We start from the raw sequence: 57,671 nt of genomic DNA, 5'->3' as shown, positions 1-57,671 counted from the left end.
AGGATGTTGCACATGCCGGTGCTTATAAATCCACCCTAAAAATAAGTGACATTTTGATTAAAGGCATACTTTCAGGAGCCTTTCTCGGCTTTGCAACAACACTCGCCTTTACTGCCACAATAGAAACGAACCTAAGTATTGTTGGAGCTTTGGTCTTTCCAGTTGGATTTGTGCTCGTATTATTATTAAGTCTTGAACTTGTGACGGGTAATTTCGCGATGCTACCGCTTGCTAGAATAAGAGATCTTACCTCAAGCAAAAATGTCATCTATAACTTTTTCTGGGCCTTTCTCGGAAATCTATTAGGAAGTCTATTTTATGGTGTTTTATTTTATATAGTTACTACAAAACTCGGGCATATCACTCAAGGAGCCATGATTGATAAGATGATTGCTGTTGCAGAGGGAAAGACCCTTACATATAAAAGCATTGGTGGAGATGGTTTTATTGTTGTTATAACAAAGGCCATCTTATGCAATTGGATGGTAACATTAGGGGCCTTTATGGCATTCGTTTCAAGTTCAACTATTGGAAAAATTGCTGCCATGTGGCTTCCGGTCTTTATATTTTTCGCCCAAGGGTTTGAGCATGCTGTTGTAAATATGTTTGTTATTCCAACAGCGATACTTATGGGTGCTGATATTACATTAGGTGATTGGTGGATTTGGAACCAAATTCCGGTTACAATTGGTAACTTTATTGGAGGATTTGTCTTTACAGCCCTAGCACTTCACTTAGTGAATAAGAAGAAAGTAACAAAACCTGAAAACGTAGTCGTTAACTACCCTCCTTCCCTAAAAGGTAAAGAAATGTAGCAAGTCTACACCCTTTTGGAAATTCATTGAAAGACATAAGGAAGGCCCCTTCTCGGTATGGAAGGGGTATTTTATATTTTAAAATAATATCAATAACCTGTTTCTTTTCTCTCTTGATCTAGCAACATTACTAGATTCATTTATTCTAAAATAACTGTTATAATAAGAAAATTATAGAAAAATAGAAATAGTTGCATAACCGGATTAAACGGAAAACATCAAAAAAACAAACGATAAGAAGAAAATCATGTTTCAATTAAAATTATCTTTCACGGCGGTAGAATTGGAGGAGAGAAAAAGAACAAATGAAAACACATATAGGCGAATGGAGAAGCGGTCTAAAGAACGGGTTGCCCATTGCAATGGGTTACTTTGCGGTTTCGTTTACCTTTGGCATACTTGCCAAACAAGCCGGGCTAAATCCATTTGAAGCATTCTTGATGTCCGTGACTAATTTAACATCGGCTGGACAGTTCGCGGGGCTTACTCTTATTGCTAGTGCCGCAACAGTCATCGAAATTGCTGTCACACAATTAATTATCAACTCCCGATATTTTTTAATGTCCTTTGCTTTATCCCAAAAGATTGATTCAAATACGTCCCTTTTCCACCGATTCATTATGTCATATGGAATTACGGATGAAGTATTTGGAGTCTCCGTTGCGGTTCCTGGAAAGTTAAGCCCTTATTATGCTTATGGTGTAATGAGTGCTGCTGTGCCAGGATGGGCACTAGGTACACTGTTTGGAGTTATTTCTGGAAACATTTTACCACCAAGATTGATTAGTGCATTAAGTATTGCTCTATTCGGAATGTTACTTGCTGTCATTATCCCTCCTGCAAAAGGGAATAAAATCCTATCTGGGTTAATTGTCATTTCGATGGTATTCAGCCTGATATTTGCTAAATTGCCATTGTTGGAGTCTATCTCCTCTGGTGTGAAAATTATTATATTAACAATTTTGATTGCAGGTATCGCAGCTTTTGGCTTTCCGGTAAAGGAGGATAGGAATGAATAATGTTATTTTTTATATCTTGGTGATGGCAGTTGTAACATATCTCATTCGGGTTCTGCCACTTACAATTATCAGAAAAGAAATTAAAAATATTTATATCCGATCGTTTTTATACTATGTCCCTTTTGTAACATTGGCCGTGATGATTTTTCCGGCTATTTTAGACGCCACTGCATCACCATGGTCTGCCCTAATAGGTTTTATTGTCGCAATTCTCTTCGCCTACAGAGGGGCAAACCTGGTGAACGTCGCCCTATTGGCCTGTTTTTCCGTTTTTTTAGTAGAACTGTTTTTATATTAGACTTTGTTCATTTGTCTAAACCTTGATTTAATTTTGGTGAATATTTCATTAAGAGTTGGCTATTCTTGAACTAACCGGATAGACTAGAAATTGTATATATTCCAACATAAGGAGAAGTGAGAAAATGGCGGTAGATGTTTATCTTGTTTTTAATGGCAATTGCCGAGAAGCAGTTGAGTTTTACGCAAAGGTGTTTAAAACAGAAACACCACAAATTATGACATTTGGTGAAACACCGCAAAGTCCAGACTACCCATTACCAGAAGAAGCAAAAAACTTAGTGATGCATACACGACTCAATATCGCTGGAAGCAATGTTATGTTTTCAGATAACTTCCCCGGACAACCTTTTGTTGAAGGCAATAACGTTACACTTGCATTACTTAGTGAAAATATGGATGATTTGAAATCTTGGTATGAACAATTAAAAGATGGTGGGACAGTTAGCATGGAACTCCAAGAAACATTCTGGAGCAAGCTCTATGGTCAAGTAACCGATAAATTCGGAATCCACTGGCAACTTAACTATGGTAATGGTGGCATGTAAAGAAGGATACAAAAACTGAAGATGTAATTGTTAACTACTCTCCTGTCCTAAAGGGTAAAGAAATGTAGCCATTCTACATCCCTTTTTGTTATTCATTGAGAGACAAACAGAATGCCCCTTCACAGTAAAGAAGGGGCAAATTTTATGTTTTAAAGGTAGATTTTAAAATAATTTTTCCCATATCCAAATTGGTTCCTGCAACATAATCGAAGTAAGGTTCCGATTAATTGTCTTTGAATTAATAGTCATTTCATTGCTTAACACGATAACCGTAATTCCCTCATCTAGTAAACGAGTAACATAGTGACGGAAACCACTCGGGTATCCACCAGAGTGTCCTACCGCATCAAGCCCCATTACATTCTGAGTATACCAGCCATAACCATATTGATATGGAAACTTCTTAGCTTGAGTAGTTCCCATTAAATCATCTGTTTCAGCAGAAATAAGCACGTGATTTCGGATAGCCTGATCAAAAAGAGCTAGGTCCTCAACTGTTGAGATAATATCACCTGCAGCAAATGCAGCTGTGTTATTCATTAATGGTCCTTCTTCACCCTTAACATGGCCAACAGCCGCCGGGAATCCTTCTTTTAGTGAAAACATGGAATTCACCATTCCACTTGGTTTAAAGATATGCTCTTCAATATAATCTGCATAGGTTAATCCGCTAACCTTCTCAATTATCATCCCTAACATCACGTAACCTGTATTACTATAATGAAAACTTTCTCCTGGGGGAAATAGTAACTCAGCATCTTCTGTAACTTTTACAATGTCCTCTGGTTTCCATTCTTTACTATAGTCAAATTCAAACTCTGGTCTAAGGTAATCTGGGATTCCTGAACTATGACTAAGCAGTTGACCAACAGTAATTTGATCTGCTTTAGGGTATTCTGGGAAATATGTACGAATTGGTTCATCAATTGATAACAATTGCTTCTCAACTAACTGCATAATTGCAATAGCGGTAAACGTTTTAGATAAAGATGCAATTTGATAGTGAGTACTTGGGGTATTAGGAATATCTGGCCCTGCCATTCCGTATCCTTTTTTGAATACTTCCTGATTTTCTTTTGAAATTAAAACAACTCCCTGGAAATCCTGTTTAATGAGATACTGGTCTAACTGTTCAGATAGGGTTCCACTTAGGTCCTTATGACTGTCACGTCCTAGTAATAAAAGCAGTACAATTGCAATTAGTACAATAGAAATCAAGCTAATTAAAATAATTTTAAAGAATTTTTTCATCCGATATCTCCCATTCTATAATCAATTAATGGCCCTCAATCTATTTTATTTTATTAATTAAAAAGAGATGTGCAAATACTGATTTTTCAAAAAATAAAGTCTTTTAAAACAATTGTTTTAGATCCAAATCAGAATTTGTCATTCACCCTTAAAATAAAGTATAGTTAGTATCTATAAAACAATCCTCTGATAAGGTTGTGTCAACATGCGTATTAATAAATATATAAGTGAATCTGGAAAAGCCTCTAGAAGAGGTGCCGATAAATTAATTACCGATGGGAGAGTTACCATTAATGGTAAGCGTGCAACTATTGGTAGCCAGATTGAGCCTGGGGATGACGTTCGAGTGGATGGAAACCCCATTCGAGTAGCAAGGAATAATGTCTATATCGCCTTAAATAAACCTGTAGGCATTACTAGCACCACAGAAAAAGGAGTTAAGGGGAATATCGTTGATTTAGTCAACCATCCATTAAGAATATTTAACATTGGACGGTTGGATAAAGATTCAGAGGGCTTAATACTTCTTACGAACGATGGCGACATTGTTAACGAAATTCTGCGTTCTGAAAATAAACATGAAAAGGAATATATCGTTTCAGTAGACAAGCCAATTACTCCTGAATTCTTGAAGAAGATGTCAGAGGGTGTCAAAATATTGGATACAAAAACACTTCCTTGTGAAGTTGTTCAATTATCAAAGTTTGATTTTCAGATTATTTTAACACAGGGGCTAAATCGCCAAATACGGCGCATGTGCGCCGAATTAGGATACGATGTTTACCGATTGCAAAGAACCCGAATCATGAATATTCACTTAGGCAACCTTCCTCCTGGACAATGGCGAGATTTATCTAAGAAAGAACGAACTCAGTTATTTAGAGAATTAAACTATGAGCCAAAAGAATGGTAAAACTATGGAATGTCCAATTTAAATAGAATTATCAGTATATTTATCCTTTAACTAAAGGGACATTCTCATATTAAATTGAACCCCCTAGTGCTTTCTTCCAAGAAAGAGGTACTAGGGGAGATATACGTAGGGAGCAACATTAAAATACTTTTGTTTATCAGTATTATATAAACAACATATCTGGCATCCTTATGAGAAATCCTCATTTCTTCCTTTTATCCTGATCACATCCAACTTTCACTAACGATCTTTATATAAAAAATAGTGGTCAACGTCAAGGTAATTGTTTTACTTGGCCAAAGCCACTTCTGAATGAAAATGGTCAGTCCCTCAAATGCAAATAATCATCAATAACAATCTTGTGAGATAAATCACAATTCGCTCTCATCATTAATGCTATCATTATTAATGAGGTTAGATAATACCCACTTAACAGTAGAAAACTTTCCTCACTACTATTTGTACTATTATTTTCCTGTTCTTAAAGAGAGATTGCATAAAGGAGTGTTATAAATGGCTGAAAATAAATTGGCTGAATTAATTAGTCCTGAAGCTATCATTAATTTTAAAACTGGTGCAATTAAAGCAAGCACTTTGGATTCAATTATTAATCTTTTACCATTTGAAATGGGTTTTTGCGATGCTAACGATATTTTCCGCTGGTATTCAAATAACCCCAACCGTGTCCATGGCCGTCGTAAAGAAGCAATTGGTCGTCATGTACTTGAACTACATCCAAGAATGGCCCATCACGTTGAAAAGTTGCTGAATGATTTCCGTTCAGGAGCACGTGACGAATGGGAATTTTGGTTTCCAAAACGATCTGGTGAAGAAACCGGTCAAATTTACCAATAGTTCATGGCAGTACGTGATGAAAACAGAAAGTATCTTGGATGTATGGATGTAACCGTTAATATTGATCTTTTCCAAGGAAAAGAAGGTAAGCACACCCCTGAAACTATTGATGAATTTATAGCTGTTAAGCCTGAGTAAAAATTTCAGAAGCTATTAAAAAAACACATTGAATCCCCCCATTCAATGTGTTTTCTATATGATTGAACTTTTAACGGCCACTTATGTAAAACAATTACTTAGCCCCTAACGACATTGTGGTTCCATATGTCATTTGAGAGAACTCTCTAATCCTTGCTTTTATTTATGATACGGTTCGTTCCTAATTATACGAAACGCCCGATACACCTGCTCCACTAATATCAATCTCATTAATTGATGTGGGAAGGTCATCTTTGAAAAAGACAATGTATCATTTGCTCGCTTCATTACGTCCTTGCTTAAGCCGAGAGAACCACCGATGATGAAGGCAATTTTGCTTTTTCCATAGGTTGCTAGGTTTTCAAGATCGTCGGCAAGCTGTTCAGATGATTTCATTTTTCCTTCAATGGCTAATGCAATGACATGAGTGTCATCCGATAATTTTGAAAGTATCCGCTCTCCCTCTTTTTGTTTCACCTGCTCCATTTCAGATTCACTTAAATTTTCCGGTGCCTTTTCATCTGCAAGTTCTATCATATCAACCTTGGCATAGGCTGTTAATCGTTTTAAATATTCGTTAATCCCCTGGATTAAATATTTTTCTTTTAACTTTCCAATTGTTACGATTGTGATGTTCACACTTATCCCCACTTCGTTCACATTTTACAAACACACTATCCACAGAAGTTATCCACATATCCACATTTTCTATCCACATCTTGTATGGGAATATTAGTTCCCTACAACATATACCGCCTTATTTTGACAAAATTCACAGGTTGTTGATAAGTTTTCGTCTTCAATTTTCGTCATAATCGGCGCTACCTCATGTTCATCAACCACAATGTCCAATGCTAATTCAATATGTTCTTCACAACATTTAATCATTTTTTCGTCCTCCATCAAACTTACCCACATCCACCTGCGGATTATGGGTATAACTTTATCTTGTTATTTTTCTTATCCACAAGTTTTATCTTACCCATTTTAGCATATAATCTTATCCACAAAAAACAGAGGAAATTTCATTCCCCTGTTTTCTAGAGCCTACATTGTTTCTCTTGCTAATCGTACCGTCGCCTTTTGTTTTTCTCCACCTCGGTAGAATGTGACCTCCATTGTGTCACCCACTGATTTTTCATTATATAAATGTTTTCGCAAATCAATTAGTGAGGTGATTTTTTCACCATCTAGTTCCACAATCACATCAAGCTCCCTTAATCCCGCTTGCGATGCTGGTGTATTTCGAAGCACTTCTAAAACAGCCACTCCCTCTGTTACGTCATTTGGTAGATGCAAGGTCTGCATTCGATGATAGGAGGAAATTTCACTTAAACTCTTTAGTTGTCCTACTCCTAAAAATGGACGATTAACCTCGCCATACACTTCAAGGTCTTCAATAATTGGCTTTGCACTAGTAATCGGAATCGAAAGACCAATTCCTTCAACGGCCTCCTGTGCAATTTTCATTGAATTAATTCCTATTACTTCTCCCTTGATATTAACCAATGCACCTCCACTATTTCCTGGATTAATCGCAGCATCTGTTTGCATGACATCGGCATTCCAATCAGGGACTCCATCCTGATTAATATCGACTGGAATCGTCCGATTTAAGCCTGAGATAATTCCTTGTGTGACCGACCCAGAAAACTCAAGTCCCAACGGGTTTCCGATAGCAATGACAGGTTCACCAAGATTAATGTTATCGGAATTTCCAAATTGAGCAATCTTTTTTATATGGCTCCCATCAATCTCAATTACCGCTAAATCCGTCCAAATATCACTTCCGAGTACTCTTCCCTTCACCCTTGCCCCATCACTAAGACTTACCTCTATATCAGAAGCTCCTTCAATTACATGATGGTTTGTGACGATAAAGGCCTTACCGTCTCCTTTTTTATAGATTACCCCAGAGCCCGTACCCGCTGTCATCGATTCCTCTGTCCAGAAATTAGTTTGTTGTAGATTAACAATTCCTACAACAGCCTCACTTACCTTATTGACCGCACTGGTAACCTCTGTAGTCACGTTCACGTTGATATTTTGTTGGACACTTTCTCCTGTTACAGGTGCTTTTTCCTCCACCTCATCAAGCCCATTCACCTCTTCAGGAGTTGCATTCTCGTCATTTGGAAGTAAATGATACTTGGATAGTGTCGGTAAAAGAACTATTACAAGGAGTGCCCCAATAACAGCACCGACTAACGCTGAGAGAAACCAACTGCCTCGGTTCCCTTTCTTTCTTTGCTGCCTTTGGTTTATATAATCCTGATCATAGTACCCCATTAAATGATTTCTCCTTTTACACTCTTTCTATTAATTTTACCCATATTTTATACAAATCATGACCTGGTCCCACAATGAGAAAAGACAGGAGCCACTAGCCCCTGCCTTTTTCTTTAAGCGTTTTTCCGTTCCATTAGATTGATTCCGATCCCGATTAACACGACTCCCATTAACGTCAAAATGCTTATTGGATATAGTAATTCACTCATCGGTGCTTCATAAATGGTAGCGGCTTTTAAGCCTTCCATTGCATGTTTAATTGGCACAAAATCCGACATTCTTAACAAGAAGTTTGAGCTTACAATTTCCAATGGCCAATAGGCCCCACCAAGCATCGACAAGCAGACCGATACAAGTGAAATAATCGCATTGAATTGTTGAGTACTTTTAACAACACTGACTAAAAACAACGATAGCGCGACAATTGAGAACACGTACGGGATTAACACAATTAACGTTTTTCCAAATCCCCCATAAAAGTCTACCCCGACAGCATACCGGAACACTACGAAGATGAGTGCCACCTGAAAATATCCCATTAGGAAACTATAAATTAAATTGCCTGCGTACATCTCCCATTTTTTTAAAGGGGATAAAATCATGCGGTCCCAAACTCCCCATGTTCTCTCTTGTAATATGTTGTGAACATTATATGAGATCGTGTAAATAACAAAAAACAAGGTGAATCCAAAAATTGTCTGAAGCTGGTTATCAATAATCACAGTATCGTCGCTACGAAAAGAAGCAGCTTGAATTTTGAATAACGGGTTCTCTTTCTTTTCATTATATTCTTCAATAATGGCATCTGAGTCGATAAAGCTACTTGTGGCTGTTGCCTCTTTAATCTGCTCTTCCATTAAAAGATCCCCATAAAAGTTCTGAAGATAGCTTTCTATTATATGAAGGTTAGACGTCTCTGTCACGATGACAATTGTGTAAGATTCCTTTTCTAGCTTCACAGCAGCCTCTGCATCACCTTCACTGACCATTTTCTTTGCCTCATCTTCTGTCACTCGTTTAAATTCAAACGCCTCAGTCTTATTTAGTTCTTTCCAAAGTCCGGTTTCTTCAATATTTTCAATATCTGTATAAACGGGTACTATAATATTTGTATAATTTGCGGCACCTAATAACAAGGCAAACACAATACTCATTACGGTCATGCCAATCATAAGCATTGGCTTTCTTAGAAATAATTTAAATTTTGCCTGTAAAATACTTATCATATGGCATCACCTCTTTTTGGAAAGCTAAAAACAGCTGCGGTCAGCATCACCAAACCAAAGCCCATTAAATAAAAAATATGATGAGAAATAGCCGAAAGCTCTACACCTTGAAGCAATTGTAATAATGCGGTCATTCCTGCACCATTTGGCGTAAGATTACCCAACATACCAATGACAGAAGAAGTTTCTGCAATCGGCGTAAAACTTCCACCTAAAAAGGCAAAAATCGAAACCATCACATTCCCAAAAAAGTTTGACACACCTTCTGAGTCAATTCGGAAGTTTAATGCGGTCAACAACGCTCCTACTCCTCCTATCGCAAAGGATAGTGATAGGTTCACTAAGAGAAAACCGAAAAGGTCTTTCCAAACCACATTAAATATGAGAGAAGTAACTCCATATAAAATCGCTTGCTGGATAATTGCAATCAGGATTACAGAGAAAAAGATACCACCCAGATACGACCATCTTGACGTATTCGATAAAATGATTCGATTGAACACCTGTAACTGCTTTTCACGATAGGCAGATGAGCCAATATGAGAGGCAATAAACATTATAAACATAACGCTCATACCGACAGAATAATATTGCAATGAATTAATCGGTTCACGCTCGGTAACAGTCTCTGTCTTTCCAAGTTTCCCACTTTTCATATCTTCTAACTGAATTCCAGCTTTCCCTATTACAGTCATGGAAGTGAGCTGTTTTTGGAAATTCATAAGGATATCCTCCACTATTTTTGGAGAAATCTGCTTTCCTTCATTTTTATAAAGGGTAATCGTGGCAGATGAAGGCTCATCTAGTAAGGCAGATGATAAAATATCATAAGTGTAATGCTCTGGTATCTCAATAACAGCAGCGTAACGATCATCATTCTTAATTTCATCCAATTTTTCCTGCTTAACTACCTCAAGTTCCACAATTTCTTTTAGTTCTTTACTTCCAAACATATCATCTACTAAAGTCTGAATTGGACGAAGTTGATTAGCGCTTTGGATTAATGCTGTTTCTGCTTCCTGTGGCAATCCCTTCGCTTTTACCTTTTGGATAAAAGCTTCAACATCCCCTTGTTCGTTGCTATGATTAATAAATGCCACTTTAGCTGAGATAGGTTCTGCGTCTCCACCCATGACCCCACCTAAGGCAAAGCCAAGGATCGCAATAAGGACAAGCGGCATTAGGACTAAAACCAGTAACTCCTGGGGGTTCCGTAGTAATACCAATAAGTCTTTTTTAATAAACGGAATAATCATCCTCTCACCTCCTAATCTCTTAACGCTCTACCTGTCAGATGAAGAAATACGTCTTCAAGTGTTGGCGCTTTTACTTCAACTGATATCAATGTTGTACTCGTTTCCTCAGCTATCTGCGAGATTTTTTGAAACAAATTGTATTCCTTTGGAACAATAACTGTTACAACACGGTCCTGCACCTTTACTTGACGTACGGTTGTATCAGCTTCAAGTAATTGAATAAATTCTTCTTTTACCCGCTCAACCTGAATGGAAATCGTATTTTCAGAGGAAAGAATATTTTTTAGCTCTTCCTTTGTTCCTGAAGCGATAATATGACCTTTATCCATAATATAAATTCTGTCACATAAGAACTCGACTTCTTCCATGTAATGACTTGTATATAATACGGTCATTCCACGTTCCTTATTGAGACGTTTTACCGTTTCTAAAATATAATTTCGAGATTGTGGGTCAATCCCTACCGTTGGCTCATCCATAATAATTATTTCCGGATTATGAAGTAAAGCCACTCCAATATTTAACCTTCTTTTCATACCACCGGAAAATGTTTTAACTAGATCCTTTCTTCTGTCGGTTAAACCGATTTGTTCTAAAACCTCCTCAATTCGCTGTTTTAATTCAGCACCTTTTAACCTATAAATCTCTCCAAAAAATCGCAAATTTTCTTCAGCTGATAAATCCGTGTACAACGCAATTTCTTGAGGCACCACTCCTAAAATCTTACGGATATTCAGCGGATTCTTAATCGTACTTTTATTTAATAGCCGCACATCACCAGATGTTGGAACAACCAAAGATGAAAGCATAGAGATGGTCGTAGATTTTCCCGCTCCATTTGGACCAAGCAGACCCACAATCTCTCCTTTTTCCAAAAACATATTAATCCCCTGTGCAGCATACTTTTGTTTATATTTCTTTGATAAATCAATCACTTCTAACATACCGTCGCCTCCCTTATAGTTTTATCATAGACTTTCAAGACCTCTTACAGCACTATCTAGCGTCACTTGTTTATGAAAAAAACATGACCTAAGTCATTTCTGCATTAAAAAAGGGCCATCCACTGATGTTTGGACAACCCCTGTATGTTATGTAATATCATTTTTTACTGCAAAAATCGCCAACTGAGTACGATCGCGAAGCTCTAATTTATGTAAGACTTGCGTGATGTGGTTCTTTACCGTACCGACAGATAGATATAATTCATCCGCAATTTCCTTATTTGTTTTTCCTTCACCTACTAATCTTGTAATATCTAATTCTCGTGTAGATAAAGGCAATTCAAGTTTCTTCTCAACCTTGTGTAATAACCGTGGCATCACTTTTGCCGCAACCTCTTCATGAATCGTTAGACCCCCTTGAAAACAACTATAAACCGCATGGATTAGCGTATTCTGGTCTGATGTTTTCAATAAAAAAGCATTTGCCCCGTATTTTAATGCCTGGATTGCGTATTCATCATCATTAAAGGTTGTGAGGATTAATATCTTAGCATCGGGCCAACGTTCCTTGACCTTTCTAGTTGCTTCTAGTCCATTCATAACTGGCATCCGGATATCCATTAACACCACATCAATAACATGTGCCTCCATCTTCTTAATTGCTTCTTCCCCATTTTCGGCCTCAGCCACAACACGGATTTTCTCGTCTTGCTCCAGCATGAGTTTCAAGCCTTGCCTAACAATCGATTGATCTTCTACTATTAACACATTCCACATGTCCATTTCCCCTCCCTTACGTTCTTGCTAACGGAAGTCTTCCCTTGATGACAAACGCTTCATCCGTTTGATAGACCGATAGCATTCCACCCAATTCCTCAACTCGCTTTCGCATATTTGAAAGACCGAAACCCTCTTTGAATGGTTCCTTCTTATAGATTCGATTTTTCAGGACAATTTCGATATTTCCGTCTGCTGTTTTTCCAAGAAGCACCTGAACTTCGCGGGAGTGGGCATGGCGCATGGCATTTGTAAGTCCTTCCTGGATTACTCGATATAGCACCACACTCTGTTCATTTGTGAGCTGTTCGGACAAGATACCTTGTTTTGTAGTCAGTTGAACCATAATATGACTTTCAGCCTCAAGTTTTTTGATAAGCTGTAAGATGGTTGCAATTCCTTCATGCTCTCGATCCTTTAAAGTTCGGACCGCAAAGCGTGTTTCCTCTAAACTCTCTTTAGCCAATTCCTTTAAATCATGATAATGTTCTGGACCTTGTTTAATTGAAAGGATCTCCAACTGCATTAACAGTGCTGTCAACTTATGCCCGACGGAATCATGAATGTCCCTTGCAATTTTAGTCCTCTCTTGATAGCGTGCTTCCTCCTCCGCCACAAGGGCGACTCTCTTTAACTTTCGATATTCCCCAAGCAATTCTTCATAGAGGTTGCGTTGTTCCTCTCGCTTTGCCCAAAGTTCATTCACCTGAAGGGCAAGAAGATAGAATAAGAGAAAATAAACATAAACGGATAAATCACTTTTCATCCACATAAAGAATCCCAATAAACAGGCTGCCGTAAAGGCAACAAGTCCCTTAAATAGTTGACTTTCAAGCTGAATTACAGCTAATAACACAACGTACATTAGTAATAAAAGTGTAAATGGATTGCCTGAATCAATAATTCCTTGCGTCAGTAGAAGTACTGTTATCGCAACATATAAACAGATTGGCTTTGGTGTGACTTTCAAGAAAAAATATAAAGTCATGACAACAGCACAAATCATAATTGAATACGCGGTTGGAACCGGCTTTTCAAAAATGAAAAACAACACCCAAAGCGCCATTAAACCTGCCGTTTGCCACATAAAGGTTTTCATAGCATCCCTACTTTCATCTTAGTTTCAAGTTACTAGAAAATTATGGGTGCGGCAAGTGTTTTTCTTCGAAAAGTGCAAGCGCCTAGAAAGGGGAACATCGACTAACTACTGCCACGTCCTGTGGCAAACGTCGATGTCAGTACTTCCTGTGCAAGTCCGACAAGCATAAGAAAAGCCGGCGAGAAGGATGCCTTTTATCCTTCTTGACGGATTGGCTTATGACCTCGAGGGGCTAGGCGCTGGAGCTAAACATGCAAACAAAAAAGCCCATCTGATCAAAGTCAAATGAGCTTTTTCTTATACATAGGCTAGCTTTGTAGGTAGCTTAGGATCTGTATCATACAAATCGAATTGTTCCCCGACAACATACCCCTTACTTTCTAAGGTTTGTTTAACCGACATACGTGCTAAATCCTTTAAATTATTATCTTTACTTAGATGCGCCAAATAGATTCGTTTCGTGTTGTCCCCAATTACATCTGACATTGCTAACGCTGCATCCTCATTCGATACATGTCCAACATCACTTAAAATACGTCGCTTAATACTCCAGGGATAATGGCCCATCTGAAGCATAGACACATCGTGGTTGCTTTCAAATACATACGCATCTGCATTTTCAATAGTGCCCTTCATCCGGTCACTGACATAGCCTGTATCCGTAATTAAAACAACCTTTTTCCCCTCATTGTGGAACACATAAAACATCGGTTCAGCCGCATCATGGGAAACACCGAAGGATTCAACATCCATATTTCCAAATGTCTTTACTGTCCCCATTTGAAAAATAAATTTCTGTTCCGTCGGAATTTCCCCAATATTACGCTCCATCGCATTCCATGTCTTTTCATTCGCATAGATGGGAAGCTTGTACTTTCTCGCCAGTACACCAAGCCCCTTAATATGGTCACTATGCTCATGTGTCACAAGAATCCCGGAAAGATGCTTAATTTCTTTGTTGATTTCTTTAAATAACAGTTCTAGTTGTTTACCACTTAACCCGGCATCTACAAGCAAGGAATGCTTGTCTGTTCCAACATAGAACGCATTTCCTGTGCTCCCGCTTGCAAGCACACTAAAATGCAACCCCATAGTCGTTCACTCCGTCTTATTTAAAATTTGTCCTTCGATGGCATTGACATAAATATGTGTTTCATCGTCTATGATAACATGCCAAGCTGGAGCCAATAACTGTGATTCTGAATATGGGACAAGTGGGTAATACCCAATTTCCACCTTAGATACATGGCTACCTGATTTTAGATGAAAATTATTAAAAAGGTTTTCTAGGGTTTCCATTGGAGTAATTAACTCCTCCAGCTCATGCTCTTCAAATTCAGGAATTAATGTTTGCTCATAGGACGTTACCTCGTGGTCCTCATTCAGATACAAATAGATGACACCACTTATATTCGCTGATTGTCCAAAGACCTTGTAATTTTTATATTGTTGAATTAAAACAATCGTTCCAGCTTCTTCATCCACATCCCAAACGGTATATTTATCACCCGATAGGATATGCTCCTTCGCAAATTGTCCGATTTTCATTTGATCTGTTAAAGAAAGCTTAATAGGATCAGTAAACGTACCCTTTAGTATGCCAGCAGTATCAATTTTTACGGTTTGATTTTTAAGAGTTTTAACATCCTCCTCTGTAAAAACCTTGACCTTCCCACTAATATAGCTTAATTCCTTTGGTTCTTTTGGCAAAGCCTCATATGTGATTTCCTCTTCCGCTAGTTTCTCGTCAATACTTAATTCTTTTAACAAATCGAGTTGACTGCTATCCCTTTTTTGAACAAGCTGATATCCTAAAAAGATGTTGAGAATCAAGAAGGTAATGATAAATAAAGACTTGGTTTTACTCCAATCCATCTTTATGTCCTCCTAAATCCTCATTCTTTATCTCAACCCTCTTCCAACTTCCATTATACCTGTAAGTCCAAATCGGTTGAAGTGAAACAAACTGGGAATTATCTTCATTCTCTATAAGGTCATAAGCAACTGTCACAGACTCGAGCAACTCAGGATTAAAATTCGACATACTTGTGATTTCCTCCATCACCTTTTCGCCCTTTGGTAGTCTTATCTTAATTGAGTCCAAATCGATTCGTAAGTTTATGGATGGATGAAAATATCTCGCTATATCATTGTTATCCCATTGTTGGGTAATATCTGATAGTCCCTTTTGACTAAAAACAGGAATGTTTTTTACATAGAGTTTAAAAACGGTCGTTTGATTCTCTTTACTCCAGCTAAAAAAGCGGTAATCATCTGTCCAACCAACATGTTCATTAACGAAATCAATGCTTGTTTGAATTAAATCTGTTGTCTGTGCTGGTTCTCCACTAATTCTTGTTGGATTAATGAATTCAATATACTTTTGATTATTATAGACTCTTAGTAACCTTGTTCCATCAGTATGAACTTCACCTGTAGTAAGTACATCCCGCTTTACAAGACTTGAATTTGTGAATAAGCGATCTTTAAAGGTATCAATTTCAATCGCATCAATATAATAATCAACACGTTCTACAATCGTTGTGTCCTTCGGTAAGTAAACTGAATTCGTATCTGATAGTTTATATTCAATTTGCTCAGGATATTCCGTCGCCGTTGTAAAGAAGTCTTTTCGAAATTCCCTTGTGAGTCTACTATTGACACGGCCCTCATATACCAAGTTGTCACCAGTGGACACAAAGTACACAGTCCCTTCGCCATTGTCTTCTGAATTGACATCAATTACAAATCGGTCAAACGAGATGAAGGAATGGTCCTTATCATTAATTTTGATAAACGATTTATAAAGCTCCAGAGGAAACGGATCAGGATAGTATATTTCAACTTGTCCATTTTGCTTTAAGAAGTCTGCTAAACCTTGATCCTGAACAGTATGTGTGATGTTTTGGACCTCATGAATTTCCCAAGACCTAAGCCTTTTCATGACTCGGTTCAGTTCTGTCTCGTTATAAGTCCCAAAATGCTGACCATCAATATGATATAGAATTTTAGTAGGCTTTATAATTTCGGAGGCGTCCTTTGTAATATTTGTCGTTACTTCCGCTACTAAGTCGTCATCGGTTCCTCCTAAGTGATCGTATTGGGGCTGATACGTCCACAAAGACCATGTAAGAACAATGCTAAAAACCACTAAGAGAATTAATATTGTTGTTTTAATTGATTCATACTTCATCCCAATCATCCTCTAAACCATCTTGATTCACATTGATTGGCAGGGTAAAGAAAATAGTTGTTCCAACCCCTTCTTCACTTTCAGCCCAAATTCTACCTCCGTGAGCAACAACCATCTCTTTGGCAATAGCAAGCCCTAACCCTGTTCCTCCTAATTTACGGGTACGTGCTTTATCCACTCGGTAAAATCGCTCAAAAATTCGATTGATGTTATCCTTCGGTATTCCAACACCCTGGTCACCTACACTTACGATGATTTCACCATTTGATTCAGCCACTTGGAAGGTAACCGTTCCTCCCTCAGGTGAATATTTCAAAGCATTTGAAATAATATTATCGAGAACCTGTGTCATCTTATCTTGGTCGATTTCCAGATAAATTGGCTTCTCAGGTAAATTTCGAATAAAGGAGATATGCTGCTTCCTTGTCATTTCAAAACGGTCAATGATTCGGTGGAAGTACTTTGTAAAATCAATTAAATCCTTGGATAAACGATAATCCTTACTATCTAGTTTTGATAACTTCAGCAAGTCATTGACCAACCTAATCATCCGTTCTGTTTCGGTTTGCGTTACATGTAAAAATTGAGGCGCAATCTTTTCATCCTGCCAAGCACCATCTGCTAGTGCTTCAAGATAGCTCCGCATTGTCGTTAATGGTGTTCGTAATTCATGTGAAACATTTGCTACAAACTCTCGTCTCTCACTTTCAATCTTTTCTTGCTCGGTTACATCATATAAGACAGCAATTAAACCATTGATAATGCCTGATTCCTTTTTAATAACTGAAAAACTAACCTTTATAATGTATTGCTTTTTATGTGTACTAAAATCAAGAATTTCCGTATCAATATCATGAACAAGCTGCTCAAATGTATATTGTTCATCTAAACCTAAGACGGAAACAATTGATTGATCAAGGACTGTTTCACGTGAAACATCTAGCATGTCGATAGCAGGCGTATTAATTAAGATAATCCGTCCCTTTTTATCGGTTGCAATTACCCCATCTGTCATATGTGCAAGGACAGAAGAGAGCTTGCGACGTTCCCCTTCTGTTGTCGCCTGCGCATCTTGTATTTTTTTTGATAAATTGTTGAAGGTCATAGCAAGTTGACCAATCTCGTCATGGCCGAATACTTTTACCTTCTTTGAAAAATTACCTCTTCCTAATTCTAAAACATGCTTTCTCATGGCTGAAATTGGTCTTGTAATCGTTTGAGCAACAAAGATTCCAAGGACTGCCGTAATCGCCATCGCAATTCCAGTACCCGTTACAAAGATATCATTGATTTCCTTAATATCATCATAGACATTTTCCATCCTTGCGGTTAAAAAGATCGCGCCGATGATATCTCCATTCGAACGAATCGGTGTTGAAGATTCATACATCCGATCATAAGTGGATATATCTAAGCGAACATTATCTGGGTTGTCACCAAGCAATAACGTACGTTTGACCGAATCCTCATTCGTTTTCCGTCCAACAATTCCTTGACTGTACGGGTTTGAGCTTCCAACTACACGACTTTTATTATCGATAACACGAATCTCTTGGATATCTTCAGACTCATAGTCCTGCAAAATATTTCGGATATCTTTTTCTAATGTAGAAGGATCTTCCCTCTCTTTATTCATTTCCTGCTCAATACTAAAAGCAAGTATATTGACCCGTTCATTTAAGGATACTTTAAAATTTTCTACCAATCGCAACTCCAATTTGCCTATAAAATAAACACCAATAATTTGCATCGCAATTAAAATTAAAAGCAAATAGATGAGTGCAAATTTAAAATGAATGGATTGAAAAAAACCTAGTCTCTTCATTTCTGAATTTACTCCTGATCAGGGTTTCGTAAATAGTAGCCCACTCCACGTCTTGTGACAATCCATGTTGGATGACTCGGACTGTCTTCAATTTTTTCACGTAAGCGGCGTACGGTTACATCAACTGTACGTACATCTCCAAAATAATCATATCCCCATACCGTTTGTAATAAATGCTCTCGTGTCATTACTTGACCTAAGTGCTTGGCTAAATAGTGCAACAGTTCAAATTCACGATGTGTTAATTCGATTGTCTCTCCACGTTTACTCACCACATAGGCATCTGGATGAATCACAAGTGAACCCACAGCAATCTCACTTGTTGTTTCCTGGCTAACTGCCTCAGAAATTTGCTGGTGTCTTCGAAGGTTTGCCTTTACTCTTGCAAGGAGTTCTCTCGTACTAAAAGGCTTAGTAACATAGTCGTCAGCTCCTAGCTCAAGCCCTAATACTTTATCAATTTCAGAGTCTTTTGCTGTTAGCATAACGATTGGCATATCATACTTTTTTCGCACCTCTCGACAAACCTCCATGCCATCTTTATGTGGAAGCATGATATCAAGAAGAATGAGGTCAGGATTTACTTCCTCTACTTTTTCTAAAGCCTCATTACCATCATAGGCACAAATGACTTTATACCCTTCCTTTTCAAGATTAAATTGTAATATATCCGCAATTGGTTTCTCATCATCAACTACAAGAATTACTTTTTCCATTCACTTTTTCTCCTTCACAATGAAATAAAAACCTTTACTACCTAATACAGTTTCAGTTTTCATATTATATAGTTCGAATTGTTCCTTTTATTTTGTTCCTTTACCTCTAACTTTAGCAGAAAAAGGGAGGTATATCATCAGAAGTGTAAAAAAAAACAGTGATATAGGTCGTCCGTCCAATCTCTACTTCCATTTTATCGTTCTTTATACTTATGAAAAAAGCCTTCAGCATCATGCTGAAGGCGTATATTGGCAATTATTATAAGTAATCTAATGGGTTTTTCAAAGCTCCATTAATATATAATTCGAAATGTAGATGAGTTCCTGTTGAGTTACCAGTTGAACCCATTACACCAATTTGTTGGCCCTTCGTTACGGTTTGTCCAACACGAACATTAAGGGATGACATATGAGCATAAATGGTTTTCATACCGTTGTTATGGTTAATCACAATTTTATTACCAAAGCCGCCAGAATAACCAGCCTCTACAACTGTCCCATTGTCAGCTGCTTTTATCGTATAATTACTTGGTCTTGCAATATCAATACCTTTATGGAGTTGTCCCCATCTATATCCTACATGACTGGAGATATAGCCACCAACTGCTGGCCATGCTAGCTGACCTGATCCTCTGGATGGAACAACCTTCGTTCCTTTTTCAATGATTTCTGCAACAGGCTCTTTGACGATTGTTTCATTAAGTTTCTTTGTTTCAGCATTCACGCCATTAACCATTTTATATTCATAGTGAACAGTCTTTTCACCCTCTTGACCTTCTTGAGTGACTTTTCTGTCCCCTTTATACATCTCTGAGTTTTCATTAACCTTTGTTTCAAAGTTAATCGTTTCTTTTTTATTTTGTTCCATCTTTACTACAACTGTTAAAAATGGCTTATACGCTGTTACATTTAATTCTTGTCCAATTTTTATGAGTGTATCTTCTGTAATTTCCGGGTTTAACGCTAATAATTCAGCTGTCACTAAATCATGGTCTACCGCGATAGAACCGAGAACATCCCCTTCTTTAACTTGGTACTTTTTCTCTTCTAATGTACCTTTTTGAAGCAATGTAACGGTATCAGCAGGATTATGGATTTGCTCCGGTGAAACTTTTTCATCGGAAATTGAAACCTTTTCCTCAAATGAAACGTCTAATAAACGAGATTGTCCTTCAGCTAATGCAGGCAAAGGTTGTTCTGCGTCTTCTCTCGCTTCAAGTTCTTGCAATTGCTCTTCTTTTACATATTGTAATTTTAATTGTTTAAGAGCCTCATTCGCTTCTTCTTCATCTTTTAGATAGGCAACTGGTTCTCCATCGATCGTAATTGCCTTAGCTTGTGCCGCAATTTCAATCTCAGATTCTAGCACCTTTACAGTATTTTCATTATTGAAAGTAGGATGAAAAGCCTGTTCTTCAATAATTGAAACATTATCAGCAACTAAAGAAAGCTCTTTATATTGATCTTGTAAGGAATCTACTTTTTGATTGACTACCTCTTCTACTACATTCTTGGAATCAACTGTTCCAACTCTACTGCCATCTATGTATACATGATACACTGTTTGGATTTTCGTATCAGCTGATACTGATCCAAAAACTAATGTCGAAAGTGCAACTGATGTTATCGCAACTCGTTTAAACAAAGTCATATATTTTCTTGGTGTTTTATTTGTATTATTTTGGTTTGACACGGTCTTTCCTCCCTGAACAAAGGTTGCTTGTCCGAAATTTTCGTTCATCTCACCTTGTGAGTTGAAAAGCGTTGTCTTACAAAATACGCCAAGACGTATTATATCGTTCGACAATTCTCTCTAATTTACACTTTATTAATTTACCATAGAATTTGAAAAAAAGTATAATAGTTTCCAATATGTAATATAATTGTAGTATTACTGACAATTTTTTACACAAAATATGTAGGATTTTGACATTGAAATGAGCCTTTCCTCTCATTAATCCGTAAATTTTTAAAAGATTTATGTCGTTTTTACACGACGAAAGACACCTTAGCAAAATATTGCATGGTGATATAGTCATAAAAAGGATATAAGAATTTACTTAAGCTTTCAGTGGAAAGGGGTGGTTCTTGGCAAATTTTAAAATAAAAAAACATAGCTGTTTCCAACTATGTTTTTCATGATATTAGCTATATATATTTCGCACTACGTTTGTTTGTGTTCGGTCTGGTCCAACTGAGAATACAGATAATGGGATACCAGTTAACTGAGATATACGCTCGACATAGTTTCGAGCATTTTCTGGTAATTCATCTAACTTTTTCACTCCTGTAATATCCTCAGTCCAGCCTGGAAACTCTTCATAGACTGGCTCGCATTCTGCGAGAATTTTTAAACTAGCCGGGTATTCCTCAATTAGCTCCCCTTTGTATCGATAGGCCACGCAAATTTTTAATGTTTCAATTCCTGTTAATACATCAATTGAATTAAGAGATAAATCAGTAACTCCACTTACCCGTCTTGCATGACGTACGACTACACTATCAAACCAGCCAACTCTCCGTGGACGTCCAGTAGTCGTTCCATACTCACGACCAACCTCGCGGATTTGATGACCAATCTCATCGTTTAGCTCCGTTGGGAAAGGTCCGTCTCCTACACGTGTTGTATAGGCCTTTGAAACCCCTACTACACGGCTTATTTTAGTAGGGCCAACTCCAGAACCAATTGTAACCCCACCCGCTACTGGATTTGAGGATGTAACAAATGGATACGTTCCCTGATCAATATCTAACATAACACCTTGGGCACCTTCAAATAGAACACGACGTCCATCATCTAGAGCATCATTCAACACAACGGATGTATCACAAACATATTTAACGATTTGCTGTCCATATTCATAATACTCATCTACAATATCCTCTAGCGAAAATCCTTTTGTTTCATAAACCTTTTCGAATAGACGATTCTTCTCAGTAAGGTTATGAGTAAGCTTTTCCTCAAACACTTCTCGATCAAGTAAGTCTGCAATACGAATTCCCACTCTAGAAGCCTTATCCATATAGGCAGGTCCAATTCCTTTTTTTGTCGTCCCTATTTTGTTTATCCCTTTGTATTCTTCTTCTAATTCATCCAACTTAATATGATAAGGAAGAATCACGTGGGCACGATTGCTTATACGTAGATTATCTGTATGAACACCCTTGTCATGCAAATAGGCTAGTTCTTTGACTAATGCCTTTGGGTCAACTACCATACCATTGCCGATGACACAGATTTTCTCTAGATAAAAAATGCCTGATGGAATCAAATGAAGTTTGTACGTTTCTCCATTAAATACGATGGTATGTCCCGCATTGTTTCCACCCTGATATCTAGCTACTACTTCGGCCTTTTCTGAAAGAAAGTCAGTAATTTTCCCCTTTCCTTCATCTCCCCATTGTGTTCCTACAACTACGACTGCTGACATTACTATGCACCCCCAGGGTTAATATAAAGATATTGTTCATTTCCAGTCAATATTTTAACAGTTTTCTTTCTCTTTTACAACAAAATACGAACATTATGTTATGATAAAAATTAAATATTCGTTTTTATTATTTGATTTAATCTCCAATAATATGTAAGAAAAACAAAAAAAGACGTATCATCACACTTTGATACGTCTTTTTTCCTGTATTCGGGTACGCTTTAACATTCTTCTTACGCACCTGGTGGCATATTGGCATCATCAAACCTTCGTTCCAGATTGACGAATTTATTATATTCTTTAACGAATGCCAACGAAACCGTTCCAACCGGACCGTTACGTTGTTTAGCAATAATGATCTCAATAATATTCTTATTCTCTGACTCTTTATCATAGTAATCATCACGGTATAAGAACGCAACAATATCGGCATCCTGCTCGATACTCCCTGATTCACGAATATCAGACATCATTGGACGCTTGTCCTGTCTTTGCTCTACCCCACGGGATAACTGTGATAAGGCAATAACAGGAACCTTTAATTCACGGGCTAATGCTTTTAAAGAACGCGAGATTTCTGATACCTCTTGTTGGCGGTTTTCGCCGCTTCTTCCATTACCTTGTATCAACTGAAGGTAATCGATAAGGATCATTCCTAATCCACTTTCCTGCTTGAGTCTACGGCATTTTGAACGAATATCATTCACACGAATACCAGGGGTATCATCAATATAAATTCCTGAGTTGGATAAGCTACCCATTGCCATTGTTAGCTTACTCCAATCTTCAGGTGTTAAGGAGCCTGTACGTAGATTTTGTGCATTTATGTTGCCCTCTGCACAAAGCATCCTCATTACTAGCTGCTCAGCACCCATCTCTAGACTAAAGATAGCGACATTCTCATCCGTCTTAGTTGCTACGTTTTGCGCAATATTAAGAGCAAATGCTGTCTTACCAACAGATGGACGGGCTGCTACGATTATTAAATCATTTCGCTGGAATCCGGCTGTCATCTTGTCAAGCTCTGTAAACCCAGTAGGAATACCGGTAATATCTCCTACACGATTATGAAGAGTTTCAATATTATCATAGGTCTGTACGAGAACATCCTTAATATTTTGGAAAGCACCCGCATTTTTACGGTTCGCGACTTCCATAATATTTTTTTCGGCTTCACCTAAAAGTGCATCGACCTCGTCTTCTCGTGAATAACCATCCGTAGCAATCGTTGTTGCTGTGCGAATCAAGCGGCGCAGTATTGATTTTTCTTCAATAATCTTCGCGTAGTATTCAATATTGCCAGCTGTTGGGACGGAACCTGCCAATTCACTTAAGTACGAAACGCCACCTATTTCATCTAAAATTTTCGCATCCGCTAACTCGGAAGTAACCGTTACTAGGTCAACTGGTTCACCTTTATCTGAGAGACCTAGCATCGCGTCAAAAATCTTCTGGTGAGCTGTCCGATAAAAGTCCTCTGGAATCAATACTTCTGAAGCAAGAGTTAATGAGCTTGGTTCTAGAAAAATAGCACCTAAAACAGCTTGCTCAGCCTCTATATTTTGCGGAGGAATACGATCAGCAAAAATGTCACTCAACTATTCTCCACTCCCTTTACATACTTTTTTATGTCTATCTATCTATTATACTTCTCTTTTAATTAATTCCAATGGTAAAGCTTTATTAACATTCATGTAAATAAAAAATGTGATCTTGTATGTAAACAAAACCACATTCTTCATTCTATCTGTTTTCCCTATTCAGTTTCAATGGAAATTACTGTTCTTTGACATGTACCTTAACAGTTGCTGTTACTTCTTGATGTAATTTTACAGAAACATTGGTATAACCTAATGCTCTAATTCCATCAGGAAGATCAAATTTACGCTTATCAATTTTAATGCCGTGCTTTTTCGCGAGTTCATCTGCAATTTGCTTACTTGTTACAGAGCCAAATAAACGACCACCATCACCCGCTTTTGCTTGCAGCTCAACAGTCAATGCTTCAATCTTTTCCTTTAGCTGTTTTGACTGGGCAAGTTCCTCAGCCGCTTCTTTTGATTCTTTATTTTTCTTTGCTTCTAACGATTTCATATTTGCTGGTGTTGCTTCAATTGCAAGATTTTGCTTAAGTAGGAAATTGTGAGCATATCCATCTGATACGTTCTTAACTTCTCCCTTTTTCCCTTTACCTTTTACATCCTTTAAGAAAATTACCTTCATTTCTTGGTTCCTCCCTCTAAATACTCATCTATTACTAAAAGTAGCTGTTCTTCTGCTTCTTCTATTGTTATGTCTTCTATCTGTGTTGCCGCATTTGTAAGATGACCGCCACCACCTAAACCTTCCATAACCAGTTGAACATTAACATCACCCAGTGAACGTGCACTGATTCCCACTCTTAAGTCATGTCGGACGGAAATAACGAATGAGGCGACAACATCATTCATAGTCAGTAATGTATCTGCGGCTTGTGCAATCATCACTTGGTCATAGGTTTCATTTTGTTTTCCCTTTGCAATCGCAATTCCTTTTTTATAAATAAATGCTGACTCAATTAAACGCGATCGCTTTTTAAAATGATCCATATTTTCCTTGAGGAATTTCTGAACAAGAATGGTATCTGCTCCTTGGGCACGAAGATAAGATGCAGCGTCAAATGTTCTTGAACCCGTGCGAAGCGTAAAACTCTTTGTATCAACAATGATTCCAGCTAGTAAAGCTGTCGCCTCAAGCATATTAATTTTTTTCTTCTTAGGTTGATATTCAAGAAGTTCCGTCACCAACTCTGCTGTCGATGATGCATATGGTTCCATATAGACGAGTAATGGTGATTGAATAAATTCCTCACCACGGCGATGATGGTCAATAACAACCACTTTATCAATCTTTGATACCAGTTTTTCCTCAATCACTAGTGATGGTTTATGGGTATCTACTACAACAAGCAGTGTGTCATTTGAAGCGATTTCAAGGGCCTGCTCTGGCGTAATAAAATAAGACCATAGCTCCGTATTTTCCTTTACTTCCTCAAGTAACCGCCCAACACCTGAATCAATTTCATTCGGATTTAATACGATATATCCTTCTTTATGATTCATTTGTGCTACTTTTAATATCCCAATGGAAGCACCTACAGCATCCATATCAGGGTATTTATGGCCCATGATGATGACTTTATCGCTATCTGAAACAATTTCCTTTAGAGCATGTGAAATAACGCGTGCACGGACTCTAGTGCGTTTTTCCATTGGGTTTGTTTTGCCCCCATAGAACTTAACCTTACCATTTGGAAGCTTAATCGCAACTTGGTCTCCACCACGTCCCAGTGCAAGGTCCAAGCTCGACTGTGCTGAAACTCCAAGCTCTGGAAGGGTTGGGACTCCAATTCCAATCCCTATACTTAAGGTTAGTGCTACACTATCCCTTGCTGTATTTTCCCTAACATCATCAAGAATCGTAAACTTTGTTTTTTCAAGATTGGATAATATTTCTTCATTAAACACTGCGATGAAACGTTCAGATGAGGTTCGCTTTAAAAACACACCATGTTCATTTGCCCATTCATTGAGGAGTGACGTAACCTGACTATTTAATGAACTTTTCCGTTGGTCATCCATCCCTTGAGTAACTTCATCATAGTTGTCTAAAAAGATAATCCCTAGCACTGTACGCTCGGCTTCATATAATTGCACAATTTCCATTTGTTCAGTGACATCAAAGAAATAAAGTAATCGTTCTTCTCTCTTAATAATTACCTTGAATTTCTGCTCATTTAACGTAATTGTCTCACTTTCGACCTCTTGCTGAATTAAAGGAACAATCAATTCCTCAACATCATATAGAGATCTTCCCACTAACGTATCAGCGTCAAGGCAAGTTGATAAGTAGGCATTTGCCCATTCAACTTGAAACTCATCATTATATAGCAAGATCCCAATCGGCATTTCCATTAATGCTTCTTCGCCAACCTTTTTTAAGCGATAGGATAGAGTTGAGATATAATGCTCCATTTCTTTTTTAAGAAGTGAGTTTGCTTTGTACAAATAGTACGTAATTAATCCAAGGAGCAGAAAACTTGCTAACCCAATCACCCACTGAAAATAAACGAGAATTGCACTAAAAATACTTGTGATAACAAGTAATGCATATAAGGGATAGCGAAACAACTTTCTTTTGTAAAAGTCTGGCATGTAATTTTCAGCTCCTAAAGCTTTGTTTTACTTCTTTTTACTAATTCGATTTCGCAATTGGAATCCTAAGTCAATTATACCTAAGATTCGAATAATATAAAGGAGAAATGGTGTTAAGACCGTTAGAACAATCGGTACGGCCTTTGGAATTCTTTTTTGATGACAGTAATAATAAATAAATGACAAACCTTGAATGACCATTAACAACTGCAGTATGAAAAAGAAGTTTAAAAAGGCGGTATATCCAAATGTACCCTTCTCCATCTCAACAAAGCTCAAAAGTAAAATCAATAAGTAATACCATAAGATACTCTTTGGGAAATTAATATCACGAAATGGCGGGAATGGATTCATTTTCACCCGAAGCCTTACTAGAACAGGTTTAATCGCCACAACGGTTATGAAAGCCAATAACATCGCTAGAAAGACAAACATACTTGGCATCATATATTGCATTATTTCAACCGATTCTTCTAGCCGTGTAATGGCTTCTGTATTCATTTCTCCCCCTGTTGCCCTCATTATACTCTCAGCCATTGCAAAAGATTCTTGTGTGCTTTCTTTTAGTACTTCATTGACGTTAACTTGCAGAACGAGATTAACCGTGACAAACAGCAGCACAATCGAAAATAAATAGGACAAACATGCGCCTAAGAATAGTTCGATTCCACTTCTTCCCCTGTTAATCATTTCACCTAATAAAATCCCTGTAACTCCAAACATTATCGTAAGTATAATCCCCATAACAGAACCTAATAGTCCTGATAGGAAAAAGGCAATCAATATAAACAACAATGACTGCTTTACTTTATACTTCACTGTAAACAGAATAAATGGAATGGGCAAAAGGAATGAAAGTACCGTTCCAAGTAGTGGGAGATATAGACTGACAAGTAACAGTACACTGTATACTGCTAAAAGCATGGCACCTTCTGTTAATAATTTTGTATTTTTCACCTTTTCACCTCAACTTATATTGCAACACATCAAAAAACAGGAGCCTGTTTTACAACCACCTTCTATTTTAAAGATTTACAAGGAAGTCTTCAACTTTTGGACTTCCATAGGGTTTGGTGACTTCGGCGTTTGACATAGGACATGACAGTCTTTAGTTGAAGTTTCACTGTGATGAAACTTTTTGTTTTACTTTTCCCTATTTTCTATTATGATAGTAATTAATTAATAAACGTAACCACAAGGGGAGCAATTTGCTGAGAGTGAACGTTATGAGTTCAGACCCTTCGAACCTGTTAGTTAATGCTAGCGTAGGAATGTGGAGATTTATGAGAACTTAACCTTTTTTTAAAAAGTTGTTCTCCTTTGGGGTGCGTTTTGTTCATTACACACTTCAAGGGGGTTTTTTTATGAGAAATACTAGGTTACAGGCCATGATTGAAGCGGCGATTTTTGCCGTATTAGCGCTAGCATTAGACATGTTTGTGCCATCAATAAAAATTGGTCCTTCCATCTCTATATCATTCGCAATGATACCTATATTTATTGTCGCACTTCGATGGGGACTCAAAGTTGGTTTCCTCGCAGGATTTTTATGGGGACTTCTACAGGTGATTTTTGATCCTTGGATTATCCATCCAGTTCAAGGAGCCATCGACTATTTCTTAGCTTTTTCTTTCATTGGATTTGCTGGTTTATTTAAAAATGGCGTTCAGGAAAGCCTAAGATCTGGTAACAAAGGTAAGTCATTAGTTTTAATCATTAGTGCCATTTTCATTGGAAGCCTTGCTCGCTACTTTTGGCATTTTGTATCAGGTTTTGTCTTCTTCGCTGAACAACTAAAAGGCTTTGAAGCAGTATGGTTTTCTCTAACAGCTAACGGCATCACTTTTTTAGGTGCATTCATCTTCTGTTCCATTATTATGACCTTATTAATTCTTTCTTCACCACGTTTCTTCTTACTAAAACAAGAAGTTCAGAAACGATTCTAATAGTTCATTAAATAAACTATTAAAAAAGCGATGACCGCATTAGGCGATCATCGCTTTTCTTTATTATTCACCAGATACATATGGTAATAATGCCATTTGACGAGCACGTTTAATAGCAACTGTTAATTTACGTTGGTATTTTGCGCTTGTACCTGTTACACGACGAGGTAAAATTTTACCACGCTCAGAAACGAATTTTTTAAGTAAATCTACTTCTTTATAATCGATGTGTGTAATTCCATTAGCTGTGAAGTAACACACTTTACGACGCTTTGCACGTCCACCTTTACGTCCGCCTGCCATTGATTTTCCCTCCTTTTAAGTTTTCATTATATAATTGACTTACAAGTTAGAATGGAAGATCATCATCTGAAATATCGATAGGTTGTCCGTCATTTGCAAATGGATCTTGGTCTACTCTTGTAGGTCCTTGGTTTTGATTTGGGTTCTGACTCTGTCCAAATGGAGAATAGCCGCCTTGGCCTTGGTTACCTTGGTTTCCACCCTGGTTACCGCCAAAACCACCTTGATTGCCACCATAGCTACCTTGATTACCGCCATAGCCGCCACCAGGGTTACCTCCACCACTACGCTGTTGGTCATTTGCATTTCTTGGTTCAAGGAATTGAACACTTTCTGCTACAACCTCAGTAACATATACGCGTTTGCCATCCTGGCCTTCATAATTTCTTGTTTGAAGACGACCATCAACACCTGCTAAGCTGCCCTTCTTTAAGAAGTTTGCAACATTCTCAGCTGGTCGGCGCCATACAACGCAATTAATGAAGTCAGCTTCACGTTCACCTGACTGATTCGTAAATGCTCGATTCACTGCGAGCGTGAAGGTTGCTACTGCCACTCCACTTGGGGTATATCGTAATTCAGGGTCTTTTGTAAGTCTCCCTACAAGAACTACGCGATTCATCATCAGAACCATCTCCTAACAGGATATTCAAACAGAGTCTATACTCTAAAAAATTCTTATTCTTCTACTTTAACAACGATATGACGGATAATATCTTCACTGATCTTCGCTAAACGATCAAATTCGTTAACAGCTTCAGCATTAGACATTACGTTAAGAATCATGTAATAACCATCGCGGAAATCATTGATTTCATAAGCTAAACGGCGCTTACCCCATTCTTTTACGTTTGTAATCTCCGCACCATTGTCTGTTAGAATGCCATTAAAGCGCTCAACTAAAGTCTTTTTCGCTTCATCATCAATGTTTGGACGGATGATATACATAACTTCGTATTTTCTCATCACGTTACACCTCCTTTTGGACTAACGGCCCTTTTATCTAAAAAGGGCAAGGAGCAATTATTTCAATTACTCACAGAAAAATATTATATCACATGAATATTTACTAGGCAAGAAATGTTTGAATTTAAAAACCACAAAACGAAACTCGTTCTGTGGTTACATTGACATTACTTATACATTAAATCGGAAATGAATGACATCCCCATCTTGTACAACATACTCTTTACCTTCTAGGCGAACCTTTCCTGCCTCACGAGCAGCATTCATAGAACCGCCTGTAAGAAGGTCTTCATACGATACCGTCTCAGCGCGGATAAATCCTCTCTCAAAATCAGTGTGAATTATACCGGCACACTGTGGAGCCTTCATCCCTTTTCTAAACGTCCACGCTCTTACCTCTTGTACACCGGCAGTAAAATACGTAGCAAGTCCTAATAAGTGATACGCAGCTCGAATCAATTGGTCAAGACCAGACTCTTCTATTCCTAGTTCTTCAAGGAACATTGCCTTTTCTTCCCCTTCAAGCTCCACAATTTCAGACTCGATTTTTGCACAAATAACGATGACTTCTGCATTATCCTTTTGAGCAAACTCACGTACTAATTGAACATATTCATTCGAAGAAGGATCTGCAACATCATCTTCACCAACATTCGCAACGTATAAAACTGGTTTACTTGTTAGTAAGTGCATTCCCTTTACATATTTCAGTTGCTCTTCAGTAAATTCAACTGCACGAGCTGGCTGCTCATTTTCAAATGCTTCTTTTAACTGTACAAGCACCTCATGCTCAGCAACTGCATCCTTGTCCTTTTGCTTAGCAAGCTTTGCAACACGGTCAATTCGCTTATCAACTGATTCAAGGTCAGCTAAAATCAACTCTAAATTGATTGTTTCAATATCAGCAATTGGATCTACCTTACCTGCTACGTGAGTGATATTATCATCTGCAAAACAGCGTACCACATGACAAATCGCATCTACCTGGCGAATATGTGATAAAAATTTATTACCAAGACCTTCCCCTTTGCTCGCTCCTTTTACGATCCCTGCAATATCAGTAAATTCAAAAGTTGTTGGTACAGTTTTTTTAGGTTTTACTAATTCAGTTAATTTATTTAAACGCTCATCTGGAACCTCAACAATCCCCACATTCGGGTCAATTGTACAGAACGGATAGTTCGCTGATTCCGCACCTGCTTGTGTAATTGCATTAAAAAGAGTTGATTTTCCAACGTTAGGAAGACCAACGATACCTGCTGTTAACGCCATTGATTTTTCCACTCCTCTTATCCGAAACATACTAGCCTTCAACAATTATAGGTTTTCCTTATAAAAAATACAAGCCGTTTCGGCTAGAAACGGCTTTTGTATAAATCCACCATTCTAAAGCTTTTCAATTCCAACAAGGCAATCATATAAAGTACTGCCAAGTCCGTTATCGGAAACTTCATGTGATGTGAGATTATTGACACTACCACCAAAGATATGCCATTGTCCTTCATCAATACAAATAATCTTTGGAGATGACTCTTTTAATATTTGCACTTTCCCTGTAATTTCCCCACGATCATTAAATACCCTTACCTTATCATTCGGCTCAAGATTTTTCTGTTCCGCAATATCCTTCGAAACCTCAACTTTTACTGTTTGTAGGCCTTCTATCAAAGGGTAATTTTGTGAATGGTTTGAACGTAAAGGGTGAATCGTTAATAATGAGTATGGATATTTTTCAGCTAACCCTTGATTAGAAAATATCGATTCTTTTGGATATGATATTTTCATACGTCCATCATACCCTTTCATCTCTCCTAAAGATGATGTGAATTCAAATTTTCCAGATGAAGTGGAAAAGTGAAAATCATTCCACGGTACAAGCTTTACAGGCAATGGTACGTGACTTTTTTCCTTAATTTCCTCAAAGGATATACCCTTGTCTTGTAATGAGCCTACTCCCATTTTTATAAATTCTTCTCTTGAATAATTAAAGTCTTCACCAAACCCTAACCTTTTGGCTAATTCACTCCAAATCCAAACATCTGATTTTGCCTCTCCACGAGCCTCGACTAATTTAGGACCATAATTAACAAAATGATGGTACATGGATGAATAATAAATATCCTCTTCTTCAAACACAGTAGCTGAAGGAAGCACATAATCGGCTAACCTCGCCGTATCAGTCATAAACTGTTCTAATACAACTAATGTATCGACCGATTGAAAGGCATCCAGCACTCTATTTGTATTAGGAACCTGAGTTAACGGATTCCCGTTTGATACCATAATCATTTTTATTGGAGGTTCTGAAGCAGTTAGAATCTTTTCCGCTTGCTCACTCATAACGAAAGATCTCGACTGTTTCTTTCTTTCTGGAAGTGTTAAAGCCGCACTATCAAAGCTTTGGCCAACTTGTGTATTCCCAAAATTAGCACCACCACCTGGGACACCTACATTACCACTGACTGCAACTAATGCATCAATTAAACGAATGGTATTTCCACCATTTGCATATCGCTGCATCCCTAACCCCATATAGGTTGCCGTTGGCCCGTTACTAAATATGTGAGCTAAATCTGTAATTGTTTCACGTGGAACATTTGTTATTTTTTCAATTTCTTCCATTGATATTGATTCGATTACAGCCAATAAATCATTAAATCCAACAGTATACTTTTCAATAAACCCTTTATCCTGTAAATCTAAACGAAGTAATTCCTTCATAATACCAATCGCCAAAAAACCATCCATTCCTGGAGTAATTGGGATATAGGAATTTGCAATTTTTGCCGTTCCGTTGTAAATGGGATCAATGACAATTATGTTCGTACCCTTCTTTTTTACCTCCTGTAAATAACCAAAGAGATGCATATTCGTGCGTGCCACATTTCTTCCCCAAATAATTACATTTTTACTATTGTATATATCATCAGGAGCATGACTTGCTGAATTTCCAAAATCCCAATTTTGTGCTTCAATACCTGAGCCCCAGCAAATGCTACCGATTAAGTCAGTGGCACCACCATAACAATTAAAAAATCGATCAGGTATTTTAGTTAAAAGGCCACCATTTGCATAGTCATGACTGTGCAAAACAGCGGTAGAACCATATGTTTGTCTTACTACTAAAAGCTTCTCTGAGATTTCTGTTAATGCTTGTTCCCATGAAATTCTTTGAAACTCTCCATCTACCTTTTTCAATGGGTAAAGAATACGATCATCCGAGTTTGTTCGTGCTTCAAGCATACGTCCTCTGCCGCAAATTTTGCCCTTCGTAATTGGATGATCTTTATCTCCATCTATTTTAACAACTTTACCGTTTTCCACTTCAACAACAAAACCACAACTGTCCCAACAATTTAAAGGACATGCGGATTTAAATGTGGCCATTCTCCTCATCTCCCTACACATGTAGAAAACCTACCAAAATCTAATATCCTCTATTATAAATCACAGCAACTAACATTCTATAGAAAATATTTCCGCTTAAAAGCAAATTCGAAAAAATAAAGCACGAGGCTTAATCCTCATGCTTCACAAGAATCTTCTTAAGTTTTCGACCAAACTCTTTTCGCGGAATGAGTACACTATGTTCGCAGCCTTCACATTTGATTCGAATATCCATCCCTAATCGAATAATTTTCCATTTATTTATTCCACATGGATGAGGTTTCTTCATTTCTACAATATCATGTAATCCATAGTCTTTATCTACCACGACACCCACCCTTTATCCTTTTATATGAAGAATCATTATATGTTGTATTGTATCAGGAAATCATTTTAAATTGTAGCGATTTACAATTGGATATAACAAAATGACGGCCAATAAGTATAAATTTGCAATACCATATAATGGGTATAAGATTGAAACGAGCGTTGAAAAACCAAAAGTCGTAAAAGGCACCATCAGCAAAATCAATAAAGTGGAAATCATCCACAAGGGCATTTTTAAATTTCCTTTAAAACGTGTGGATAATCCTAGTAATCCCGACGCTGCAGTAGTGAATATTGCTCCAAATAATAGAATGGACATAATAAATACAGCAACATAAGGAAAGTTCTTTAAGATGATAAATAGCGGAATTTCATAAAGCATAATCTCTTGAGCCACTTCAATAAGTGCCTCATTATAAATAAAGGTAATTACCCCCAAAAACAAACCACTTCCAATACTTGCAACCCAGGCTTCCCCTTTTGACTTCATTTCTTTACCAATTGCACCTAACACAGCAACAAGCGGTAATATGTTTAACGCTGTAAATGTAAATGCGGCTGGCCAATTGCTCTGATCTTGAAAAATAAAGGAAATCTCTTTTCCACTAGACGATAAGAAAATCAATAAAACCGTAATTAAAAAGATGATTAAGGCAGGAATTATAGCCATGTTTATGGAGATCAAGCCATTAATATTCCACAAAAAGACTAGGACCAGTAGGAATCCAAAAATCAGAATTCCCCACCAAAAAGGAATCGCAAATAACTCTAAAGTAGCTCCTCCCCCCGCTAACATCACAACCGTTGTTGAAAATAAGTATAAAATCGTAATCACATCGTACACATGTGAAACTTTTTCTCCTACTAATTCTTTTAATACAGGTACAAAATGCTCGGCTTTTTTTTCATAACTAATCTTCATAATGATATAGCAACAAATAATAAAAATGAACGTAAAAAAAATGATAGCTAAGGCACTTTGTTCTCCATAGAACTGCCAAATCTCCCTTCCCGACGCATAACCTGCGCCTATTGCAGTTCCTAAAATGAGAAACATCCACCGAAACCCTGCCTGAAACATATAATCCCTCCACACCTCATAATTCCTCTGACTACTAAGAACGAACCTATTGCTATTTCTAAGATTCTTTTTGTTCAGATGTATAGAATGTTAGATTTCACCGTATACTGTTACTACAGTTAAAAAGGGGTGAAAAGCCTATGAATCTTAGATATAAATTATTTGACCATCTAAAAAATGAACCTTTTCGAATTCCACATGATCAAGACTCAGCTGACCATCAAATTGCCTTAAAAATCACTTCTATGCTCCCACATACTACTAATCAACCAATTGTTATTTTTTGCATCGGTACAGACCGTTCTACTGGAGACTGCCTTGGACCTTTGATTGGCACAAAAATTACCGAAAAAAGATTGTCCCACTTTCATGTATATGGCACATTGGACGAACCTATTCATGCAGTTAATCTTCAAGAAAAAATTGAGGAAATTAAAATGAAATATTCAAACCCATTTATTATCGGCATAGACGCCTGTTTGGGAAGATTGAAGAACGTGGGAGCCATAACCATCGGAGACGGTCCAATTAAGCCAGGAGCAGGTGTAAATAAGGAATTAACCCCTGTTGGCGACATGCATATTACTGGGATTGTAAATGTAAGTGGATTTATGGAGTTTTTCGTCCTTCAAAACACAAGATTAAGTTTAGTTATGAAAATCGCAAATACCATTGCGAGTGGTATTTGTAAGGCTGAGTATCAGTTTCTGCGTAAAGTGGAGCTGGGGAATGTTGAAAAAGATCGTTTTTCCTTATAAAAAAACCTCTTCGGTTAAGAAGAGGTTTTAAAAAAGACCTTGCGCAAAGAACAAAATTGAATTCCAATAATACACCACTGTTACGAGGATAGCTACAACAAGGATACCGGGTAACAGATTTGCAACACGTATATTGGTGATTCCTATCAGATTTGTACCAATTGCAACAATCATCAAGCCACCCGCACCCGTCATTTCGACAATAAACGCGTCCATCACTTCGGTCGGAATAAATTTATCAATTTGTGTCGCAAATAGTGCAATTGCACCTTGATAGAGAATAACAGGAACTGCAGAGAATAATACACCAATCCCTAAAGTTGTTGATAATATTAAACTAGTAAATCCATCTATGATCGACTTTGTATAAAGGACACGATGGTCATGGCGCAATCCACTATCAAGTGCGCCAATGATGGCCATTGCACCAATGACAAATATTAAGGTAGCTGTTACAAAACCTTTTGCTATCGTCCCTTCATCCGAAGATGAACCTACCTTCTTTTCAATCCAAGCTCCTAATTGATTTAGTTTATCTTCTAGGCCCCACCATTCGCCAAGAATGCCGCCAAACACTAAACTAAAGATTACAATTAGAAATTGTTCACTTTTTAACCCCATTTGGATACCTAACAAACAAACAGCAAGTCCAATCGCTTGCATTACAGTTGATTTTATTTTATCTGGAATCCGGTGCAATACCTTTCCTAGTAAGGTTCCAGCTACTATACACAATCCATTTACTATCGTCCCTAATAAAACCAATTTTCATTTCCCCTATTTCCCTTTTTTATGAAATAAAAAACGCTGCACAGTCCAGTTATGTAATCAATAAAACAAGACGTGCAGGTTTGCAAGAGCATTATGAGATTTTTGGTGAATCTAGTAGTTCAAGAATTCTTTCAAGGTCATCACTGGAAAAGAATTCGATTTCAATTTTTCCTTTTTTCTTGTTTTGTTTAATCGAAACAGATGTACCAAATCGTTCACGAAGAAATGATTCTTGTTCTTTAATAAAGATATCTTTTTCCTTTTTTGGCGGTTTGGGTGTTTCACGTGGAACATTTTGATTAATTTGGCTAATCAAGGCTTCTAATTGACGGACATTAAGCTCCTCAGCCATTACTTTTTCAACAACTGCATTTAGCTTTTCCTTCTTTTTCAGTCCTAATATTGTACGCCCATGTCCCATAGATAATTTCCCTTCAGAAATTAAATCTTGGACATGTTTTGGAAGAGATAGAAGACGAAGGTGATTCGCAATATGCGGTCTACTTTTTCCTAATCTTTTCGCAAGCTGCTCTTGAGTGATTTTCAAATGATCAAGTAAGGATTGGTAAGCGAAAGCCTCTTCAATTGGTGTTAAATCCTCACGCTGTAAATTTTCAAGCAAGGCAATCTCCATCATTTGTTGCTCATTTAACTCACGTATAACAACAGGAACTGTACTAAACTTTGCTTCTTTTGCAGCACGGAAACGTCTTTCACCTGCCACAATTTCAAACCCTTTAATTGTTTTTCGAACAATAATAGGTTGTAAAATCCCATGTGTAAGAATGGACTCTTTTAATTCAGTAATTGCCTCAGGCGCAAATGTTTTTCTTGGTTGATATGGATTCGTACGTAATTCAGTTACTTTAACTTCTTGTACAACCTCTTCATTCCCCACTTCCATCGATGTGGAAAATAAAGCATTGATACCTTTACCTAACCCTTTAGCCATTCACAATCACTTCCTTTGCAAGATCTAAGTATACTTCGGCACCTCTAGATTTTGGATCATAGATGATAATCGGTTCCCCATGACTTGGAGCTTCACTTAAACGGATATTTCTAGGAATAATCGTTTTATATACTTTATCTTGAAAATACTTTTTCACTTCTTCAATGACCTGAATACCTAAGTTTGTTCTTGCATCTAGCATGGTCAAGAGAACCCCATCAATCATTAATTCTTTATTGAGGTGTTTCTGAACTAAGCGGATCGTATTTAATAGCTGACTAAGTCCTTCAAGTGCGTAATACTCACATTGAACTGGAATGATTACAGTATCAGAAGCTGTTAATGCATTTAATGTTAACAACCCTAATGATGGCGGACAGTCTATAATAATATAATCGTATTGATCTTGTACTTCTTCTAAAGCTCTTTTCAGACGAACTTCGCGAGAAATCGTTGGCACTAGCTCAATTTCAGCACCAGCCAATTGGATCGTTGCTGGAATCATATATAAATTTTCAACTGTCGTTGGAACCGTTACGTTTTTCGCCTCTACATCATCAACAAGCACATCATAAATGCACTGATCTATATTCGCCTTTTCTATGCCGCAGCCGCTTGTTGCATTCCCTTGAGGGTCAATATCAACAAGTAAAACCCGCTTTCCAACATAGGCTAAGCAAGCACTAAGGTTAACAGAAGTAGTCGTTTTTCCTACTCCACCCTTTTGGTTAGCAATTGAGATGATTTTCCCCACGATGTCACCTACTTTCTACTATCCTACTTATTTTTTTACAAAGTGAGGACTTTATAATTCTATCACTTTTTCTATTCTATCATGAAAAAATGATCTGGTTTATCTTTTTTTATTAAATTAACAGTCAAAAATGTTTCACGTGAAACATTTCCTATGACAAATAGAATGTATTTTCATAGTTTTCACTGAAAATAGTATTATTGAACTAAAAAAATTCCTCACCTGTATAGGTAAGGAAGGAACTCAGTCTATTTATTTTTGGGAATTCGGATTGTAAATTGATAAAACTCGTCGAATTCTTCTTCTTCAGTATTTAAAGAGACACCACTTTCTTCAACCATGGTTAATGATTGACGAATCGTGTTCATTGCAATTCTCATATCACGGCTTACTGCTTTAAATTTAGGCTTTGGTCGCTTTTTCTCCTTTTCTAATTCAAGGATTTTAACTACGCGATCCTCCGTTTGCTTTACATTGAGCTCTTTTTCAATAATGTCATGCATAAGCTTAATTTGCTTTTCTGGATCCTTGAGAGGAATTAAAGCTCTCGCATGACGCTCTGTCAGCTTTTTCTGCATGAGTACTTGTTGAATTTCTTCAGGCAACTTTAATAAACGCAACTTATTAGCGATTGTTGATTGACCTTTACCCAATCGTTGAGCTAACGCTTCCTGTGTAAGACTATGTAATTCTAGTAATCTAGCATAAGCATACGCTTCTTCAATAGCTGATAGTTCCTCACGTTGCAGGTTCTCGATCAATGCAACGGATGCAGTTTCTGCATCATTAAATTCTTTTATAATGCCTGGAATTGTCTCCCACTCAAGGGTTTGAACAGCTCTCCAACGTCGTTCACCAGCTATAATTTCATACTGATTATCAGCGAATTGTCGAACAACGATTGGTTGAATAATTCCATGAGTCCGTATGGTTAATGCTAGTTCTCTAATCTTGTCCTCTGCAAAAACAGTTCTTGGTTGATATCGGTTTGGAACAATCTCATTTATCGGAATTTGTCGAACTTCTTCATTCAGGTGTGTTTCTTCATCTTCTATTGAATCTTGTAATTGTGTTTCTACCACCTGTTCTTGATTCGTTTGTTGTTTGTCATCTTTTTCACCGATACTAAATAATCGTGAAAATGGATGCCTCATAATTCCACCACCCCTTAGAACTCCCACTAATCAAATCCGCCTTGGCGTATTTGCGCCCGATTTTTTAGGCCCACACGAGGTGGGTCATAAAGACGTTGCCACAGGATGTGGCACTCTTAGTCTTTAATCTTTCTGCTCGAAAAATTTCCATTGAAAAATCGTGGCATCCGCCGGAGGCTTAACTTTATTTAGCCAACGATTGAACGCCTCACGTAAATCGTTACACCGTACATACATCCCACTATAATTAGATAAGTAGAAAATTCTGCTGAATAAAGTTAATAATTCTCTATTTTCTCTCTCATTCCTTCTATTATAACACGGATTTTACAAAAATCTTACTATCTTTCTACTAATTCATGATGAATCAAATGTACAATGTAAAAAAAGGTTCACCAATAGATTATTTAATTGGTGAACGATTTGGTGTTCCCGGTTTACGAGGGTATTTTTTTGGTGTTGGTTTTTTCTTATCGATAATCACGATATTTCGGTCACTTTTTTCAATGGGTAATAAAAAGTGATGTACATCTCTCACTTGACCACCTAATGTTGTAATGGCTTTCTTTCCATCCTCTAGTTCCTCTGCAACAGAAGCTGCTTTCATCGCAATAAATGCTCCCTCTACTTTCACAAGAGGCAGGCATAATTCACTTAACACAGACATTCTAGCGACCGCTCTTGCCATCACAATATCAAAAGACTCTCTAATATCTACCTTTTGACCAAAGGTTTCAGCACGATCGTGATAGAATGTCATATTTTCGAGCTGCAATGCCCTTGAAAGCTCCTCAAGAAATGAAATTCGCTTCTGTAGTGAATCCACTATCGAGATTTTTAGATGAGGAAAGCAAATTTTAAGAGGGATACTTGGAAACCCCGCACCCGCTCCTACATCACAAATTGACGCTTCTTTGGAAAAATCAAAATAGAATGCGGCCGAAACAGAATCAAAAAAATGTTTTAAATATACCTCTGGCTTTTCTGTAATCGCCGTAAGGTTCATTTTTTCATTCCATTCCACTAACAATTTGTAATATGTTTCAAACTGATTAAGTTGGGTTGGAGAAAGGGATATCCCCTTCTCTTCCAACATAGTTGTAAATAATGAAGTGTCCATTTCTTTCTCTCCTAGTTAATTTACGCGAGCAATTTTTCCTTGCTCAAGATATACGAGTAAAATGGAAATATCAGCTGGATTTACACCTGAAATCCTTGAAGCTTGAGCAATAGATAGAGGATGTACTTCCTTTAAATTCGCTCTCGCTTCATTAGCTAAGCCAGAGATTGCATCATAATCAATGTTTTCTGGGATTTTCTTATCTTCCATTCGTTTTAGTTTGTCAACTTGCTGCAAGGATTTTTGAATATACCCTTCATACTTGATTTGAATTTCAATTTGTTCCGCAACATCAGGGTGGATCTCTTGCTCGCTTGGAGCCAATTGGCGTATATGATCATATGTCATTTCTGGGCGTTTCAGCAGATCACTTGCTAAAATTCCATCCTTCAGTTCACTTCCACCAACAGAGCGAATTAATTCTTGTACTTCGTTGGTTGGTTTAATTCTAGTCCCTTGGAGACGCTCCATTTCTTGTTGAATGGCAGTCTTTTTATTCAGGAACATTTGGAATCTTTCTTCAGAAATTAAGCCAATTTCATGACCAAACTCTGTTAATCGTAAATCTGCATTGTCATGACGAAGAAGTAAACGATATTCGGCACGAGATGTTAATAAACGATAAGGCTCAGCTGTACCTTTTGTTACTAAGTCATCAATAAGTACGCCAATATATGCATCTGAACGACTTAAAATAACTTCTTCTTTATCAAGGGCACGGCGTCCTGCATTAATACCTGCCATAATCCCTTGTGCTGCAGCTTCTTCATATCCAGACGTTCCATTAATTTGCCCAGCTGTATAGAGGTTTTTAATCTTTTTTGTTTCTAGTGTTGGCCAAAGCTGTGTAGGTACAATTGCATCGTATTCAATTGCATATCCTGGTCTCATCATTTGTGCATTTTCAAGCCCTGGGACAGATGCAATCAATCGATGTTGAACATCCTCAGGTAAGCTTGTGGAAAGTCCCTGAACATAGACTTCCTGAGTATTTCTACCTTCTGGCTCAAGGAAAATTTGATGTCTAGGCTTATCATGGAAACGAACAACTTTATCTTCAATGGAAGGACAATAACGTGGTCCAGTCCCTTTAATCATGCCAGAATACATAGGTGAACGATGAAGGTTTGCATCAATAATTTGATGTGTCTCTTCGCTTGTATATGTTAACCAGCATGGAAGCTGATCGGTAATGTATTTTGTCGTTTCATACGAAAATGCTCTTGGTGTTTCATCACCAGGTTGAATTTCTGTTTTACTATAATCAATCGTATGACTATTCACCCTTGGAGGGGTTCCAGTTTTAAAACGAACTAAATTAAAACCTAACTCCTCAAGATGCTCTGATAACTTAATAGACGGTTGCTGGTTATTTGGTCCACTTGAGTACTTTAATTCACCAAGAATGATTTCACCGCGTAAAAATGTACCTGTTGTAATGACAACTGTATTTGCATGATATTCTGCACCCGTATTGGTAATAACACCTTTACATACGTCATCCTCTACAATTAAGCGCTCAACCATCCCTTGAACGAGGGTTAAATTCTGTTCATTTTCTAATGTTTTTTTCATTTCATGCTGATAGGAAAACTTGTCTGCCTGAGCACGTAACGCACGTACTGCAGGACCTTTTCCTGTGTTAAGCATTCGCATTTGGATATGAGTTTTATCAATATTTTTTGCCATTTCTCCGCCCAAGGCGTCAATTTCACGAACAACTGTACCTTTAGCAGGTCCACCTACTGATGGATTACATGGCATAAACGCCACCATATCTAGGTTGATTGTTAAAACGAGTGTCTTTGCACCTAGTCGCGCTGAAGCTAAGCCGGCTTCACAGCCTGCATGCCCAGCACCGATGACGACGACATCGTAATATCCGGCATCATAGCTCAATTTAACTTCCTCCTCTTTAAGGATGTTCAAAAATTCGGCTGAAAATGACACATCCATTTACTGCAAACATTGCTCCGAGAAAATGTTGAATAACTAGGTTATGCGCTTGCGTCTACTAGTTTATTCTTGAAGTCAATTCCTCAGCGCAAGGCTGCAAGGATGTTAACTCAAGCAGTTGCCTCGCTCCGCTACTCAAAACTGCGTCGCCTCGAACTCCTTGGTCCTTTTCAACCTCCTTTTGAACTCTAATTTATTTTCTATTTACCTAAACAAAATTGAGAGAATAGCTGATTAATTAGACCTTCATGAACAGCATCCCCGATTATTTCCCCTAATAGCTCCCAGGTTCTAGTTAAATCAATTTGAACAATATCGATTGGTAGGTCCGATTCTGTTCCTTTTATGGCATCCTCAATTGACTTTTTCGCTTGTGTTAGCAAAGCAATGTGGCGGGAGTTAGAAACATATGTTAAATCATTTGCTTCAACAGTTCCAGTAAAAAACAAGGATGAAATAGCTTTTTCTAAAGCATCTACCCCTTTTTCTTCAAGTAAAGAGGTTGTGACGACTGGGTTGTCTTTAGCAAGTTCCTGGACCTTCTCCATATTAATTTTTTGCACAAGATCTGTCTTATTGATGATTACTATCGTTTCCATACCTGAAATAGCTTCAAATAAGCGCTCGTCCTCTTCTGTTAACTCATCTCCATAGTTTAAAACAAGTAAAATGAGATCAGCCTTTTTCAAAACTTCTCTGGAACGCTCTACTCCAATCCGTTCAACAATGTCCTCCGTTTCACGGATCCCCGCTGTATCAACAAGACGTAGTGGAACACCTCGTACATTTACGTATTCCTCAATTACATCACGAGTTGTACCAGGAATGTCGGTAACAATGGCCTTATTTTCATGAACAAGGCTATTTAATAAAGATGATTTCCCCACATTCGGCCTACCTATAATAACAGTAGATAAGCCTTCTCGTAAAATTTTTCCTTGATTGGAGGTTTCTAATAACTTTATAATTTCATCGCGCACATGTTTCGCTTTCTCAAGCAAGACATGATGTGTCATTTCCTCGACATCATCATATTCGGGGTAATCAATATTTACTTCAATATGGGCTAGTGTTTCAAGCAATTCCTGACGTAATTGGTTAATGAGGGTCGATAATCTGCCCTCCATTTGACCAATTGCAACACTCATTGCACGGTCAGTCTTTGCTCGGATTAAATCCATGACTGCCTCTGCTTGAGAGAGGTCGATACGTCCATTTAAAAACGCACGCTTTGTGAACTCTCCTGGTTCAGCTAGTCTTGCTCCATTCGTAAGTACAAGCTGCAGGACTCGATTAACCGATACAAGTCCGCCATGGCAGTTGATCTCAATTACATCCTCTCTTGTGAAAGTCTTTGGTCCCCTCATCAAGGTTAGCATTACTTCCTCAACGACCTGGTTTGTATCTGGATCAACGATATGTCCATAATGGATGGTATGTGAGTCTACCTCTTTTAGATTCTTCCCTTTAAATACTCGATTTGCAATATCAATTGCTTCATCCCCGCTTAACCGAACAATCGCAATTGCTCCTTCTCCCATTGGAGTTGAAATTGCTGCTATTGTATCAAACTCCATTTCTTCACCTTCTTTATATCAACATTCCAAATGTCTCTTTGTAATTTTGCTTTTTAAAACCTGTGAATAACTTTTATCATTCATTTTTTACTAGTATTACCTAATTATCCACAAGGATAACAAATCCTAGTTTTCCCAAAACAAAAACTATACTCCATTTTATCTTATCCACATGTGAATAACAATAATAGAGAATGCTCTTGAACGCAATAAATTATCATTTCCCTTGTTATATAACAGCCTGTATTTATAAATCCAATTTCCTACTTCCTCTTAAAAATGCACAAAAAAACCTAGGCAATCGCCTAGGCTTTTTATTATATTACTCTGCTGGTGAAATAACGATATGTCGATTTGGATCAGAACCACTTGATGATGTCTTAACCTTTTTATGAGTTGCAAGAGTTGTATGAATGACTTTTCTTTCATAAGAAGGCATTGGTTCCAACTTCACATCTTGCTTCGTACGACTCACTTTATCGGCAAGTCTCTCCGCTAATTGAATCAAGGTTTCTTCACGACGACCTCGATAATTTTCAGCATCCACCATAATATTTAAATATTGATTGGAATATCGATTTGCTACCAATTGTGTTAAATATTGAAGCGAATTTAAGGTTTGTCCTCTTTTTCCGATAAGAACGGCCATTTTTTCACCTGATAGTTGGAATGTAACATTCTTTCCATTCCGTGTAACATCCAATTTTGCCGGTATCCCCATAGTTAGAATGACATCTTCTAAAAACTCCTGTGCCTTTTCTACTGGATCATCCTTTACTGTTACTTTAACAACAGCTGGCTTCGTTCCAAAAATCCCAAATATCCCTTTTTTACCTTCATCGATGATTTGTATATCGGTGCGGTCTCTTGTTGTGTTAAGTTGAGCTAAAGCTGATTCTACTGCTTCATCGACGGTTTGCCCTGTAGCAGTTACTTGTTTCACTTTTTGGCTCCTCCCGCATTTCCAGATTTAGCGGCTCTAATATCTGGACCTTTTATTAAAATCGTTTGAACAATCATAAAGATATTACCTACAACCCAGTATAATGATAAGGCAGCTGGGAAGCTGATTGCAAAGACAACAATCATGATTGGCATTAACCATAGCATCATCGCCATTTGCGGATTGTTTTCCATCCCCATCATTGTAATCTTTTGCTGGATAAATGTCGTCACACCAGCAACTAAAGGAAGAATATAGTATGGATCTGATTCTCCAAGATCAAACCATAGGAAATTATGCTGAGCAATTTCACTCGTTCTCATAATCGCATGGTAAAAACCAATTAAAATTGGCATTTGAATCAATAATGGGAAACATCCAGCCAATGGATTGACACCATGCTTTTGGAATAGCTGCATTGTTTCTTGTTGTAGCTTTTGTTGAGTAGCTTGGTCCTTCGAGCTGTACTTTTCACGAAGTTCTTTCAGCTCAGGTTGTATGGCCTGCATTGCCTTCGAACTTTTCGTTTGTTTGATCATTAATGGTAATAATGCAAAACGAATTAAAAGAGTTACAATAATAATGGCTAAACCATAGTTTGATTCTCCAAATAGTTCTGCAAAATAAGTAATAAGCCAGGATAACGGATAAACAAAATACTTGTTCCAGAAGCCTGTACTTTCTGCGGTAATCGGTTCATTGACCTGGGTACACCCAGATAGTAGTAGAATCAACCCTATTAGCGCACTTATTAATAATATTCGCCTTTTCAACTACTTTTCCTCCTAGTATTAAATATCTAAAGGTAAATATGTATGCCTTCTATTTTTCAACATATGTAGAAATATCAATATGTTCCTTTGTATTCTAACATCTTTGTATGAAAATTTCTTTCTTTCCTTCGAAAAAATCTCCTACTTTTGCACTTTTTTTAATACTTTTGCCACCTTTAATACATGAAGTAGGCTTTTTTCCACTTCAGCATAGCTCATCTCAGCAACCGGCTTCCTGGCAATGATCACATAATCCTTGATTTGAACTTGATCTTTGTGTTCAAGAAAGAATTGGCGAATTAACCTTTTGATTCTGTTTCTAGTAACAGCGTTTCCAATTTTTTTGCTCACAGATAAGCCGATACGAAAATGTTCAAGCTCATCCCGTTCATAAACATAAACGATAAATTGCCGATTAGCTGAAGACTTTCCTGACTTAAACACCGTTTGAAAATCTTGATTTTTTTTTATACGGTATTCTTTTTTCATCCTTTACAACTCCCGTACGACGAAACAACGTTCAATTTATATGATCTACTACCCTTTGTTAAATGTCGCTTCTACTTTTCTTTAGTATGGGCAATAGAAAAATTGAAATAAACCTTTTTATTGAAAAAAAGACCACTGAGCTTTCAGTGGCCTATGCTGATAATACTTTTCTTCCTTTTTGACGACGACGAGCAAGAACTTTACGTCCGTTTTTAGAGCTCATGCGACTACGGAAACCGTGAACTTTGCTGTGCTTACGCTTGCTTGGTTGATATGTTCTTTTCATTTATATGACACCTCCCTGAGGAATTAACTCTCAAATTATACATCAGACAGTCTTACTAATTATATTGAAAACCTATAAAAAATGTCAACCTTATTTGAAATACTATATTTTGGATAAGAATTTTTTGTTTAGAAAAAGGGAATTATGATCTTGAACTGCAGCTTGCAAATTTCCTCATTAAAAAATTCCTTCCCCGCTCAAAATTTAATTGTGGACAACTTTTTTCGACAGATTTTTTAATCCACAACATTTATCGACAACTTTTACACATCATCTTGTGTTGTGGATAAACATTTTCCACAAGGTATAGATATTGTGGATAAGTTTTCAAAAACCATTGATTATCTAGTCAAAATTTGATATTATAGTTTTGTTTTCACTCGTTATAAGTTATTAACATTTTTCTTTTATCCACAGATTGTGGATATCATGTGGACAGATTTTTACACATTGTGAATTATAACTTGTCCACAACCAGTGGATTATGTCGAAAAGATGTTTTTCTACTATATTATATAGTTATTCACAAATTACCAAGTATGTATATTTATAAACTTATATTCATTTACTGAAAAAGAACTGCATGAAGACTTATTTTTATACATTTGATTAATAATAATTAGTAGAAGAAATTTCAGACGTAACATCGTCTAATTACCTTGATAGGTACAAAATAGCTAACAAAGGAGGGAGATTGTTGGAGAATATTGCAGATTTATGGGCAAAAGCGCTCCAAGAGATAGAGAAAAAATTAAGTAAGCCGAGCTTCGAGACATGGCTGAAATCAACAAAAGCCCATGCACTACAGAACGATACACTTATTATTACTGCTCCCAATGAGTTTGCTAGAGATTGGCTAGAATCTAGATATCTGCATCTAATCGCTGAAACAATATATGATCTAACTGGTGCAGAGCTCGGAATCAAATTTATTATTCCTCAAAATCAGCTAGATGAAGAGTTCGAATTGAAAACACCTGAGAAAAAGGCTACTAAAAGCGATGAACCAGCTGAAAACACTCAAAATATGCTCAATCAAAAATACACATTTGATACATTTGTAATTGGCTCTGGGAATCGCTTTGCACATGCTGCATCCTTAGCAGTTGCAGAAGCACCAGCAAAAGCCTATAACCCGCTCTTTTTATATGGTGGTGTTGGATTAGGTAAGACTCATTTAATGCATTCCATTGGTCATTATGTTCAAGAACACAACCCCAATGCAAAGGTTGTCTACTTGTCATCTGAGAAATTTACAAATGAATTCATTAACTCCATACGGGATAACAAAGCGGTAGAGTTTAGAAATAAATACAGAAATGTCGACATCTTACTAATAGATGATATTCAGTTTTTAGCTGGAAAAGAATCAACTCAAGAAGAATTTTTCCATACGTTCAATACCTTGCATGAGGAAAGTAAGCAAATTGTCATTTCAAGTGATAGACCGCCTAAGGAGATTCCTACTTTAGAAGATCGTCTTCGTTCCCGCTTTGAATGGGGATTGATTACCGATATTACCCCTCCAGACCTTGAAACAAGAATTGCCATTTTACGCAAAAAAGCCAAGGCAGAGGGACTTGATATTCCAAATGAAGTGATGCTATATATCGCGAACCAAATCAACACGAACATTCGTGAGCTTGAAGGTGCGCTTATTCGTATCGTTGCATATTCTTCTTTAATTAATAAAGATATCAATGCCGACCTTGCTGCAGAGGCTTTAAAAGATATCATTCCAAGTTCTAGACCGAAAGTTATTACAATTTTTGAGATTCAAAAGGTCGTTGGGCAACACTATAGTATAAAACTTGAGGATTTCAAGGCAAAAAAGCGAACAAAATCCATTGCATTCCCTCGTCAAATTGCGATGTATTTATCAAGGGAACTAACAGATTCCTCGCTGCCTAAAATTGGAGAAGAGTTTGGAGGCCGTGACCATACAACGGTCATTCATGCTCATGAAAAAATCACAAGACTATTAAATACAGACACTCAATTACAAAAACAAATAAATGAAATCATTACTCAATTAAAGGGTTAAAACCCATAGATGGTTTCATCTTTTTAATTTGGACAAGTACTTGTAACGTGAATACTGTGAATAACTTCTTTGTTGTTGCGCACAGTCTGTCCACATGTGGATAGACTGTTTTCATTTGTTTTGTTGCGGTTATCCACATATTCACAGGCCCTACTAGTACTTCTACGATTTTTCTTTTAAAAAAATAAATATATATAAACTAAAAGTGTATTCACACGAAATCAAAAATAGAACTATCTTTAGGAGGATTTTTGATGAAATTTATTATTCAAAGAGACCATCTTGTTCAAAGTGTCCAGGATGTAATGAAAGCTGTATCTTCACGAACAACCATTCCGATCTTAACAGGGATTAAAATAGTTGCGACAAATGAAGGAGTAACACTTACAGGTAGTGATTCCGATGTCTCCATAGAATCTTTTATTCCTAATGAAGAGGCTGGAGATGAAATTGTTGAAATTAAAGAAACTGGAAGTATTGTTTTACAAGCTCGTTTCTTCAGTGAAATCGTAAAAAAACTTCCTAAGGATACTGTAGAAATTGAAGTTCATTCTAATTTATTAACTATTATTCGTTCCGGAAAAGCTGAATTTAACTTAAACGGACTTGATGCTGAAGAATATCCACAGTTACCTCAAATTGAAGGAAACCAAGGTTTTAAAATTCCTGCTGATTTACTAAAAAATATGATTCGGCAAACGGTATTTGCTGTTTCCACTTCTGAAACTCGCCCAATACTAACAGGTGTAAATTGGAAGGTTGAAAATAGCACACTCAATTGCATTGCGACAGATAGTCACCGTCTTGCAATGAGAACGGCACATATAGAAACAGAAAGTGATGGATCCTATAGTGCAGTAATTCCAGGTAAGAGCTTAAACGAATTAAGTAAAATTCTTGATGATACGACAGATTTAGTTGATATAGTCATTACCGAAAACCAAGTTCTCTTTAAAACAAAACATCTTTTATTCTTCTCTCGTTTATTAGATGGCAGCTATCCAGATACAACTAGACTTATACCAACTGATAGTAAAACTGAGGTAGTATTAGCGACGAAGGAATTTTTACAATCAATTGATCGTGCCTCTCTACTGGCAAGAGAAGCAAATAATAATGTTGTTAAATTCACAACTTTACCTGATGGAGTGGTCGAAATTTCATCCATATCTCCTGAAATTGGGAAAGTAAATGAAGAAATCCAAAGTAAATCTATTGAAGGTGAAGAATTAAAGATTTCTTTTAGTGCAAAATATATGATGGATGCATTAAAAGCATTGGAAAGTTCTGAAATTCGTATTAGCTTTACAGGCGCCATGAGACCGTTCTATATCAAAGCCCTTGATGACGATACAGTCTTTCATTTGATTCTCCCAGTGCGCACTTATTAAGAAAGAATGAACTACTAGGTCGTAAAAACCTAGTAGTTTTCTTTTCTAGTTGGATTTTCTTTAGTAAAATAAAAGAAAGAAGGCGAAAAAATGGCGAAAAAAATACAAATTTCGACAGACTTTATTACATTGGGACAGTTTTTAAAGCTAGCCGATATCATCCAATCAGGTGGAATGGCAAAATGGTTTCTTGGTGAACATGAAGTCTATGTAAATGGAGAGCTAGAGAATCGCCGCGGTAAAAAGCTAGTAAATAAGGATGTAGTAGACATTCCTGGCTTTGGAACGTTTGTCATATCAAATGCTTAAGCTGCGGGGGACTTCCCCTCGTGCTTGTGCACAAAGGGTGAAGCCATTTGTTCATAGAAGAAATAGAACTAACAAATTATCGTAATTATGAAAAGTTATCCATATTATTTGAAGATAAAGTTAATGTCATTTTAGGTGAAAATGCACAGGGCAAGACAAATGTGATGGAGTCTATCTATGTTTTAGCGATGGCAAAGTCACATCGGACCTCAAATGATAAAGAATTAATTCGCTGGGATGAAGAATATGCTAAAATAGAGGGTAGGGTTCAAAAACGGAACGGCCCCTTATCCTTGCAGCTCGTTATCTCTAAAAAGGGTAAAAAAGCTAAAAGTAATCATTTGGAACAGCAAAAGCTGAGCCAGTATGTTGGAAATATGAACGTGGTTATGTTTGCCCCAGAAGATTTAAATCTTGTAAAGGGTAGCCCACAGATAAGAAGACGATTTATTGATATGGAAATTGGGCAAGTATCTGCTGTATATTTACATGACCTAAGTCAATATCAAAAAATCCTTCACCAGCGGAACCACTATTTAAAGCAGCTTCAAACTAAAAGACAACATGATCAAACCATGCTTGATGTATTAACTTCACAATTAATCCAGGCGGCCGTTAAAATTGTTAAAAAACGATTTGAATTTCTTGTTTTATTACAAAAATGGGCTGAGCCAATTCATCATGGAATTAGTAGAGGGCTAGAAAGGCTTCAAATTGAATATAAACCTTCAATTGAGGTATTAGAAACAACGGATTTGTCGAAAATGGTAGATGTATATGACGAAAAATTTGCTAAAATAAGAGAGAGGGAAATTGAAAGAGGCGTTACATTGGCGGGGCCACATCGGGATGACCTTGCATTTTTTGTGAATGGAAAGGATGTTCAAACATTCGGATCCCAGGGCCAGCAACGTACGACTGCCCTATCCTTAAAGCTAGCAGAAATAGAGTTAATTCATTCAGAGATTGGGGAATACCCAATTCTATTACTAGATGATGTTCTATCGGAACTGGATGATTTTAGACAGTCCCATTTATTAAATACGATTCAAGGCAAGGTACAAACCTTTGTTACAACAACAAGCGTTGAGGGGATCCATCATGAAACGTTAGAGCAGGCCGCAACCTATGAAGTGTCTGCAGGACTCATAAAAAAGCTTAAATGAGGTGATGAGTTTGTTCATACATTTGGGAGACAATGTAATGGTTCGTTCATCAGATGTGATTACGATATTAGATCGACAGCTTTTAAAATCCTCCTCAATCGTTAATGAATTTTTAGATGTACAAAAAGACAGAGTGGTAGAATTGTCTAATGGGAATACTAAATCAGTAGTAGTTACTGTTGATAAAGTTTATTATTCACCTTTATCCTCTAGTACATTAAAAAAACGTTCGCAACATGTTTCCGATTTTGAAACAATTTTAGATGAAATATAAGCAGTAAAGCAACTCAAAACTTGTTCTTTTTTTCGTTAATATAAAGTGTAGGTGATATTGGTGGCAATGGAAGAAAAAGAATTGCAACAACAAGAATATGATGAGAATCAAATACAGGTCTTAGAAGGTTTAGAAGCAGTAAGAAAGCGACCTGGTATGTATATTGGTTCAACTTCTGGAAAAGGTCTGCACCATCTAGTATGGGAAATTGTCGACAATAGTATTGATGAAGCATTAGCGGGTTATTGTGACGAGATTAATGTCATCATCGAAGAAGATAATAGTATCACTGTAATAGACAACGGACGTGGAATTCCAGTTGGTATCCATGAAAAAATGGGCCGTCCAGCCGTCGAAGTAATTATGACTGTCCTCCACGCAGGAGGGAAATTTGACGGTGGTGGCTACAAGGTTTCCGGCGGATTGCATGGGGTTGGTGCTTCTGTTGTTAACGCACTTTCTACAAAATTAGAGGTATATGTACACCGTGATGGTAAGGTTCATCATATTGCATTTGAACGTGGTCACGTCGCTTCTGAACTAAAAGTGATTGGTGAAACTGATCATACGGGTACAATTACACATTTTAAGCCGGATGGTGAAATCTTCACTGAAACCCTTGAATTTGAATTTGATATACTTGCGACTCGACTTCGTGAGCTTGCGTTCTTAACAAGAGGCGTCAAGATTACAATCGAAGACAAACGAGAAGAGAACAAACGTAAAGAATATCATTATGAAGGTGGAATCAAGTCATACGTTGAGCACCTCAACCGTACAAAAGAAGTGGTTCATGAAGAGCCAGTTTTCGTCGAGGGTGAAAAAGAAGGAATTTCAATAGAAATTGCCCTTCAATACAATGATAGCTATACAAGTAATATTTATTCATTCGCAAATAATATCCACACCTATGAAGGTGGAACACATGAATCTGGATTTAAAACGGCATTAACACGGATTATCAATGATTATGCACGTAAAAATAATATTTTCAAAGATAATGATGCTAATTTAACCGGTGATGACGTTCGTGAAGGACTAACCGCAATCATCTCTATTAAGCATCCAGATCCACAATTTGAGGGACAAACAAAAACAAAGCTCGGAAATAGTGAAGCAAGGACAGTAACTGAATCTGTCTTCTCAGAGAAATTTGAGTCTTTTCTATTAGAAAATCCATCAGTTGCTCGTAAAGTTGTCGAAAAAGGCACAATGGCAGCTAGAGCACGAATGGCTGCGAAAAAAGCACGTGAATTAACAAGAAGAAAAAGTGCATTAGAGGTTTCAAGCTTACCAGGAAAACTTGCTGATTGCTCATCGAAGGACCCTTCCATTAGTGAGCTTTATATTGTTGAGGGTGATTCAGCGGGTGGTTCTGCAAAACAAGGTCGTGATCGTCATTTCCAAGCGATTCTGCCACTTAGGGGAAAAATCCTTAACGTTGAGAAAGCAAGACTTGACCGCATTCTATCCAATAATGAGGTACGTTCTATGATTACTGCATTAGGAACGGGTATTGGAGAAGATTTTGATATCGCAAAGGCGCGTTATCATAAAGTCGTCATCATGACAGATGCTGATGTAGACGGTGCACATATTCGGACTTTATTATTAACGTTCTTTTATCGATTTATGCGCAAGATTATCGAACATGGATTTATCTATATAGCACAACCGCCATTATATAAAATTCAACAAGGTAAACGTGTTGAATACGCATATAATGACCGCGAACTAGAGAAATACTTAGCGGAAATGCCGAGTAATCCAAAACCTGGTATTCAGCGATATAAAGGTCTTGGTGAAATGAATCCAGAACAGCTTTGGGAAACCACAATGGATCCTAACAACCGAACAATGCTTCAGGTTACCCTTCAGGATGCAATTGAGGCAGACGAAACATTCGAAATGCTGATGGGTGATAAGGTTGAACCTAGACGTAATTTCATTGAAGAGAATGCACAGTACGTGAAAAACTTGGATGTCTAACGATATTTTACAGGATAGTTTTGAAATCTAGCTCTAGGCGTTATCGTTCCGAGTCTTAAGCCCATTGCTTATGCTTGTTTTCGATAAGTGGGTGCCTTGCGCCTTTCGTTACTATCCTGTGTTTTAGTTATATATTTGAATGGGTTAAAATAAGAATCCAAATTTATTTTATACCCCTGATAAAGGGAGGTTTCTTTTTATGTCTGAAAATCAAAACTCGCATATTCACGAGATAAATATTAGCCATGAAATGAGAACATCATTTCTAGATTATGCGATGAGCGTTATTGTGTCACGTGCCCTACCAGATGTTCGTGATGGTCTAAAGCCAGTTCACCGCAGGATTTTATATGCGATGAACGACTTAGGGATGACATCTGATAAAGCCTATAAGAAATCTGCTCGTATCGTAGGTGAAGTAATTGGTAAATACCACCCACACGGTGACTCTGCAGTTTACGATACGATGGTTCGTATGGCACAGGACTTTAACTACCGCTATATGCTTATTGATGGCCACGGAAACTTTGGTTCAGTAGATGGTGATGCGGCAGCAGCCATGCGTTACACGGAAGCGCGTATGTCCAAAATATCAATGGAACTTCTGCGTGATATTAACAAGGATACAATTGATTACCAAGATAACTACGATGGTTCAGAAAAAGAACCGGCTGTTCTCCCTGCTCGTTTCCCGAACCTTTTAGTAAATGGTGCAGCGGGAATCGCAGTAGGTATGGCAACAAATGTTCCACCGCATCAATTAGGTGAGGTTATTGATGGCGTACTAGCAGTAAGTAAGGATCCTGAGATAACCATTGCTGAGTTAATGGATATCATACCTGGGCCGGACTTCCCTACATCTGGACATATTCTTGGTAGAAGTGGAATTAGAAAAGCTTATGAAACTGGAAAGGGCTCCATTACCCTACGTGCAAAAGTAGAAATTGAAGAGATGAAAAATGGCAAGGAAGTTATCCTTGTAACCGAACTTCCTTACCAAGTAAATAAAGCTAAATTAATCGAAAAAATTGCAGAATTAGTTCGTGATAAAAAGATTGACGGCATAACAGACCTTCGTGATGAATCAGACCGAAATGGTATGAGAATCGTGATGGAAGTAAGAAGAGATGCAAATGCGAATGTTCTTTTAAACAATTTATATAAACATACTGCATTGCAAACAACTTTTGGAATCAATATGCTAGCTCTAGTAAATGGGCATCCAAGAGTCCTAAACTTAAAGCAGTGCTTACAATATTACTTAGATCATCAAGTTGTTGTAATTAAACGCAGAACAGCATTCGAGCTTCGTAAAGCTGAAGCAAGAGCTCATATTTTAGAAGGTTTACGTATTGCGTTGGATCATATTGATGAAATTATTACGTTAATTCGTGGCTCACAAAATACGGATATCGCTCGCGAAGGCTTAATGACAAGATTTAACTTATCTGAAAAACAAGCACAAGCGATCTTAGATATGCGTTTACAGCGTTTAACAGGTTTAGAACGTGATAAAATTGAAGCGGAATATCAAGAGCTTGTTGCATTAATTGCAGAATTAAAGGCAATTTTAGCAGATGAGGAAAAAGTTCTTGAAATTATTCGTGAAGAGCTATTAGAAGTTAAAGAACGTTTCAATGATAAAAGACGTACTGAAATTCTAGCAGGCGGGCTTGAAATGATTGAAGATGAAGATTTAATTCCTAGAGAGAACATCATCATTACTCTCACAAACAAAGGGTATATTAAGCGTCTTCCAGTTTCAACATACCGTAGTCAAAAACGCGGTGGCCGAGGGATTCAAGGAATGGGAACAAACGAAGATGACTTCGTCGAACATCTTCTATCAACATCAACACATGATACAATCCTATTCTTCACAAATAAAGGGAAAGTCTATCGTTTAAAAGGCTATGAAATCCCTGAATTCAGTAGGACAGCAAAAGGAATCCCAATTATTAACCTACTAGAAATTGATAAAGAAGAATGGATCAATGCCATTATTCCTGTATCTGAACTAGTTGATGATTGGTTCTTGTTCTTTACAACAAGAAAGGGTATCTCAAAACGAACTCCATTATCATCCTTTGCGAATATTCGTAAAGGTGGATTAATAGCTGTTGGTTTGCATGAAGGTGACGAACTTATTTCTGTTCGACTAACCGACGGATCGAAAGACATTATCATTGGAACAAAGGACGGTATGCTCATTCGCTTCCCTGAGTCAGATGTAAGATCCATGGGTCGTACGGCTGCGGGGGTTAAAGGTATTAACCTTTCTGAAGGTGACGATGTAGTCGGAATGGAAATACTAGAAGAGAACCTAGATGTCTTAATTGTTACTGAACATGGTTATGGCAAACGTACACCAGCAGGCGAGTACCGCATCCAAAGCCGTGGTGGTAAGGGACTCAAAACTGTTAATATTACCGAAAAGAACGGTAAAGTAATTGCGGTTAAAGCTGTTACAGTAGAAAATGACCTTATGCTTATTACGGCTGCAGGTGTCTTAATTAGAATGTCAATTAATGATATTTCGCAAATTGGCCGTACAACCCAAGGTGTTAAGCTCATTCGTCTAGACGAAAATGAGCATGTAGCAACTGTTGCTGTTGTAGAAAAGGAAGAAGAAGAGGAACTTGAAGATGAATCAGTAGACACTGCAGAAGAGAATGCAGAAGAGATAGTCTCTGATGAACAACCAAGTAACGAAGAAGAAACTGAATAAACTTTATGATAAGAGAAATGCTGCAAGTGCAGTATTTCTCTTTTTTTGGTAAAATGGTACTAGTATTCAACGAAAGATGAGGGCGAATTAAAATGCGTGTAAGGACAAGCCAGCTACAAGAAGGGTGCATCGTCTCAAATGACATCTTTTCCTTAACAAATACACCAATTATTCCCAAAAATACAGTATTAACAAATGAACATATACAAGTTCTTCACGTATTTTTGGTTCAAGATGTACAAGTTGAAGCATTTTTAATCAATGGTGAGTCTTTCACTCCTACTGAAATAGTAGAGGAAGTAGAAGTTGAAATAAAAGAAAGTCCGATTGAGGAGGCTTATCTTAAATCTGTAGGAGAATATAAACAACTCTTTCAAAGTTGGCAAGCGGGGGCTCTCTTAGATATCACTAAAGTACGCCAAATAATACTCCCCCTCTTTAAAAGATTACTAGAACAACCAAAAGAAATATTCTCATTATATAAATATATAAACCGAGATGACTATATGTACCATCATTCTGTCTCAGTAGGATTGCTCTCAGGATACCTAGGAAAAAAACTGGAGTTCAACGAGGGTGATTGTAATCATCTAGCCATAGCGGGATTACTTAGTGACTGTGGAATGTCTAAAATAGATCCAAAAATATTAACAAAGGGTACATCACTTACTTATGGAGAATATAAAGAGGTAAAAAAACACCCTTTATATAGCTACCGAATCATCGAAAAGATTCCACTTATAAAAGATAGTGTAAAATTAGCAGTTCTCCAGCATCATGAACGAATTGATGGAACTGGTTACGTACTCGGGGTTACCGGGGAGAGACTGCATCCATTTGGAAAGATTGTTGCGGTAGCCGACGTGTACTCGGCAATGACCTCAGAAAGACCCTACAGTAACCGCCAGTCTCCCTTCGAAGTCCTTGAAGAGATTAGAAGAGAATCGTTCGGTAAACTCGATTTAAAAGTAGTAGAAGCCTTAACAAATAGTGTTGGAATAATATCCATAGGAACAAAAGTAAAACTCTCAAATGGGCAATCTGGAGAAATTGTGTTTATTGATAAATCCCAGCCAACAAGACCGTTAATAAAAATGAATGAATATGAATTTTTAGATTTAAAAACCAACCGTGAAGTTTACATAGAAGAGATTATCTGATAACCTCCAAATTTGGAGGTTTTATTTTTGCTAAAAAAGAAGTAGAAAAACATTTTTTAATTAAATACTTGATTAAATGGCCATTTGCATTTATACTTTTAAAAGTCTTATCCTTTCAACATTATTATTTTAAAAAAGTAATTGACTTTAATAATGATAATGTGATATATTAATAAAGTCGCTTCGGGGCGACAGACAAGTTCTTTGAAAACTAAACATAATACAAGCGTCAACGTTTAATTCTAAAGTAAAAAACTATTGAGCAATCAATACTCTTATTGG

At 37.3% G+C, this 57,671-nt stretch carries 54 protein-coding genes and 1 riboswitch (1 of these 55 running past the window's edge); of the genes, 16 read left to right on the top strand and 38 right to left on the bottom strand.

Annotated features, from left to right (window positions below):
• The 4 genes from CKK03_RS00790 to CKK03_RS00775 form a co-directional block, all read left to right on the top strand.
• Positions 1-815, top strand: partial view of a formate/nitrite transporter family protein gene (locus tag CKK03_RS00790; protein WP_099360739.1) — the 3' portion only. The gene continues 31 nt to the left of window position 1, outside the view; the window shows 815 of its 846 coding nt (coding positions 32-846); its start codon lies beyond the left edge, outside the window; its stop codon occupies positions 813-815.
• A 305-nt stretch (positions 816-1,120) separates the two neighbouring features.
• A complete protein-coding gene (locus CKK03_RS00785) occupies positions 1,121-1,834 on the top strand; it encodes an AzlC family ABC transporter permease (protein ID WP_099360738.1) in 714 nt (237 codons plus the stop codon).
• Complete coding sequence (locus CKK03_RS00780) at positions 1,827-2,132, top strand: AzlD domain-containing protein (protein WP_099360737.1); 306 nt, start codon at positions 1,827-1,829, stop codon at positions 2,130-2,132. Before CKK03_RS00785 ends, CKK03_RS00780 begins: the two co-directional genes overlap by 8 nt.
• Positions 2,133-2,256: 124 nt before the next feature.
• Positions 2,257-2,679 (top strand): VOC family protein, encoded by a 423-nt coding sequence (locus tag CKK03_RS00775; RefSeq protein ID WP_099360736.1) that lies wholly within the window; start codon positions 2,257-2,259, stop codon positions 2,677-2,679.
• Between the two features lie 162 nt (positions 2,680-2,841).
• Here CKK03_RS00775 and CKK03_RS00770 read toward each other — a convergent pair whose 3' ends face one another.
• The gene (locus CKK03_RS00770) at positions 2,842-3,930 is read right to left on the bottom strand and encodes a serine hydrolase domain-containing protein (RefSeq protein WP_099360735.1); all 1,089 of its coding nucleotides are present in this window, start codon (positions 3,928-3,930) and stop codon (positions 2,842-2,844) included.
• A 205-nt stretch (positions 3,931-4,135) separates the two neighbouring features.
• Here CKK03_RS00770 and rluF point away from each other — a divergent pair, with 205 nt between their 5' ends.
• Together rluF and CKK03_RS00760 are read left to right on the top strand one after the other, a co-directional pair.
• Positions 4,136-4,843 carry a 23S rRNA pseudouridine(2604) synthase RluF gene (gene rluF / locus CKK03_RS00765; protein WP_099360734.1) on the top strand — a complete coding sequence of 236 codons (708 nt, stop codon included), beginning with the start codon at positions 4,136-4,138 and terminating at the stop codon, positions 4,841-4,843.
• A gap of 513 nt (positions 4,844-5,356) precedes the next feature.
• A complete protein-coding gene (locus CKK03_RS00760) occupies positions 5,357-5,698 on the top strand; it encodes a PAS domain-containing protein (RefSeq protein ID WP_099360733.1) in 342 nt (113 codons plus the stop codon).
• Between the two features lie 297 nt (positions 5,699-5,995).
• Here the strand turns inward: CKK03_RS00760 and rlmH are convergent, their stop codons facing one another.
• The 19 genes from rlmH to CKK03_RS00665 all read right to left on the bottom strand — a co-directional run bounded on the left by rlmH (position 5,996) and on the right by CKK03_RS00665 (position 27,742).
• The gene (gene rlmH, locus CKK03_RS00755; protein ID WP_099360732.1) at positions 5,996-6,475 is read right to left on the bottom strand and encodes a 23S rRNA (pseudouridine(1915)-N(3))-methyltransferase RlmH; all 480 of its coding nucleotides are present in this window, start codon (positions 6,473-6,475) and stop codon (positions 5,996-5,998) included.
• Between the two features lie 93 nt (positions 6,476-6,568).
• The gene (locus CKK03_RS00750; protein WP_010677398.1) at positions 6,569-6,724 is read right to left on the bottom strand and encodes a CxxH/CxxC protein; all 156 of its coding nucleotides are present in this window, start codon (positions 6,722-6,724) and stop codon (positions 6,569-6,571) included.
• A gap of 159 nt (positions 6,725-6,883) precedes the next feature.
• A complete protein-coding gene (locus tag CKK03_RS00745) occupies positions 6,884-8,125 on the bottom strand; it encodes a S1C family serine protease (RefSeq protein ID WP_099360731.1) in 1,242 nt (413 codons plus the stop codon).
• 113 nt (positions 8,126-8,238) lie between these two features.
• The gene (locus tag CKK03_RS00740) at positions 8,239-9,351 is read right to left on the bottom strand and encodes an ABC transporter permease (RefSeq protein ID WP_099360730.1); all 1,113 of its coding nucleotides are present in this window, start codon (positions 9,349-9,351) and stop codon (positions 8,239-8,241) included.
• On the bottom strand, positions 9,348-10,607 hold the full coding sequence (locus tag CKK03_RS00735; RefSeq protein ID WP_099360729.1) for an ABC transporter permease: 1,260 nt from the start codon (positions 10,605-10,607) through the stop codon (positions 9,348-9,350). The genes CKK03_RS00740 and CKK03_RS00735 overlap by 4 nt, the downstream gene beginning before the upstream one ends.
• A gap of 11 nt (positions 10,608-10,618) precedes the next feature.
• On the bottom strand, positions 10,619-11,551 hold the full coding sequence (locus CKK03_RS00730; RefSeq protein ID WP_099360728.1) for an ABC transporter ATP-binding protein: 933 nt from the start codon (positions 11,549-11,551) through the stop codon (positions 10,619-10,621).
• Positions 11,552-11,698: 147 nt separating this feature from the next.
• Positions 11,699-12,328, bottom strand: a complete 630-nt coding sequence (locus tag CKK03_RS00725) for a response regulator transcription factor (protein ID WP_099360727.1) — start codon at positions 12,326-12,328, stop codon at positions 11,699-11,701.
• A gap of 16 nt (positions 12,329-12,344) precedes the next feature.
• Complete coding sequence (locus CKK03_RS00720) at positions 12,345-13,427, bottom strand: sensor histidine kinase (RefSeq protein ID WP_099360726.1); 1,083 nt, start codon at positions 13,425-13,427, stop codon at positions 12,345-12,347.
• Positions 13,428-13,724: 297 nt separating this feature from the next.
• A complete protein-coding gene (gene yycJ / locus CKK03_RS00715) occupies positions 13,725-14,519 on the bottom strand; it encodes an exodeoxyribonuclease YycJ (protein WP_099360725.1) in 795 nt (264 codons plus the stop codon).
• Positions 14,520-14,525: 6 nt separating this feature from the next.
• Positions 14,526-15,302 carry a two-component system regulatory protein YycI gene (locus tag CKK03_RS00710; RefSeq protein WP_099360724.1) on the bottom strand — a complete coding sequence of 259 codons (777 nt, stop codon included), beginning with the start codon at positions 15,300-15,302 and terminating at the stop codon, positions 14,526-14,528.
• Complete coding sequence (locus CKK03_RS00705; protein WP_180271103.1) at positions 15,289-16,620, bottom strand: YycH family regulatory protein; 1,332 nt, start codon at positions 16,618-16,620, stop codon at positions 15,289-15,291. The genes CKK03_RS00710 and CKK03_RS00705 overlap by 14 nt, the downstream gene beginning before the upstream one ends.
• A complete protein-coding gene (walK, locus tag CKK03_RS00700; RefSeq protein ID WP_099360722.1) occupies positions 16,610-18,445 on the bottom strand; it encodes a cell wall metabolism sensor histidine kinase WalK in 1,836 nt (611 codons plus the stop codon). The genes CKK03_RS00705 and walK overlap by 11 nt, the downstream gene beginning before the upstream one ends.
• 8 nt (positions 18,446-18,453) lie before the next feature.
• Positions 18,454-19,161, bottom strand: a complete 708-nt coding sequence (yycF, locus tag CKK03_RS00695; protein WP_099360721.1) for a response regulator YycF — start codon at positions 19,159-19,161, stop codon at positions 18,454-18,456.
• Between the two features lie 259 nt (positions 19,162-19,420).
• Positions 19,421-20,854 carry a peptidoglycan DD-metalloendopeptidase family protein gene (locus CKK03_RS00690; protein WP_099360720.1) on the bottom strand — a complete coding sequence of 478 codons (1,434 nt, stop codon included), beginning with the start codon at positions 20,852-20,854 and terminating at the stop codon, positions 19,421-19,423.
• A 451-nt stretch (positions 20,855-21,305) separates the two neighbouring features.
• Positions 21,306-22,592 (bottom strand): adenylosuccinate synthase, encoded by a 1,287-nt coding sequence (locus CKK03_RS00685; RefSeq protein ID WP_099360719.1) that lies wholly within the window; start codon positions 22,590-22,592, stop codon positions 21,306-21,308.
• Positions 22,593-22,825: 233 nt separating this feature from the next.
• Entirely contained in the window at positions 22,826-24,190 is a 1,365-nt protein-coding gene (gene dnaB / locus CKK03_RS00680) for a replicative DNA helicase (RefSeq protein ID WP_099360718.1), read from the bottom strand.
• 178 nt (positions 24,191-24,368) lie between these two features.
• The gene (rplI, locus tag CKK03_RS00675) at positions 24,369-24,815 is read right to left on the bottom strand and encodes a 50S ribosomal protein L9 (RefSeq protein ID WP_099360717.1); all 447 of its coding nucleotides are present in this window, start codon (positions 24,813-24,815) and stop codon (positions 24,369-24,371) included.
• A complete protein-coding gene (locus CKK03_RS00670) occupies positions 24,812-26,785 on the bottom strand; it encodes a DHH family phosphoesterase (protein WP_099360716.1) in 1,974 nt (657 codons plus the stop codon). The genes rplI and CKK03_RS00670 overlap by 4 nt, the downstream gene beginning before the upstream one ends.
• 27 nt (positions 26,786-26,812) lie before the next feature.
• Positions 26,813-27,742: a YybS family protein gene (locus CKK03_RS00665; RefSeq protein WP_099360715.1), complete on the bottom strand. Its 930-nt coding sequence runs from the start codon at positions 27,740-27,742 to the stop codon at positions 26,813-26,815.
• Between the two features lie 230 nt (positions 27,743-27,972).
• Positions 27,973-28,074: riboswitch (TPP riboswitch) on the top strand.
• 75 nt (positions 28,075-28,149) lie between these two features.
• Between CKK03_RS00665 and thiT the strand changes: the two genes are divergently transcribed.
• Positions 28,150-28,731, top strand: a complete 582-nt coding sequence (gene thiT / locus CKK03_RS00660) for an energy-coupled thiamine transporter ThiT (protein WP_099360714.1) — start codon at positions 28,150-28,152, stop codon at positions 28,729-28,731.
• 63 nt (positions 28,732-28,794) lie between these two features.
• Here the strand turns inward: thiT and rpsR are convergent, their stop codons facing one another.
• The 7 genes from rpsR to CKK03_RS00625 all read right to left on the bottom strand — a co-directional run bounded on the left by rpsR (position 28,795) and on the right by CKK03_RS00625 (position 34,795).
• Positions 28,795-29,034, bottom strand: coding sequence for a 30S ribosomal protein S18 (rpsR, locus tag CKK03_RS00655; protein ID WP_010677416.1), 240 nt, complete (start codon positions 29,032-29,034; stop codon positions 28,795-28,797).
• A gap of 46 nt (positions 29,035-29,080) precedes the next feature.
• The gene (gene ssb, locus CKK03_RS00650; protein ID WP_099360713.1) at positions 29,081-29,659 is read right to left on the bottom strand and encodes a single-stranded DNA-binding protein; all 579 of its coding nucleotides are present in this window, start codon (positions 29,657-29,659) and stop codon (positions 29,081-29,083) included.
• 53 nt (positions 29,660-29,712) lie between these two features.
• Positions 29,713-30,000, bottom strand: a complete 288-nt coding sequence (rpsF, locus tag CKK03_RS00645) for a 30S ribosomal protein S6 (protein WP_099360712.1) — start codon at positions 29,998-30,000, stop codon at positions 29,713-29,715.
• A 171-nt stretch (positions 30,001-30,171) separates the two neighbouring features.
• Positions 30,172-31,272 (bottom strand): redox-regulated ATPase YchF, encoded by a 1,101-nt coding sequence (gene ychF / locus CKK03_RS00640; protein ID WP_099360711.1) that lies wholly within the window; start codon positions 31,270-31,272, stop codon positions 30,172-30,174.
• A gap of 114 nt (positions 31,273-31,386) precedes the next feature.
• Entirely contained in the window at positions 31,387-33,387 is a 2,001-nt protein-coding gene (locus tag CKK03_RS00635) for a molybdopterin-dependent oxidoreductase (protein WP_099360710.1), read from the bottom strand.
• Between the two features lie 130 nt (positions 33,388-33,517).
• Positions 33,518-33,715, bottom strand: a complete 198-nt coding sequence (locus tag CKK03_RS00630) for a DUF951 domain-containing protein (protein WP_099360709.1) — start codon at positions 33,713-33,715, stop codon at positions 33,518-33,520.
• A 60-nt stretch (positions 33,716-33,775) separates the two neighbouring features.
• Positions 33,776-34,795 (bottom strand): YkvI family membrane protein, encoded by a 1,020-nt coding sequence (locus tag CKK03_RS00625; protein WP_099360708.1) that lies wholly within the window; start codon positions 34,793-34,795, stop codon positions 33,776-33,778.
• Positions 34,796-34,935: 140 nt separating this feature from the next.
• Between CKK03_RS00625 and yyaC the strand changes: the two genes are divergently transcribed.
• Positions 34,936-35,553: a spore protease YyaC gene (gene yyaC / locus CKK03_RS00620; protein WP_099360707.1), complete on the top strand. Its 618-nt coding sequence runs from the start codon at positions 34,936-34,938 to the stop codon at positions 35,551-35,553.
• A gap of 27 nt (positions 35,554-35,580) precedes the next feature.
• Here the strand turns inward: yyaC and CKK03_RS00615 are convergent, their stop codons facing one another.
• The 11 genes from CKK03_RS00615 to rpmH form a co-directional block, all read right to left on the bottom strand.
• Entirely contained in the window at positions 35,581-36,318 is a 738-nt protein-coding gene (locus CKK03_RS00615) for a DUF554 domain-containing protein (RefSeq protein WP_099360706.1), read from the bottom strand.
• Positions 36,319-36,415: 97 nt separating this feature from the next.
• Positions 36,416-37,276: a ParB/RepB/Spo0J family partition protein gene (locus tag CKK03_RS00610; RefSeq protein ID WP_099360705.1), complete on the bottom strand. Its 861-nt coding sequence runs from the start codon at positions 37,274-37,276 to the stop codon at positions 36,416-36,418.
• Positions 37,269-38,030 carry a ParA family protein gene (locus tag CKK03_RS00605; RefSeq protein ID WP_099360704.1) on the bottom strand — a complete coding sequence of 254 codons (762 nt, stop codon included), beginning with the start codon at positions 38,028-38,030 and terminating at the stop codon, positions 37,269-37,271. The genes CKK03_RS00610 and CKK03_RS00605 overlap by 8 nt, the downstream gene beginning before the upstream one ends.
• Positions 38,031-38,278: 248 nt before the next feature.
• On the bottom strand, positions 38,279-39,184 hold the full coding sequence (gene noc, locus CKK03_RS00600) for a nucleoid occlusion protein (protein ID WP_099360929.1): 906 nt from the start codon (positions 39,182-39,184) through the stop codon (positions 38,279-38,281).
• Positions 39,185-39,587: 403 nt separating this feature from the next.
• On the bottom strand, positions 39,588-40,304 hold the full coding sequence (gene rsmG / locus CKK03_RS00595) for a 16S rRNA (guanine(527)-N(7))-methyltransferase RsmG (protein WP_099360703.1): 717 nt from the start codon (positions 40,302-40,304) through the stop codon (positions 39,588-39,590).
• Between the two features lie 15 nt (positions 40,305-40,319).
• Positions 40,320-42,203: a tRNA uridine-5-carboxymethylaminomethyl(34) synthesis enzyme MnmG gene (gene mnmG, locus CKK03_RS00590; protein WP_099360702.1), complete on the bottom strand. Its 1,884-nt coding sequence runs from the start codon at positions 42,201-42,203 to the stop codon at positions 40,320-40,322.
• A gap of 257 nt (positions 42,204-42,460) precedes the next feature.
• Complete coding sequence (mnmE, locus tag CKK03_RS00585; RefSeq protein WP_099360701.1) at positions 42,461-43,837, bottom strand: tRNA uridine-5-carboxymethylaminomethyl(34) synthesis GTPase MnmE; 1,377 nt, start codon at positions 43,835-43,837, stop codon at positions 42,461-42,463.
• A 322-nt stretch (positions 43,838-44,159) separates the two neighbouring features.
• Positions 44,160-44,780, bottom strand: a complete 621-nt coding sequence (gene jag, locus CKK03_RS00580) for an RNA-binding cell elongation regulator Jag/EloR (protein ID WP_099360700.1) — start codon at positions 44,778-44,780, stop codon at positions 44,160-44,162.
• Positions 44,777-45,553 carry a YidC family membrane integrase SpoIIIJ gene (spoIIIJ, locus tag CKK03_RS00575; RefSeq protein WP_099360699.1) on the bottom strand — a complete coding sequence of 259 codons (777 nt, stop codon included), beginning with the start codon at positions 45,551-45,553 and terminating at the stop codon, positions 44,777-44,779. Before spoIIIJ ends, jag begins: the two co-directional genes overlap by 4 nt.
• Positions 45,554-45,694: 141 nt before the next feature.
• A complete protein-coding gene (gene rnpA, locus CKK03_RS00570) occupies positions 45,695-46,042 on the bottom strand; it encodes a ribonuclease P protein component (protein ID WP_099360698.1) in 348 nt (115 codons plus the stop codon).
• Positions 46,043-46,193: 151 nt separating this feature from the next.
• A complete protein-coding gene (rpmH, locus tag CKK03_RS00565; protein WP_057997955.1) occupies positions 46,194-46,328 on the bottom strand; it encodes a 50S ribosomal protein L34 in 135 nt (44 codons plus the stop codon).
• 697 nt (positions 46,329-47,025) lie between these two features.
• Between rpmH and dnaA the strand changes: the two genes are divergently transcribed.
• The 8 genes from dnaA (at position 47,026) to CKK03_RS00525 (ending at position 57,389) form a co-directional block, all read left to right on the top strand.
• Positions 47,026-48,372, top strand: a complete 1,347-nt coding sequence (gene dnaA / locus CKK03_RS00560; protein ID WP_099360697.1) for a chromosomal replication initiator protein DnaA — start codon at positions 47,026-47,028, stop codon at positions 48,370-48,372.
• Between the two features lie 254 nt (positions 48,373-48,626).
• Positions 48,627-49,763, top strand: coding sequence for a DNA polymerase III subunit beta (gene dnaN, locus CKK03_RS00555; protein WP_099360696.1), 1,137 nt, complete (start codon positions 48,627-48,629; stop codon positions 49,761-49,763).
• Between the two features lie 90 nt (positions 49,764-49,853).
• Complete coding sequence (gene yaaA / locus CKK03_RS00550) at positions 49,854-50,072, top strand: S4 domain-containing protein YaaA (protein WP_099360695.1); 219 nt, start codon at positions 49,854-49,856, stop codon at positions 50,070-50,072.
• Between the two features lie 47 nt (positions 50,073-50,119).
• Complete coding sequence (gene recF / locus CKK03_RS00545) at positions 50,120-51,238, top strand: DNA replication/repair protein RecF (RefSeq protein WP_099360694.1); 1,119 nt, start codon at positions 50,120-50,122, stop codon at positions 51,236-51,238.
• Between the two features lie 10 nt (positions 51,239-51,248).
• Positions 51,249-51,512 (top strand): extracellular matrix regulator RemB, encoded by a 264-nt coding sequence (remB, locus tag CKK03_RS00540; RefSeq protein WP_165918236.1) that lies wholly within the window; start codon positions 51,249-51,251, stop codon positions 51,510-51,512.
• 66 nt (positions 51,513-51,578) lie between these two features.
• Positions 51,579-53,501: a DNA topoisomerase (ATP-hydrolyzing) subunit B gene (gyrB, locus tag CKK03_RS00535; protein WP_099360928.1), complete on the top strand. Its 1,923-nt coding sequence runs from the start codon at positions 51,579-51,581 to the stop codon at positions 53,499-53,501.
• Positions 53,502-53,700: 199 nt separating this feature from the next.
• Entirely contained in the window at positions 53,701-56,229 is a 2,529-nt protein-coding gene (gyrA, locus tag CKK03_RS00530) for a DNA gyrase subunit A (RefSeq protein ID WP_099360693.1), read from the top strand.
• Between the two features lie 92 nt (positions 56,230-56,321).
• The gene (locus CKK03_RS00525; RefSeq protein WP_099360692.1) at positions 56,322-57,389 is read left to right on the top strand and encodes an HD-GYP domain-containing protein; all 1,068 of its coding nucleotides are present in this window, start codon (positions 56,322-56,324) and stop codon (positions 57,387-57,389) included.
• Positions 57,390-57,671: the final 282 nt, after the last annotated feature.

The organism is Fredinandcohnia onubensis (assembly GCF_002734215.1).
GTDB lineage: Bacteria > Bacillota > Bacilli > Bacillales > Bacillaceae_L > Ferdinandcohnia > Ferdinandcohnia onubensis.
The sequence above is the reverse complement of the archived record's forward strand: the minus strand, read 5'-3'. Positions and strand labels throughout refer to the sequence as shown.

Coding starts and splice junctions, on each gene's coding strand:
- CKK03_RS00785 (WP_099360738.1), top strand. CDS start 1,121: ATGAAAACACATATAGGCGAATGGAGAAGCGGTCTAAAGAACGGGTTG.
- CKK03_RS00780 (WP_099360737.1), top strand. CDS start 1,827: ATGAATAATGTTATTTTTTATATCTTGGTGATGGCAGTTGTAACATAT.
- CKK03_RS00775 (WP_099360736.1), top strand. CDS start 2,257: ATGGCGGTAGATGTTTATCTTGTTTTTAATGGCAATTGCCGAGAAGCA.
- CKK03_RS00770 (WP_099360735.1), bottom strand. CDS start 3,930: ATGAAAAAATTCTTTAAAATTATTTTAATTAGCTTGATTTCTATTGTA.
- rluF (WP_099360734.1), top strand. CDS start 4,136: ATGCGTATTAATAAATATATAAGTGAATCTGGAAAAGCCTCTAGAAGA.
- CKK03_RS00760 (WP_099360733.1), top strand. CDS start 5,357: ATGGCTGAAAATAAATTGGCTGAATTAATTAGTCCTGAAGCTATCATT.
- CKK03_RS00750 (WP_010677398.1), bottom strand. CDS start 6,724: ATGATTAAATGTTGTGAAGAACATATTGAATTAGCATTGGACATTGTG.
- CKK03_RS00745 (WP_099360731.1), bottom strand. CDS start 8,125: ATGGGGTACTATGATCAGGATTATATAAACCAAAGGCAGCAAAGAAAG.
- CKK03_RS00740 (WP_099360730.1), bottom strand. CDS start 9,351: ATGATAAGTATTTTACAGGCAAAATTTAAATTATTTCTAAGAAAGCCA.
- CKK03_RS00735 (WP_099360729.1), bottom strand. CDS start 10,607: ATGATTATTCCGTTTATTAAAAAAGACTTATTGGTATTACTACGGAAC.
- CKK03_RS00730 (WP_099360728.1), bottom strand. CDS start 11,551: ATGTTAGAAGTGATTGATTTATCAAAGAAATATAAACAAAAGTATGCT.
- CKK03_RS00725 (WP_099360727.1), bottom strand. CDS start 12,328: ATGTGGAATGTGTTAATAGTAGAAGATCAATCGATTGTTAGGCAAGGC.
- CKK03_RS00720 (WP_099360726.1), bottom strand. CDS start 13,427: ATGAAAACCTTTATGTGGCAAACGGCAGGTTTAATGGCGCTTTGGGTG.
- yycJ (WP_099360725.1), bottom strand. CDS start 14,519: ATGGGGTTGCATTTTAGTGTGCTTGCAAGCGGGAGCACAGGAAATGCG.
- CKK03_RS00710 (WP_099360724.1), bottom strand. CDS start 15,302: ATGGATTGGAGTAAAACCAAGTCTTTATTTATCATTACCTTCTTGATT.
- CKK03_RS00705 (WP_180271103.1), bottom strand. CDS start 16,620: ATGAAGTATGAATCAATTAAAACAACAATATTAATTCTCTTAGTGGTT.
- walK (WP_099360722.1), bottom strand. CDS start 18,445: ATGAAGAGACTAGGTTTTTTTCAATCCATTCATTTTAAATTTGCACTC.
- yycF (WP_099360721.1), bottom strand. CDS start 19,161: ATGGAAAAAGTAATTCTTGTAGTTGATGATGAGAAACCAATTGCGGAT.
- CKK03_RS00685 (WP_099360719.1), bottom strand. CDS start 22,592: ATGTCAGCAGTCGTAGTTGTAGGAACACAATGGGGAGATGAAGGAAAG.
- rplI (WP_099360717.1), bottom strand. CDS start 24,815: ATGAAGGTAATTTTCTTAAAGGATGTAAAAGGTAAAGGGAAAAAGGGA.
- CKK03_RS00670 (WP_099360716.1), bottom strand. CDS start 26,785: ATGCCAGACTTTTACAAAAGAAAGTTGTTTCGCTATCCCTTATATGCA.
- thiT (WP_099360714.1), top strand. CDS start 28,150: ATGAGAAATACTAGGTTACAGGCCATGATTGAAGCGGCGATTTTTGCC.
- rpsR (WP_010677416.1), bottom strand. CDS start 29,034: ATGGCAGGCGGACGTAAAGGTGGACGTGCAAAGCGTCGTAAAGTGTGT.
- ssb (WP_099360713.1), bottom strand. CDS start 29,659: ATGATGAATCGCGTAGTTCTTGTAGGGAGACTTACAAAAGACCCTGAA.
- rpsF (WP_099360712.1), bottom strand. CDS start 30,000: ATGAGAAAATACGAAGTTATGTATATCATCCGTCCAAACATTGATGAT.
- ychF (WP_099360711.1), bottom strand. CDS start 31,272: ATGGCGTTAACAGCAGGTATCGTTGGTCTTCCTAACGTTGGAAAATCA.
- CKK03_RS00635 (WP_099360710.1), bottom strand. CDS start 33,387: ATGGCCACATTTAAATCCGCATGTCCTTTAAATTGTTGGGACAGTTGT.
- CKK03_RS00625 (WP_099360708.1), bottom strand. CDS start 34,795: ATGTTTCAGGCAGGGTTTCGGTGGATGTTTCTCATTTTAGGAACTGCA.
- yyaC (WP_099360707.1), top strand. CDS start 34,936: ATGAATCTTAGATATAAATTATTTGACCATCTAAAAAATGAACCTTTT.
- CKK03_RS00610 (WP_099360705.1), bottom strand. CDS start 37,276: ATGGCTAAAGGGTTAGGTAAAGGTATCAATGCTTTATTTTCCACATCG.
- noc (WP_099360929.1), bottom strand. CDS start 39,184: ATGAGGCATCCATTTTCACGATTATTTAGTATCGGTGAAAAAGATGAC.
- rsmG (WP_099360703.1), bottom strand. CDS start 40,304: ATGGACACTTCATTATTTACAACTATGTTGGAAGAGAAGGGGATATCC.
- mnmE (WP_099360701.1), bottom strand. CDS start 43,837: ATGGAGTTTGATACAATAGCAGCAATTTCAACTCCAATGGGAGAAGGA.
- rnpA (WP_099360698.1), bottom strand. CDS start 46,042: ATGAAAAAAGAATACCGTATAAAAAAAAATCAAGATTTTCAAACGGTG.
- rpmH (WP_057997955.1), bottom strand. CDS start 46,328: ATGAAAAGAACATATCAACCAAGCAAGCGTAAGCACAGCAAAGTTCAC.
- dnaN (WP_099360696.1), top strand. CDS start 48,627: ATGAAATTTATTATTCAAAGAGACCATCTTGTTCAAAGTGTCCAGGAT.
- yaaA (WP_099360695.1), top strand. CDS start 49,854: ATGGCGAAAAAAATACAAATTTCGACAGACTTTATTACATTGGGACAG.
- gyrB (WP_099360928.1), top strand. CDS start 51,579: ATGGAAGAAAAAGAATTGCAACAACAAGAATATGATGAGAATCAAATA.
- gyrA (WP_099360693.1), top strand. CDS start 53,701: ATGTCTGAAAATCAAAACTCGCATATTCACGAGATAAATATTAGCCAT.
- CKK03_RS00525 (WP_099360692.1), top strand. CDS start 56,322: ATGCGTGTAAGGACAAGCCAGCTACAAGAAGGGTGCATCGTCTCAAAT.